Origin of the sequence: Peribacillus sp. R9-11 (genome assembly GCF_031345095.1) — a bacterium.
Lineage (GTDB): Bacteria > Bacillota > Bacilli > Bacillales > DSM-1321 > Peribacillus > Peribacillus butanolivorans.
This window is the reverse complement of record NZ_CP133763.1, coordinates 3,434,607-3,492,277: the sequence shown is the minus strand read 5'-3', so window position 1 is coordinate 3,492,277 and position 57,671 is coordinate 3,434,607. Positions and strand designations below refer to the sequence as shown.

Sequence of the window (57,671 nt, the reverse complement as noted above, 5' to 3'; positions counted from 1 at the left end):
TCGAGGCATCAGTATCGGTCATATCTCCCCAGAAGCAGCTGAAGGTGGTCCAATCGCATTTGTAGAAGATGGAGATATCATCGAGTTAGATTTGAATAATCGTAAAATCGAATTAGAAATTTCCGATGAAGAATTTGAAAAACGCAAAGCTAACTGGAAAGGTTTCGAGTCAAAAGTTAAAACAGGCTATTTAGCCCGTTACTCTAAACTTGTAACTAATGCTAGTTCAGGCGGCGTAATGAAAGTTTAATTTAGATCATGTGAAATAAAAACACGGTAGAAGAATTAAATCAATTCTTTTACCGTGTTTCTTTGAGAAGACTATTTTTATAGTGTTTAATATTTGATATTTGACCAGTTTGTGTGCTAACACGGTTTCATAAATACTTTAACAAAAGTTGTAAGCGTCATTTTTGCATATGGACTTAAGAATATAGTATGATTATACTAATTGAAGAATTGTAACCAAGGAGGTTTTTTTATGTCTATGGCATATGATGAATATATGAAACAAATGGTGAAGCCTATGCGTGCTGAATTAGTTCAAGCAGGTTTTGAGGAGTTAGAAACCGCTGAAGCTGTTGAAAAATTTATGGAAGCTGTCGAGGGTACAACATTGGTTGTAGTGAATTCAGTTTGTGGCTGTGCTGCCGGGTTAGCTCGTCCAGCTGCTACTCAAGCTGTTCTCCAAGCAGAGGATAAACCAAAGCATCTTGTAACCGTATTTGCTGGTCAAGATAAAGAAGCAACAGCCAAAATGCGTGAGTATTTTGACGGAATTGAACCTTCTTCGCCATCCATGGCACTTTTAAAAGGCAAAGAAGTCTTACATTTCATTCCACGTCATGAAATTGAAGGCCAGCCGATGGAAGCTATTATGGATAACTTGTTAGCAGCATTTAGTCAAGTGAAATAAGTGATAAAGTAGAATGTCCTGGAAACAGGGCATTCTTTTTCAAATTTTTAACAGTTTAAAGGGGTAGGACGATGTTTATCACAACAGCAGGAAGAGCCGATAATGAGACAATAATGATGGCCAAAAAGTTAGCAGGAAAATTACATATTCCTTTTATTGCCCGAAGAAAACGCTCGGTTAGGGCGATTCAATCAGAAAATGGTGAAGATGATTGCCTTGTTTTTGGAAAAATGAGAATGGAGCTATATCGGTTTGAAGAAAAAGAGCCATTCTTTTTTCATCCAAACCTTGCTATGATCCGAATAAAAAGAATAAAACAAGGAGAAAGTGATCCTTTTCTCGTTGCTGGAGATATAAAGGAAGGAAGTACTGTGCTTGATTGTACAATGGGCTTGGGCTCAGATGCGATTGTCTCAAGTTTTGCTGCTGGAGAAAATGGACAGATTAGTGCTTTGGAAGAAAATCAATACTTGGCCTTGCTCGTTGACCATGGTTTGAAAACATGGGAGAATGCAGATGAAAAGATGATTCAAGCGATGAGAAGAATTAAGGTCATTCATACTGATCATTACGAGTTATTGAAAACATTACCGGATAATCATTTCGATGTGGTATATTTCGATCCAATGTTTGAGGAAACGATTCAAGAATCAAATGGGATTAGGGGATTGGCTCATTTTGCGGAAGGTCACGACTTAACAATGGAAATAATGAAAGAAGCCAAGCGGGTTGCGCGAAAGAGAGTCGTGTTGAAGGACCATTTTCGCAGCTCCCGCTTTGAGGAATTTGGATTTGAAGTATTAAAGAGAAAAACATCCAAATTTCATTATGGCTACATTTCTGTACTGTGATTAAGCTTTGTAATCTAACTCATTTAGACCTACCGCACAGCCCTCACGGCTTGAATCTGCAGCACCATAGCTTGACCCGTCAGCCGGGTTGATTTGTATTGCCTGAACATTCCCTATAGAATGGGGCACTTCATTAAATGCAAAGCCCATTGCTTCTAAGTGGCCTTTGCTAATCATATCAATACCTGATTCCCATTCAATATGAGGGCCCATAGGAGTGAAAATTCTAGGTTCTTCAATGGCTGCTTTTAAGTCCATTTTTAAATCAAGTACATTTATGATCGTTTGTACGACTGAACTGATGATGGTCGGTCCTCCTGGAGAACCTAGCGTCAATATAGGCTCACCGTCTTTAAAGATGATGGTTGGGCTTTTACAGCTGACAGGACGTTTATTTGGCTGTACTTCATTCATACCGCCTGGAATGGAATCGAAATCCGTCAGTTCGTTATTCAGCATGAAGCCATAGTCGGAAACCATGATACCGGAACCGAATGGATGTTCGACAGTTGATGTACATGCAGCAATATTTCCCCATCTGTCACGGACAGTAAAATGAGTCGTTTCACTACGTTCTTCGTCATTTGGTTGTGGGATGACATCCCTTTGTTTCACAGAATCATATATCCAAGGATTTCCAAAGTCAATTGCATTATTTCTTGCCTTAAAATTAATGAATGAGCGTCGTTTAGCTATATATTCATCATGCAAAAGACCCTTTAATGGTAATTCGGCAAATTCGGGATCAGCTAGAAAAGCCTTTTTGTCAGTAAATGCTAGACGCATTGCTTCGGCAATTAAGTAATATTTTTCCCATGAATGCACATCATATTGTTCTAAGTGGAAGCTCTCCAATATTTTTAGAATTTGAATGACAGTGAATCCTCCTGCACTTGGGGCCATCGATGAAGCAATTTGGTAATCCTTATAAGTACCAAACATTGGTTCATCAATGGTTGCTTTATAGTCCTGTAAATCAGAAAGTTCCATAAAACCTCCAAGTTCCTGAATACAGGAAATGATTCCTTCTCCGATTTTACCTTCATAAAAAGCGGAAATTCCATCACGCTGTAATATTCGATAGGTATTAGCCAATTTTTCTTTTATTAGGAGGTCACCAGCTTTGTATGGTTTACCGTTTGGAATGAAGAATTTACGGGCTTCTTCACCTAACCGATACTCAAAATTTTCAAGGGCATCACAAAATACCCAATTGACAGGAACTCCTTTTTCAGCGAATTCAATAGAGGGCTCAATAAGTTCTGCTAATGTCTTACTACCGTATTCGGAGAGAGCTTCATCCATAGCCTTAAGAATTCCTGGAATACCAACTGCTGTAGCTTTAATCGAACGTTTTTTAAATGGGATGACTTCCCCTTTTTCATCAAGAAACATGTTTGGATGCGCGGCTTTAGGTGCTCTTACATGGCCATCGAATATTTTAGTTTCATTATTCTTTTCGTTATATACCATAAGAAAACCACTGCCACCGATACCAGTCATCATAGGTTCTACAATATTCAGAGCAAATTGGATGGCAACCGCCGCATCAACCGCATTTCCACCTTCACGTAATATTTTTTCCCCAATGGAAGTAGCTACGGGATGAGCGGTAACGACCATTCCGGCCTTCCCTGTGGCTGTTTCCCTCTTGTAATCATCTTTAGTGTTTCCATTGTTGTTTTCCAAAGTAATTCCTCCAGTATTCAGTCCTTTTATCTGCCAAGTCGTAACGCCTTTTTTAAAAGAAAACCTTGTCATTACTGATGAATGACAAGGAGATTTTTCGTAGGTATTTATTTATTCTTAATCAGCAAATGATAAATATACGAAAAATGCTAACGTTACAAGACATAAAGCCACCATGGCAGTCGTAGTCAAAGCCATATAAGACCCCTCCTTAAAAAGACTTGAATCTTATTAAGTTCTCCAAATATCGTCAAAATCCTTCATTTACAAATTGAATAGTGGATATTTAGTAAAAAAGATTGGGTTCATGAACTTTATATAGGTATTTATCCATTTTAAAGATTTTTGAAACCTGGGTAACTATTTATTCGTAATTACTAAAAAATAAAAGTATACTAAATATAAAGAAAATAATAAGAAGAAGGGGGAGTGTGGAATTTGAAAGCAGCGGTTTGGTTCAGGAAAAGTCTCGTCATTTTAGTATCCGTTTTGACATTTGGGCTTGTCACCCCTTCAGATCTATCGTGGCTGGCTGAAGCCGATTCGTTAAAGGATACTAAAAAAGGGTTAGTAGAAGAAGAACATTTATCCTATCTTTCTTCTCAAAAACCTACTGATATAGAAGAGGAATTTAATCGGGAAGAGTTCTTATCAGGCATTCTGAATAAAGCTGAGGAAAACGCATTTATGAAATTTGGCGAGAAAATCAATCCTAAAATTGGTGATGAATTCAAAATAGCCATATTACCAAAAATGGAAGATGCTATTACAGAAATAACGGCCCAATTTCCTGATGAAAAATTACAGCAATTAACGATTACAGAGCAGCCAAGTGCGGGTAGAGCGGAGAAAATTTTTCATATATTTGATTCGATAAGCGGCAAGGATATCATGCGGTTCCATGTCAGGCAGGAGAATCCGCCATTAGAGGGATATTGGTTTGATTTTCATTATCATACCTATCATGATTCATATGCGACCCATTATGATTTAGGAAAAATATATTGGGATAAAAATACACCCCCAGAGTGGACAAGTAAACAAAGACTCTCTTAGTAGCTTGGTTCCATTGATTTTAAGCACATGTAAGAGTATGATAATTGTTATATAAGTATTAAATGATACGTTGTTATGCAACGTATTTATTTTGTGTTAAACAAAGTACAAGATTAGATATTTTAAAGCTAGTTAAGTAAGATGATCTTTTTCAATTGGGTTTCTACTTTTATAGTTACAGTAGCAGAGGAGTCTTCATCATGTCAGAGTTGTTAAATAACGTCATTAATACATATGCTCAATTTTTTGACTGGAATATGTGGGGTGAGGTTTTAACCGACCCGGTTAGCTGGGGATTGATTGGTACGCTCGTATTAATGGAAGGTCTACTGTCAGCGGATAACGCTTTGGTTTTGGCGGTAATGGTCAGGCACCTGCCGGAAAGACAACGGAAAAAAGCTCTTTTTTATGGTTTGTTAGGTGCTTATGCTTTCCGGTTTGTAGCAATTGGAATAGGTGTTTTCCTCATTAAACTTTGGTGGGTGAAGGTCATTGGAGCCGCCTACCTTGGTTGGCTCTCGTTCAAATACTTTAGAGATAAAAGAAAAAAACAAGCTGGAAACGATGAAGATATTCAGGGAATGAGTAAAAACAGCTTACTGATCCGCATGTTTGGTACCTTATGGGGAACGGTTGCTGCTGTAGAATTGATGGATATTGCATTTTCCGTCGATAGCGTATTGGCCGCCTTTGGTGTAAGTGAAAAAGTCTGGGTCCTCTTAACCGGTGGGATGATTGGTGTCTTGATGATGAGGGGCGTGGCTGGGTTATTTTTAAAGCTGATTGATAAGATTCCAGAATTAGAAACTGCAGCATATGTTTTAATAGGGTTCATTGCTATAAAAATGCTTATTGCTGTTGCAGGGATTGAAATTCCTCATGCTATCTTCTTTGCCTTTATTTTCATTATTTTCGGCACTACGATCGTATTTCATTTTAAGAAAGAAAAAAGGGTTAAAGAACACGGTTAAACACTCAATAATAAAAGCTGACATCAAAATGATGTCAGCTCAGTTTGTAGACAAAAGGGGTCCAGAATGTTTTAATTCTGGACCCCTTTTGAAATTCCCTTTGAATTTTGATCAAGATTAAGAGATTGGGCCTCTACGAGCCCACTTTATTAAGCCATTCTTGGACCTTGCCATGTCCAATTGGCAATCTTCTTTAAATTCATGGCAGCGAATGTAAGCATCGCCTGCATCGACAATTTTTTAAGTCCCCTTAAAGTAGTCCAACGCATACCATGCTTTTCTTTTGCATCTGCGAATACACGCTCTATTGTTTCTTTGCGTTTCGCATATATAGGTTTTACATCCTTGTGGTGACGCAGATGATCTGCTTCTTCCATATAATTTTGCCAGATATGGCGTGTCACCACTTTTTGATGGTCTTTGCTTACTGTACACTGTGATAAAAATGAGCATGTCGCACAAGTGTGTTTGGGTGATTTGTACTCGCGATAGCCCTCTTTATTTGTTGTTGAGTACTTTAAAATCTCGCCCGATGGGCAGAGATAACAATCAAAATGTTCATCGTAAACATAGTCATGCTTGCGAAAGAACCCTTCTTTTGTTCGTGGACGTGTATAGGGTAAAGCTGGTGTGATTTCTTTCCCAAAAAGGTAGCTTGTAATGGCTGGTGTTTTGTAAGCTGCATCTGCGGCAACAGCTTCAGGTTTTCCAACTTTCTCAATCACTTGTTCAACAAGAGGCTCTAAGATATGACTATCATGCGTATTTCCCGGTGTTACAATCGTCCCCAGCACAAAACCGTTGCGGTCCGCAGCCGCATGAAATGAATAGGCAAACTGTTTTGTTCGTTCATCTTTTACATAGTAGCCACTCTCAGGGTCAGTTGTACTTTCTTTAATTTCTTTGGTTTCTTCTTTATCAAATTTATCCGGTGGAAAAGGCTTCTTTCCATTGTTTTCACGATCTTGATTTATTTCTTCTTGAAGGCGTCCTTGATATGCTCGTGTTTCCTTACGAACGATTTTCTTTTCGAATTTCCGCTTACGCTTATTCGCACTGGCTTTCACATGTGTTGAATCAACGAATACGTGCTCTGCACTAATTAACTTTCTTTCTGAGGCTGTCATTAAGATACGATAAAAAATCTGTTCAAACAGGTCTGTATCTTTAAAGCGACGCTCATAATTTTTCCCGAACGTTGAGAAGTGAGGTATTTTATCATGGAACCGTAACCTAAAAACCAACGGTAAGCCATATTCGTTTCAACTTCTTCAATCGTTTTACGCATCGAACGAATACCGAAGGTATATTGAATGAATGTCAATTTAATAAAATAACTGGATCAATACTTGGGCGGCCTATCTCTGAATACATCTCTTTCACCAAGTCATAAATGAAAGTGAAGTCAATGGCCCCCTCAATTTTACGAACCAAATGGTTCGCTGGCACCAGTTGATCCAAAGTAATCATTTCAAGTTGATCTCGCTGAATAGAATTATGTTTCGAAAGCATCGTCATCACCTCAAGTTTTAATACTCCTATATTAAAACAAAAAAGACTGTAGGAAAAAGTGTTTATTTCTAATTGTTAAAACAAAGTTGATTGGAACGGAAGGTGCGAGACTCCTGCGGGAAAAGCGTGTCCAAGGGAGACCCCACAGGCGCAAAGGCGCCGAGGAGGCTCCCTGACCGCCCGCGGAAAGCGAGTGCCCTACGTTCCAATCAACGTTCGAATTTTTACAACCCCTCAAAAAAACTGTAGACAAACTCGATTTTCATCGAGTTTGTCTACAGTCTGAGCTGACATCAAAATGATGTCAGCTTTTTCTTTGGAAAATATCAAATAGTTGAAGAATGACAGTAAATGTTGTGAAAAAAAGAAAAGGTAAAAAAAAGTTAAGCCAGAGTGAAGTGAGTAAAGGATGTAGCAATATACCGAAGAAAATAGAGAACAGCAAAAGGTCGAGAATGATAAACACTTTTAAACTGTAGATATCAAGAACTTCTTCGGCAAGTTCACGGTGCTCATGCAGGATGACCTTTTTATTAATCGATTTCATGTAATCACCTTAAACCTTTTACGATTAGATACTGTTGATATATGAAAAATCCGGAGAATTGGTGCTTAGTGGGAGAAATCTTCAGCCAAATTTACCAGAAAAACATAAAGTTAATATATTGTCTTAATATGCTATACTAATATAATAGTATAGGGATTTTTTTATAGTTTAATATACATATATTTTCGCAATATACATTGGATTTAAGGAAAGGAAGGGTTGAAGGTGAAATATAAAAATTGGATAGCAATACTTGTATTATTTGCTTGTTTCCTTTCAATGCTTTCCCTATCCTTAGCTAAAGCGGAAGGAGTGAAATGGCGGAATTTGACGAAAGATAATCCTTTAAGGCAGGCGGAAATATTGCAGGATAATAAAGAACTGCAAAGTTTATTTTTATTTCCTGAAGAGGATTTCGATGAACAGGAAGCCTTAAGGATTGTAGAAACTATTGATGCACTTCCTCATTCCCTACTGTTGAAAACTGTAGACCATGGAGTGAGAATGAAGCTATTCAACGGAAATTTGACAGAAAATCAATCAGCGGCCTATTTAAAAGGGAAAGCTCCACGTGGTTATTTGAATAAAGATACAACATGGGATTCCGTTCCAGGCATGGGTGGTTCATATACCGTATTAGTTAAAATCGGTGCAAGCGATAAGGGAAAAGGACATGGTTCTGTAAATTTGGAGCTACATGAGCTTGCGCATTCCATTGATAATATTGTTTATGATGGCATCCGTGAGGACATAGATTATTTGAGAATTTGGGGAAAGGAAGTAGATGTACTGTTTCCAGGACAGTCTTATTTTTTAAATTATCCTGAAGAATACTTTGCAGAAACATTTGCCATGTTTTATGTAAACTTTGAACAAAATCAACTACTTAGACAAAAAGCACCTGAGACTTATAATTTTATTAAACAATTAGATTAAACATTGAGCTGAAATACGTTAAAATAAGAAGGATGAATGTAGAAAAGGTGGTTTACCATGAAGCAATATTTAGATTTATGTAAGCATGTACTTGAAAATGGCACTCAAAAAGGTGATCGTACGGGAACAGGAACGATAAGTACCTTTGGATATCAAATGAGATTCAATTTAAAGGATGGGTTCCCTGTCCTTACAACGAAAAAAGTTAGTTTAAAAGCGATTATTCATGAATTATTATGGTTTTTAAAGGGTGACACAAATGTCAGCTACCTTCAGGAAAATAGCGTGCGCATTTGGAATGAATGGGCTGATGAAAAGGGAGAATTAGGCCCGATTTATGGTCATCAATGGCGTTCTTGGGGAGCAGCGGATGGAAGACAAATCGACCAAATCAGTGAAGTGATTGAACAAATTAAAACCAATCCAAATTCAAGAAGATTGATAGTAAGTGCTTGGAATGTGGGAGAACTGGACGAAATGGCATTGCCGCCTTGCCATGCTTTCTTTCAATTCTATGTGGCTGATGGCAAGCTTTCGTGTCAGCTTTATCAGCGTTCTGCCGATGTATTTTTAGGTGTTCCGTTTAATATAGCTTCATATGCGCTATTAACGATGATGATTGCCCAAGTATGTGATTTAGAAGTTGGTGAATTTGTACATACATTTGGGGACGTTCATATCTATTCGAATCACCTTGACCAAGTGGAACTGCAGTTGACAAGAGATCCCAAACCACTGCCAATCATGAAAATAAATCCGGAAGTGAAAAATATCTTTGATTTTAATTTCGAGGACTTTGTTCTGGAAAACTACGAAGCCCATCCCCATATAAAAGGTGAGGTTAGCATATGATATCGTTGATAGTGGCCATGGGTCAAAATCGAGTGATAGGGAAAAACAATCAACTACCGTGGTATTTACCAGCAGATCTCCAGTATTTTAAAAAAGTGACGTTAGGTCATCCAATTGTGATGGGCCGTAAAACATTTGAATCAATCGGGAGGGTGCTGCCTGGTAGGGAAAATGTCATCGTTACCCGAAATCTTGAATTTACAGCAGAGGGCTGCACTGTATTACATGATATTTCAGAAATTAAGACGTTTGCGGATAAAAGTGACAAGGAAGTCTTCGTGATTGGTGGAGCGGAAATCTTCAAAGAAATTCTTCCTTTTACAGACCGCTTATATATTACGGAAATTCATGAGAACTTTGAAGGTGACACTTATTTTCCGGAAATTAATGATGAAGAATGGGAAAAGATCTCATCTCTCCCGGGTATCATGGATGAAAAAAATCTCTATCCGCATGAATATATTATCCTGCAAAAAAAATAAGAGTGAAATCCGATTATGGAACATTAGCCATAATCGGATTTTTTGGTTTAAAACAAACAAAAGATAGAATTTTTAGAAAAATCAATTACATTAATAACAGTAAAGTGCTATAATAATTGAATTGATTAGGAAGGAAATGAGGGATTGTTATGAACCAGACTGTATCTATGAATAGGGGGATTCAATTGGAAGATATTCTAATTGCCTATAGAGAACTGAAAGAGATTGTTTTACATACTCCTTTACAAAAAAATCAGAGGCTCTCTGAAAAATATGAATGTAATGTTTATTTAAAACGAGAGGACCTTCAACATGTACGTTCCTTTAAATTAAGAGGAGCTTACTATAAAATGAAAAGCTTGACCCAGGAAGAGACGAAGAACGGAGTCGTATGCGCCAGTGCAGGAAATCATGCACAAGGAGTGGCCTTTTCCTGTAGTCAATTAGGAATTCATGGGAAAATTTACATGCCTGCTACAACACCAAGGCAAAAAGTCGATCAAGTTCAGTTATTTGGCAGGGAAAATGTTGAAATAGTCTTAATTGGTGATACATTTGATGATGCATTTGCCATGGCGATGGAATGCTGTGAAAAAGAAGACCGTTCCTTTATCCATCCTTTCAATGATGAAAAGGTAATCGCCGGGCAAGGTACAACAGCTGTTGAAATCCTAAATGATTGTGAAGATGAAATTGACTATATATTCGCAGCAATCGGTGGTGGGGGACTAATGGCCGGTGTTTCAAGTTATTTCAAATCGGTCTCGCCGAAAACGAAATGTATTGGAGTAGAGCCACTTGGTGCTGCTTCAATGGAATATTCGTTCAAAGAAGGAAAAGCGACTGAACTTGAAAACATAGATACCTTTGTTGATGGTGCGGCTGTTAAGCATGTAGGAGAGATGACATATCAGATTTGTAAGGAAAACTTGGAAGATATCGTTGTCGTTCCTGAAGGGAAAATCTGTACCACGATACTGGATTTATATAATCAGCATGCGATTGTGGCTGAACCGGCTGGGGCGTTATCAGTAGCTGCACTGGATTTATATAAAGAACAAATCAAAGGAAAAACAGTTGTTTGTCTTGTCAGTGGGGGTAACAACGATATTGGCCGTATGCAGGAAATTAAGGAAAAGTCTTTATTATTTGAAGGTCTGCTTTATTACTTTATCGTAAATTTCCCACAACGGGCAGGAGCACTAAGGGAATTCCTTGATGAGGTGTTAGGACCGAATGATGATATTAGCCGTTTTGAATATACGAAGAAAAACAATAAAGAAAGCGGGCCGGCCCTTGTTGGTGTGGAGTTAAAAGACAAAAATGATTATAATGGACTGATTCAAAGAATGAATAAAAAAGGATTCTCCTTTGTTGAAGTCAATAAAGACAGTAATTTATTTCACTTATTAATTTAATTATAGACAAAATGGTAAAGTAGGATAGAATAATAAATATGTTTTTACATTTTATTCTACCTGCACATTTGTTATAAATAATCTGTCGATAATTGTTACCATTTTATGAAGAAATGCCAGTTTACTTTCAATTGGTTGGAAATGGTATTATAATCAGAGTAGGTCGAATTACAACACCAAAGGGGATGTATCAATGTCGAACATTGGAGTACCTGGTCTAATTCTCATCTTAATATTAGCATTAATTATTTTCGGTCCGAAGAAACTTCCCGAGATAGGTCGTGCTTTTGGACAAACACTGCGTGAATTTAAAAAATCTACGAGTGAATTAACAAAAGGTGATTATGAAGAAGAAAAGAAAACACAACAAAAAAATCATGAATAATTAAATGCTGGGCGTAAGATGGTACCGTCTTGCGCCTTTATGCTGAAACAAAGATACGGATTTTCAGATGAAGGCGTGATCAACTTTGGAAGATAAAGAATTAAATATCATCGATCATCTCGATGAATTGAGAAAACGGCTTATCATTACGGCTGTTGCTTTTTTCATCTTTTTTATCGTCAGTTTTATTTATGTTAAAGATATCTATAATTGGTTTGTGAAGGATCTTGATTTCGACTTAATGGTATTAGGACCGAGTGATATTATCTGGATTTACTTTATGCTTTCAGGAGTTGTAGCCATTGCCACAACGATTCCGATAATTGCTCTGCAAATCTGGTTATTTGTTAAACCGGCTTTGATGCCAAATGAAGTAAGAGCCACGCTTGCCTATATACCTGCTCTCTTCATACTTTTTATCGGAGGACTTGCTTTTGGTTATTTTGTCATCTTCCCAACCGTTCTTCAATTTTTGATTGAATTGGGCGATGATATGTTCATAACCAACTTTACAGCGGATAAGTATTTTTCATTCGTCTTGAATATGACACTTCCTTTTGCTGTTTTATTTGAGCTCCCTGTAGTTACCATGTTTTTGACCTCAATTGGTGTAATTAACCCATACGTGCTTCAAAAATTAAGGAAGTATGCTTATTTTGTACTTGTGGTTATAGCGGTTTGTATTACGCCACCTGATTTTATGTCAGACTTTTTGGTTATGGTTCCTCTATTGTTATTATATGAAATCAGTATTTCACTATCTAAAATAGTGTATAAACGTAAGGTGAAGCGAGAAAGTTTACTTGAAGAAACCTTTAATAACGAGGAAGATTTATAAAAAAATGACCCATGAAGGCATTATGCCCTTGTGGGTCATTTTTAATTTAAAAAATGCTGGGGCTTGTCAGTTTTTTATACATATGAATATTTATACTTTTGGGTTTATTGTGTATAATATAAGCAATCGGTTAAAAATGAGGATTGATAATTTGATGTTCAAATGCTTGGAATTCAAAGATTGTTTTGGACATAAGGTCACAATTTCAGAAATTCCTGTTTTATTGCCTAGTGATCCGAATTTTTTTATGTTGACCGTGCGTTTGGAAGTGTTTGTAAAACGAGTTTTTGATAATAAAGATCATAAAGAAAATTACTCATTTAAGCATTATTTAGCATCAGTACTTAAACGGCCTGTTTATCACAAGATTTTTCATGAGAATTTACTTAATAATGCTTAATGTGGACTGTTCCATAGCTAACTTCTCCTATAAAAGAGATGCCTCTAATTCCATGTAATATCGAATAAGCGGCGTGTGGTTAGTTGGCTTATGGGATGGTCTTTTTTTTGTGTAATCATTTAGAATTAAATGTATTCTTTAACATAGAAAATGAATAGTTTAGTTTGAATGCGTTCTTTGAGTAGGTATAATACAATAGATATGTTAATTTAGGGATGTGTAATTATGAATAAAGTAAAGATAGTAACAGACTCAACAGTAGATATGACACCAGAAGAACTAGAATATTATGATATAACAATGGTTCCTCTATCAATCTATATTGATGGAGAGACTTTTTTGGATAAGGTTGAAATAGAACAGGAAGAATTCTTGATAAGAATGAATCTGTCTAAAGAACTTCCAAAAAGCTCTCAACCAGCAGTAGGAACCTTTGTGGAGGTATATGATGAACTTGGGAAAGACGGTAGTGAGATTATTTCTATTCATATGACTGGTGGTATGAGTGGCACAGTCCGCTCAGCGGAGAGCGCGGCTAGTATGTCTGATGCAAAAGTTACCGTTTTAGACTCTAAATTCATTTCAAAGGCCATGTCATTTCAGGTTATTGAGGCAGCAAAAATGGCGAAAGAAGGGAAATCTTCTGAAGAGATAATTGAACGCCTAGAAAACATTAAAAAGCAGTCAAGTTTAATCATTGTCATTGAAACTCTTGATAACCTTGTGAAGGGTGGAAGAATTGGTAAAGTTTCTGCGTTTATCGGTTCCCTATTGCACATCAAGCCGATTGCTCTTCTTGACGATGGTGTACTGAATCCTGTGTCCAAAGCTAGAAGCCAGTCACAGGTTGTGAAATATATTGTCAAGAAATTCAAGGAAGATACACACGGAAAAACAATTAAAAGCATTGGGTTTGTTCATGCAAACGGTTTTGAAATTGCGGATAAAGTTCGTAAATCCATATCAGAATTATCAGGTTTTCACGATATAAAGATAGAGGCAACTACTGCTGTAGTCAGTACCCATACAGGTGAAGGCGCCATGGCTATTATGTATTATTGGGACTGATTTCTTATAGAAAAGCAGTTACCGAAGTTATGTGTATGATTTGAGCTATTTCATTGTTCAATAAATTGTCTTTAGATTGTAGAAAGAGTTACTTTTCTCACACCACTTGGTCTGGTAGAATAAATGAAGTAACAGAATATTTTATACATAAAGGACGGGGTAGGGATGAGAATGCTGCATTTGCTTAAGGCAGCTATAGGCACAACGGTATTATTGCTGTTAACAGCATGCGGTTCAAGCGGAGTACCTGATGCGAAAAACTGGGACCTTGAAAATTTCAGTTACATAGATCAGGAAGGGGAACCCTTTTCAAAAAGTGACCTTAAAGGAAAGGTTTGGGTCACGGACTTTATCTTTACAAGTTGTGAGGATGTATGTTTGCCAATGACTTCAAATATGTCTAAACTTCAACAAATGTTGAAGGACGAAGGCATCTCAGATGTAGAGTTTGTTTCCTTTTCAGTGGATCCAGAGATTGACAAACCCGATGTATTAAAAAAGTTTGGAGATCAATTTAATGTAGACTACGGAAACTGGCACTTCCTAACTGGCTATGGTCAAGAAGAAATCGAGCAGTTTGCATTGGAGAACTTTAAAACACTTGTTAAGAAACCTGAAAATGAGGACCAGGTTATCCATCAGACTAGCTTTTTTCTAGTGGATCAGGATGGGAAGATTATTCAAGAATACACAGGTTTGCAGGATATTCCATTTGATGAAATCATCAAACATATTAAAATTTTACAGAATTATTGAACAGGTTAAATTACCTGTTCTTTCTGTTTTTATAGTTTTAAAATGAAAATAAAGGGAAAAGTCCATTATCCTATAGTCAAATAGTTGTAAATCGTTTATGAACGAAACAGCAGAAGTGAAGAATGATTTTACATGCTAAGTACATGCTAAAATTTATAGGACTAGCTTTTAATCCCTGCTTTTTTTCATAGTATATAGTAACTATTGCTTTAGCAAAGAGTAGAATAGAAAGAGGGTATATTGTTTGCAATCTTTCGTTTTCTACATGATATAATATATGGGTAGGAAGGTGAGGATCATGTGGTACAAAATCACCTGTCTTTTCATATGCCTAGTTTGGATTTCAGGTTGCAGTCAAAGTGAAACTGTTTCAAATCAGTCATCAGTTCAGCAAAAGAGCGTCATTGAACTGAGTGAAAAGGAAACCATTCCAGCCAGCTTTTTTCCGGATCCTGTTCAAATTGTTTCCATCGGTGATTCCTTGACCCAAGGTGTCGGGGATAGCAAAGATAATGGCGGCTATCTGCCTTATTTACAAAATAAGCTGGAAAAAGAACCATCCATTATTTCTGTAGAGATGATTAATCATGGCATTCGGGGAAATCGGACCGATCAACTTTTAAAAAGATTGGATAAGGCAGAAATTCAAGACGACATTGAACAAGCCGACTCCATAGTTGTCACAATCGGTGGAAATGATATCATGAAGGTATTTAAACAGAATTTTTCCAACTTGGAACTGAATCAGTTTGATTCAGCAAAAATAGGATATGAAAAAAGATTAAGACAGATACTTGATAAGGTGCGCTCTGAAAATGATCACGCCCAGATTTACCTTGTGGGTGTATATAATCCATTTTCAAAATGGTTTGCCGATTTTTATGAACTTGATATGATCATGAATGATTGGAATGAAAGCGGGAAAGAGATTATCAAGGAATATGATTCAGCATATTTTATCGAGATAGATGATATTTTTAAAAACTCTGAAGAAGACTTGCTGTATGCTGAGGATTATTTTCATCCGAATGATCGCGGGTATGAGCTAATTGCAACAAGAATCTATAATAACATGGAAATTACCACTATTGGAAAGGACACGTTAGAAGCTAGTGCCAAAGGAGATGATGACCAAGAATGACAAAAGTCAAATGGAAGGCTTTGTTTATTTCTTTATTAGCCCTAAACATCCTGGTCATCCTGTTCGTCCTGATTTTAGTTAATCTTCCGGCTAAAGATAAAGAGCTGATACCAAAAGTAAGTTACGAAGAGGATATACAATTTCAGATTCATACGAATCGGGAAGACCTGACTCGATTAATCAACCAGTATCTTGATAAAGAAGGATTGACAGGATCTATTCATTATGAAGTTTTTTTAACGGATGAAGTCGAGCTGTATGGAACAATGCCATTTTTTAATCGTGAAGTTGAAATGAAATTAACGTTTGAACCAATTGCTCAAAAGAATGGTGATTTGATCTTAAAGCAAAAGTCTGTTGCTGTTGGACAGATGAATCTTCCGGTTTCATATGTCATGAGTTTAATTAACGATCGGTATAATATGCCGGAGTGGGTCAGTATTCGCCCCAACGACGAAAGTATTTATGTATCACTGCAGGATATGGAACTTAAAAGCGACATTAGGGTAAAGGCAAAAGAATTTGATTTGAAAAATGATGATATTTCATTTTTATTGACCATCCCGTCTTCGCTGCAGTGAATAAAGAATAAATGGGTAAAAAACCAGGATCAAGGTATCCTGGTTTTTTACCCATTTATGGAGTTAATGTAAGTGTTTCTAATGCAGGTTGATCTTGATTCAATCCGATTATATAAATAGTTGAGGAGGTATCTGCTTGAAAATCTGTGTTGGGTAATGAGAGTGCAACATCTTTTGTACCAGCGGTTCTCACTTCAAAATCAACTTTCATAGGGTATAGATTTAAATATTCGCTTACTTTACGAAACGGAAGGTTTGCAAACACGACATCTCCATCTTTTACGGCAATATCGACTGAAGGTGTATCATATGATAGATGGATAAATCGTACCTTGGCTTCATTTTGAGGAACAAATGGATTATCTTCTAAAGTTAACATTTTCAACGATTCATTTGCCCCAGCGGCAGCGACTGTAAATGATTTTCCACTTTCGAGCCCGACCTTCCGGCTCAATATGGTTGAAGTGGTTTGCCCAGTAGGGTATATATCGATTTGATACATTCCAGGGGGTAATGATAAATAACCACTGTTACCTTTATATACAAAGTTCTTGAGAATGCGCATTTCATTTACATATACATCGATAGCTGGAGACTTTGGGGCAGCGTGTAGAATTCTTACATATGAGGGTGCTACTGTATTTCTTTGTTCATATCTCATGGGTTGTGTTGCTTTTTCGAGACTTTTTAAGTGCTTATGATAATAATAATCATGCAGATGTGGATTGCTGTATTTATAGTAAGAGGATAGTAAATCATAAGCTACGGCTTTTTGTAAAAATGATTGTTTATCGCTCAAATTCCTTCACCTCTCATTTTATTCATTATGAACCCATCATATGGAAGTATGCTTGGGCATGTGTCAAACCTAACTTGAAGTGGTGAGTCAGCATATATTAATCATTTTGAACAGCAAAATATTTTACAGGGCAAGATAAAAGCGTTAAAATGCATTCAATGGAACGTTTGCATAAAAGGAGGATATTTCATTTGACTAAGCAATTAGAGAAAGCAACATTCGCAGGCGGCTGTTTCTGGTGTATGGTAAAGCCATTCGATGAGCAGCCTGGTATCGAATCAGTTATCTCAGGCTATACAGGGGGTACAAAGGAAAATCCTACTTACAAAGAGGTTTGTTCTGAAACCACGGGACATTATGAGGCTGTTCAGATTACTTTTGATCCGAGTGTATATCCTTATGAAAAATTAATCGAATTGTTTTGGCAGCAAATTGACCCAACTGATCCAGGAGGACAATTTTATGACCGTGGCAGTTCCTATCAAACGGCGATTTTTTATCATGACGAAAATCAACGCGAAATTGCTGAAGCTTCCAAAGTAAAACTGCAGGAGAGCGGCAAATTTTCCAAATCAATTGTTACTCCGATTATTCCTGCCCAAACGTTTTATCAGGCTGAGACGTATCACCAGCATTATTATAGAAAGCAACCTGAGCATTACGAAAGGTATTCGATTGGGTCAGGACGTAAATCATTTTTACAACATCATTGGGGGGGAAAAGATGAACAGTAAAGAAGAATTAAAGCAGAAACTTTCACCAATTCAATATGAAGTCACTCAAAATAATGGGACAGAACCAGCTTTTCATAATGAATATTGGAACTTGAAGGAAGCGGGACTATATGTAGACGTCGTTTCCGGCAACCCTCTATTTACTTCAAAGGAAAAGTTTGATTCTAGCTGTGGATGGCCAAGCTTCACTAAACCGCTAGTGGAAGAAGAAGTGGTAGAAAATCTAGATACTAGCTACGGTATGAGAAGGATTGAAGTGCGCTCAAAAACTGCCGATTCTCATCTTGGTCATGTTTTCAATGATGGACCCGGACCATCTGGATTACGTTATTGCATCAATTCTGCCTCGTTAAAGTTCATTCCGGTCCAAGATCTTGAAAAAGAAGGATACGGGGAATATAAGAAGTTGTTTGATTAATTAGAAAACCCTATCACTGGATGATAGGGTTTTTTTATCTGCTTTACTAGTGGTTTATATCATCGGTGATGATCGATGATATACGTACATATGGTAATGCGGTCGGATCGCTTGCCATTGTTCTTCCGGTTACTTCAAAACGGACCGTGTGTGAACCGGGAGAAAGTCCATTGGTGATAAACAAATATCTTTCTCGTGCAAAGGGCCACCATGTATTTAAAGATGTGATATTATTTCCATCGATAATTACAGCCACTTCCCCGCCATCAGGGCTTCTAAGTAGTTTCACACCAAGAATACTCCCTTTGAAATTGTATTCAATCAGGCTCCCTTTTGCATTACTTGTAAAGTAGTCTCCTCTTGGACGGAAACCGATCATCTTTTCATAGTTGTCAACTTCTGATAAATCTAATTCAGAACCGGCGTGAAGCTTGGAGGGAAGGCTTGCTATTGGCTTCTCCTGTTTTAAATTATCAAGAAATTGTTCATAAATTGCATTAGCATAAAATTGATAGCCTAGTCCATTTGGATGTATTAAGTCTTTAGTCAGCTGTTTTTCAGTATAGCCTGAAGTCTGAAAAATTGGCCGCATATCTACATTAGTAGCCCCATAATGTTTAGATAATAGTTCGATAGCTGATGCAAATTCCTCATATTTCAAGCTGCTTTCCGTTATTGTAAACATTTCTGCATTAGGATGGAGACGCTTCGCCTTCCTGATTAACGCCTCATACGTCATGATGAAATCGTCTACCTTCATGTATTTGCGGTCATTCTCGCCGAATACGATAAAAATTAAATCTTTATGGTCATGTTTCTTTCTTTGGGAGAGCTTAAAGAGGCCTTCAAAAGCAGTGGAGCCGCTTTGGACCACATAATCCCCGTGAAAAGGAATATCGTTGACGTCATTCATCTTGTTTTCTAGCTGTTTGAACCATGTTAAATTAGGATTTTCGGCTCCAGAGCCTCTTCCAATACTGTCACCAACAACAAGGTATTGAATCGGCTGGCCGGATTGAAATTTTTGATAAACATTTAATGAATCATCTGATCCATAGGTTTTAGGAACTTTTTGAAGGATATAGCTGATAAGAAGAATCGTGGCAATTGCAGCGAAAGGGATGAAGGGTTTTGCGTTCTTTTTCAATGTAGTTCCCCCGAATTAACATTTTATTTATCTAAATAGGTAAGAGATAGCTTAAAGACTTAAAGAGGCTAAGAATGGTTTTTTCCTTATTATATCCCAATTTGAAACTTACACAATAAGTACTAGGCGATTTTTTGACATTTTTCGCGGTTGCCCTTGGCTGTTCACCTAATATGATTTATAAAGATGAAAGCAATAATTGGAAAGTTTTTTCTTAAATCTAGAAAAATAGGCTAATGCACAGACCAAGGCGGGCTTAATGACATATGGTAAGGTGTAAAGAGAAATCAGAAATCAAGAAGGAGTGAAACTTAATGTACGGATATGGTGGATATGGCGGAGGATATGGTTATGGTGGTGGCTGCGGTGGCGGTTGCGGTTTTGGTTCAGGTTTCGCGTTAATCGTTGTATTGTTCATTCTGCTGATTATCATCGGTGCTTCATTCTGTTGCTAACAAAAGAAAAAACTAAAAGACCAGTAAATGCTGGTCTTTTCTTTATGTTAGTAATTTAAAGGAATAAATCCTATTTAAATACTTACTTTCTCAGACCAGTGTCTGGGGGGCTGGATTGCCCGTAAAATTATCGAAAAAAACCAACTGAAAAATATCGAAGAACCGGTTTTTAGCTGGTGAAAGAAAATAACCAGGAATCCTAGTTATTTTTCTTTGGAATAAACTATGAAATAATACGAATGCATGTTCTTAAGTGTCCTAGTTTTTCTTTATTCAGCATATCTGCTAAAATAACGAAAGATATAATTATTTTAGGGGGAAAAAAAGATATGAAACCTTCTCGTTTAAAAGCTGGCGATGAAATCCGGATTATTGCACCTTCGAGAAGTCTGGCGATTGTCAAAGGGGAACAACGCAGGCTGGCAGAAGAAAGATTAATGGAGCTTGGATTTAAAGTGACATATGGTAATACGGCTTTGGTCCATGACGACTTTTTCTCGAATTCAATTGAAGATCGAATTGAGGATTTACATGATGCGTTTCGGGACCCAAATGTAAAGGGAATCTTTACGGCTATTGGCGGTTATAATGCCAACCAATTACTACGATATATTGACTACGATTTGATTAAAGAAAATCCAAAAGTGTTGATGGGATATAGTGATATAACGGCTATCTTATTGGCAATTTATAAAAAAACAGGCTTAACTACATACCCTGGTCCTCATTTCTCGACGTTCGGCATGAAGGCTGGGCTGGAATATACAATGGAATACTTTAAAAAAGCAGTTCTCCAGGTTGATGACTTTTATCTTGAACCAAGTGAAACGTGGAGTGATGATTCATGGCATTTAGAACAGGATGATCGCACTTTCCATACAAATTCAGGATATATGGTCATTCAGGAAGGGGAAGCGACAGGGACAATCATTGGAGGCAACCTTTGTACAATCAATCTTTTACAGGGTACAGAGTATATGCCTTCTTTAAAGGATAGTATCCTGTTTATAGAAGATGATGAAGAAAGCCATCCATTCAGTTTTGACCGAGATTTACAGTCATTGCTTCAATTGCCAGATGCAAGCGGAATAAAAGGAATTGTCATAGGCCGTTTCCAAAAGGAATCCGGGATGACTGATTATGCGTTGCAGGAAATTATTTCAACAAAGAAAGAAATAAATGGTATACCTGTCATCGCGAATGCTAACTTTGGACATGTTCATCCATTTGTAACGGTCCCGGTAGGTGCAAAAGCAGTGATGAATGTGAAAAACGGAAAAGTAACTGTTAATGTCCTTTCATAAAAAAACTAGAGATAAGACGCCGTTCAAAAGTGGACGGTGTTTTAAGTTATTTTGGATGTGGTCTGGTAATTCCCTATATTATGAATATATTTCTACTTGCCTGAAGCTATGTTTTCTGGTTGATTTTAGGAGTAATACCTCTTGTCAGCGCTTAATATCTTATTATTTTACAAGCATTATTAGGGAATATGAGGCTAATTGTTCAAATTCTATGTTTTTCTGATATAATACTAAGAGATTTAAAATAGAAAAGGTGATTATGTGTTATTAACAATTCCCGCATCCATCCGTTTAGAAGGGGCTTTGGCCGAATATAATAAAAAAGGCCGTGTAAGCCATACTTGTTTCGTTTGTAACGAAGACACTTCAAATGGGGATGCAAGTAACTTGAACTACTATAAGTTAGGTACTAAAAAAGTTTGTCATTCATGCATGAAACATGTTTTGCGTCATCCATCTTTAAAAGAGTATGAATATGTACATACCTCAGTTATTGATAAAACTGCTTTTTATAAAAATGTGCTGGCTGTTTTAAAGGATGAAAATTTTTTAGAGTCAATTCGTCAAGAAAAGCTAAATAGCGCATTGTAAGAAAAAAGTGTATCTCTTGTGGATACACTTTTTTTTTGTACCCTATTAAGTCACTCCTTATAATGACCCATCTCAAAAATCTAAAAGAATTTTTTGATGTTTACAAGCTTAGGTCAATTTCCTTAGCAAGATTCCCTGAATCAGGACATACACTTTACTATAATGCTAGTTTGTTTCCAGAGAAGGAGAGTGTGGGCATATGGAGCAGTCTTCATTGATCAAGCCGGTCCTAGGAGGAGCCTACCCGACTATCAGTCATGGTGAGGGAGTATTTTTATACGATAAAGAAGGAAAGAACTACCTGGATGCTTCATCCGGTGCTGTTACTGCTAACATCGGTCATGGTGTTCAGGAAATTATTGATGCGATGAAAAAACAGGCTAATCAGGTTTCATTTGTGTATCGTTCACAGTTTACGAGTGAACCAGCGGAGAAACTCGCCAAAAAAATTGCTGAACTAACAAAAGGGGAACTGAATTATAGCTTTTTTGTAAATAGCGGATCCGAAGCGACCGAAACTGCCTTGAAAATTGCCATTCAGCACTGGCAGGAAAAAGGGAAACCTAAGAAACATAAAATTATATCCAGATGGATGAGCTACCACGGCATCACGATGGGGGCTCTTTCGATGTCGGGCCACCCTATTCGCCGTGAACGGTTTACCGCTATGCTTGAATCATATCCTTCCGTTTCTCCTCCATATTGCTACCGCTGCCCACTTCAACTTGATCCCCATACGTGCGGAATGGCCTGTGCTAAGGAATTGGAAGCAACAATTAGACGCATTGGTGGTGACAATATTGCCGCTTTTATTGCTGAGCCTGTCATTGGCGCAGCCGGGGGAGCTATTGTTCCACCGGATGGTTATTTTAAAAAACTCAAGAAAATTTGTGAAGAACATGACATTTTATTCATTGCCGATGAAGTTATGACTGGATTCGGTCGGACCGGTAAGATGCTTTCTTCCGAATATTGGGATGTAGAACCTGATATCGTAACATTCGGAAAGGGAATGAGTGGGGGGTATACTCCTATAGCTGCCGCTGTAATGACGAGAAAAGTGATGGAGCCAATCATGAGTGGCTCTCAGTCGATTATCGGAGGGCATACACTTAGCGCCAATCCATTATCATGTGCGGTATCGTTAGCGGTGTTAGAATATGTAGAAAAAAACAATCTCGTTGAAAAATCAGCCGACAGAGGGAAAAACTTAATTAGAGGACTGAAGAGGTTAGGAGAGAAGTATTCCTTTATCGGAGACATCCGTGGAAGGGGTTTATTGATTGGTATGGAATTTGTCCAGGATAAATCGACAAAGTCTCCGCTTCCAAAGGTTGTCGACGTGACTAATGAAATCATTAAATTGGGAATGAAAAATGGAATCCTATTGTACCCTGCAGCAGCGGGTCTAGATGGTGTAACCGGGGCTGCAATTATCATATCTCCTCCTTTAACGATTTCGGAGGATGAGTGTGCAGAATTGTTAATGAGGCTCGATATAACACTCCGACAATTTAATGAGCAGATCCTACCGGGTCATCTGTCATCCTAACAAGGAAGTGAGTTAGTATGTTAGAAAATTCATTTCAGAAAATTTGCCGTTTTGAGGATGTTCTACATCTCTTTAAAGATAATCAGTCTATTCTTTTTGGAGGGTTCGGTGGCATCGGTACCCCGCCGGGATTGATCAATTTAATTTTGGAATCAGGTATTAAAAATTTAACCTTAATCGGAAATGACACTGGTTTTCCAGAAATAGGGGTCGGGAAACTGGTCACACAGCGGCGTGCGAAAAAAATCATCGTTTCTCATATTGGTTCTAACCCAAATGCGGGCCTATTTATGAACAATGGTGAGCTGGAAGTAGAGTTCTCACCGCAAGGGACGCTTGTCGAACGCATCCGGGCAGGTGGGATGGGTCTTGGTGGGATATTGACCGACATTGGCCTGGACGTCGATATAGTCCGTGACGGAAAACAAACCATAAGGCTGGGTGAGAAAAATTATCTAGTGGAACCTGCGTTGACTGCAGATATCGCAATTGTTTATGCAGAAAAGGCAGATCCTTATGGAAATCTAATATTTGATAAAAGTGCTCGGAATACGAATCCGCTCGTAGCAACTGCCGGACAAATCACCATAGTCGAGGCAGTGCAAATCGTCCCACTTGGCGCTTTGAATCCGGAAGACATTATTGTTCCGGGTGCATTTGTGGATTATATCATTCCATCAAAAGGAGTCGATTGGAAATGGGTTTGGGAACCAAAGTCAGAAATCGATTAGCGAAACGAGCCGCAGCAGAAATAAGCAATGGCATGCTGGTCAATTTGGGAATTGGCATACCATCCCTTGTGCCGAATCATCTTTTGAATGATCATCGAGTTATGTTTCATGCTGAAAATGGGCTTGTTGGAATCGGAAGTTCTCCAAAAAAGGGGAAGGAAGATCCGCATCTCTGTAATGCTGGAGGTCTTCCCATTACCATTAGAGAAGGAGCTTCATACTGTGACAGTACGATCGCATTTGGAATGATACGCCGGGGCAGGGTGGATATCACGATTCTTGGAGCACTACAAGTAAGCGAATTAGGCGACTTGGCTAATTGGAATGTGCCAGGAAAAAGAGTACCAGGGATGGGTGGGGCGATGGAACTTGCGGCAAAGGCCAAAAAGGTCATCGTATTAATGGAGCATACTGATAAAATAGGCATGTCTAAATTAGTAAAAGAATGTACGTTACCATTAACGGCTAAAGAATGCGTACATATGATTATCACGGAGCTTGGCGTATTTTCTGTGACGCCCGAAGGTCTCTTATTAACTGATTTATTTGAAAATTCTAGTATCGAGGAAATCAGGAATCAAACCGAAGCCTCGTTTACAGTCTCTAAAAATATCCATATTTTAAAAGAATGAGAGAGGAGAATGGTGATATGTATGAAGAGAAAATCAGCACTTGGTTGAATGAACATCGAACGAATGGAATTAGGCTTTTACAAAAACTGGTACAGGAACCGAGCAAGCGAGGCCAAGAGGGGAGTGCGCAAGCTATTGTAGTTGAAAAGTGCAGACAGCTTGGTCTCGAAATAGATTTATGGGAGATTGGGGATGAAAAATTAAGAAATCATCCCCATTTTTATTGTGATCGTAAAGATTTTAAAGGAAACCCCAACCTTGTTGCGATTAAAAGAGGAATCGGCAACGGTAAATCTCTTATTTTAAATGGTCATATTGATGTGGTTCCCGAGGGAGATCATACTGCGTGGCACGATGACCCATATAGCGGCATGGCAAAAGACGGAAAAGTGTTTGGGCGTGGAACGACTGATATGAAAGGTGGCAATGTTTCTTTATTATTAGCACTCGAGGCAATTATTGAATCTGGTATACAATTGAAGGGGGATGTTATTTTCCAAAGTGTGATTGAAGAAGAAAGCGGAGGTGCAGGTACACTTGCGGCAGTCTTGCGAGGATACCGGGCTGATGGGGCAATCATTCCTGAGCCAACTAATATGAAACTATTTCCACTTCAACAAGGATCGATGTGGTTTCGGCTTATAGTCAAAGGTAAGTCGGCACATGGAGGTACAAGATATGAAGGGGTAAGTGCAATAGATAAAGCAATTAGTGTAATGCTAGAAATCAAGAAGCTTGAACAAGAACGAAACGAGTCACTTCGTCATTCTCTCTATAAAAATGTAACAATTCCAATTCCGATTAATATTGGGAGTATTCAAAGTGGGAATTGGCCTTCTTCTGTTCCGGATACAGCCGTACTAGAAGGCCGGTTTGGGATTGCCCCCACGGAAACAATGGAAGCGGCACAACGCTCTCTGATGCAGTGTATTGAGGCTTTAAACCAGACTGATGCATGGTTCAAAGAGAAGCCAATTGAATTAGAATGGTTTGGGGCTAGATGGTTGCCTGGCAGTCTCGAACTTGAGCATCCATTGATGAAAACACTAGGTGCGTACTATGAAAAGGTGATGGGTGAACAGCCGCTTGTTGAAGCCTCCCCCTGGGCGACGGATGGAGGGTATCTTTCATCAGTGGGATCGACTCCTGTAGTTGTTTTCGGACCGGGGGAAACGAAGTTGGCTCATGATTCTAATGAATATATAGAAGTGGATAAAATGATGGACGTGGCAAAAATCATCGCTTTAACTATAATCGAATGGTGTGGAGTGGAAGAGCAATAATAAGTTTCTCTCGGGTCTGATTCTCATAGGGTCAGGCCTTTTGTTACAATAATTAGATTGATAGGAAAGGAGCAAGTTAGATGGAGACAGGAATTATTGAAAAAAGAATTCAAAAACCGCGTTGTACATTACATATTACAATCGACCGGTTTAATAAGCGGGTCCGGGTGGAAGATTATCTCGGTCACTTTCAAGATTGCGTAGAAGAATCTTTGAAGGTGGCTGAGAACATATCAGCAGAGAAAATCATTTTTAAGACACGAAAGGAAAACGTTCAAGAATTACTAGTTCAAGGCTTTTTATATGAAGGAAGTATAGATAAGTACTTTTTAGGAAGCGATTGCTTCTTCCTTGTTAAATATAACAAGAATGAACGTAGAAACAGTGAAAACTGGGAAAAGGAGGATCAAATCCTTGCCGGTGTACAGACTCTCCCGTTAAAAGCCGCTTTAGATGCTCCGCCAGCAGACTACCAATGTCGTAAAGCAGATGAATCCGATGCTATTCAGCTGGCACAATTGTATGGAAAGGTGTTTGAAATATACCCCACTCCGATGAATGATCCGGAATATGTGAAAAAGTGCATGAAAAGCGGAACAGTTTTTTATATTTACGCCCATAATGATAAAATCGTTAGTGCTGCCTCAGCAGAAATCGATGCCTTCTACCATAACGCTGAAATCACTGATTGTGCGACACTGCCCGAACACCGGCAGTACGGCTTAATGAAGCATTTGATTGCTAAACTTGAAGACCACCTTGTCTCACATGAAATTTATTGTATCTATTCCATTGCCCGATCACTGTCATTCGGTATGAATGCGGCCCTGCACCAGCATGATTACGCATACCGCGGGCGATTAGCCAATAACTGTTACATCTTCGATAAACTTGAGGACATGAATCTGTGGGTGAAAAATTATACATGAGTGCTCATTTTCAGGCAGGTTTATGACAAGTTTTTGGCATTTCCTCATATATATTAAGTAAGGACGTATTAGAGGAGGTGGACCTTGCCTAGTGAATTTTTTAATACAAGTGAAGTATTAGAAGCGATACTTGAAACCATTGATGAGGGCATTCATGTGATTGATCCAAAGGGACAAACCATCTTTTATAATGGAGTGGCAGCCAATCATGATGGAATGAAAGTAGGGGAAGTACTCGGGAAACCATTACTTGAAGCCTTCCCTTCGTTAAATCACAAATCTTCTACATTACTGAGAGTTATTAAGTCTGAAAAGCCCATTTATAATTACAGTCAATCGTATGTAAATGCACATGGTAGGATCATTGAAACGTTAAATACAACGCTCCCCATTTATGTAGATGGGTTTATAGTTGGTGCCATAGAAATAGCGAAGGATTATTCGAGTTTGAAGCAGTTATCTGAACGGTTAGCTGACCTGGAAAGCTCGCTCAAGACAATGAAAGGTCCTGAAAAAAAAGCGGAAGTGAATGGTAATTTATATACGTTTAACGATATTTTAACCAGTGATACTGAATTCAGAAACATAATTTCACTAGGGAAAAAGGCTGCCCGTTCCTCTTCCTCTGTATTAGTTTATGGAGAAAGCGGTGTAGGAAAAGAACTTTTTGTTCAAAGTATCCATAAGGATTCTAACCGCCGAAAAGAACCGTTCATCGCACAAAATTGTGCGGCCTTACCAGAAAATTTATTAGAATCTCTTTTATTCGGTACCGCTAAAGGCAGTTACACAGGTGCAGTGGATCGCCAGGGCTTATTTGAATTGGCCAATGGTGGCACCTTGTTTTTGGATGAATTACAATCGATGCCGATTGACCTGCAGGCAAAGTTGCTGCGGGTGCTTGAAGATGGGTTTATTAGGAGGATAGGTGCCGCAAAGAATGTCCAAGTGGATGTAAGAATTATGGCAGCGATGAATATAGATCCGAAAAAAGCCGTTACGGAAAACAAGTTACGAGCAGATTTATTTTACCGATTACATGTATTAAGCTATGAGCTGCCTCCGCTAAGAGAGCGCCCTGAAGATATATTATTCCTTACTAATCATTTTATTTTATTCTATAACAAGAAATTAGGACTTCCCATAGAGGGAATTGATGAGAAGACAAAGGTTTTCTTACAGAATTATCATTGGCCAGGGAATGTTAGAGAGCTTAAGCATACGATTGAATTCATGATGAATCATACAGAAAAAGATATATTAACACTTGAAGATTTGCCGCAGTTTTTAAAAAAACGTCCCACTTCAAAAGAAAAAATACTTCCACTGCGTCAGGCAATGATGGAAATGGAGACGAAATTGATCACCGAGGCTCTTCTTCAAACAGGAGGCAATGTCTTTCAGGCCTCGAAGCTATTGAAGATTCCACGGCAGACCCTGCAATATAAAATGAAAAAACATACTTGAATGTTTAAAATTCGGATGGACCATGTAATCCGGATTTTTTTATGGGCATATGTAGTTTTTGGTTAATTTTGGCATCCTTCTTGCATTAAATACTACTATCAAGACTCAGGAGGTATTACCATGTTATTTGACTTATATAAGCCCGAGCGTAATTGGAAAGATATAGAGCTATGGAAAGATGTAACCGATGAACAATGGAACAACTGGCTGTGGCAGCTTACGAATACTATCCGAACTGTGGAGGATTTGAAAAAAGTTATAGACTTGACTCCTGATGAAGAGGAAGGTGTCAGGATCTCTACGAAAACCATCCCATTAAATATTACCCCCTATTATGCTTCGTTGATGAATAAGGATGACCCAAGGTGTCCAATCAGAATGCAATCTGTCCCAATCTCAGAAGAAATGCATAAAACCAAATATGACATGGAGGACCCGCTTCATGAAGATGAAGATTCACCAGTACCGGGATTGACTCACAGATATCCTGATCGCGTCCTTTTTTTGGTCACGAATCAGTGCTCCATGTACTGCCGCTATTGTACGAGAAGACGCTTTTCAGGACAAATAGGTATGGGAGTACCAAAAAAACAATTAGACGCTGCAATCGGCTATATTCGTGATACACCAGCAGTCCGAGATGTTCTTATTTCCGGCGGTGACGGATTATTGATTAATGACACCATCCTGGAATATATTTTAAAAAACTTAAGGGAAATCCCCCACGTTGAAATAATCAGGATAGGTACGAGAGCTCCAGTTGTATTCCCTCAACGAATCACAGAAAATTTGTGTGCAATTTTAAAAAAGTATCATCCAATTTGGTTAAATACGCACTTCAATACATCTATAGAAATTACCGAAGAATCAAAGAAAGCGTGTGAGATGCTAGCAGATGCAGGTGTACCGGTAGGCAACCAGGCTGTTATTCTAGCCGGTATAAATGATAGTGTTGCGATCATGAAAAAGCTGATGCACGACCTCGTTAAGATTCGTGTCCGTCCTTACTACATTTATCAGTGCGACCTATCCGAAGGAATTGGTCATTTCCGAGCCCCGATATCTAAGGGGATTGAAATTATTGAAGGCTTACGCGGTCATACGTCTGGATATGCTGTCCCGACTTTCGTTGTAGATGCACCAGGGGGTGGAGGGAAAATTACATTACAACCGAACTATATCCTTTCACAATCACCGACAAAAACAGTGCTACGTAATTTTGAAGGAGTAATTACCACTTATCCCGAACCTGAGCATTACACACCAGGACTTGCAGATGATTATTTCAAAGGCATATATCCTGATATGGAAGAAAAACGGTCAGATATAGGAATAGCTGGTTTGATGAATGACAAGCAATTTAATTTAGTGCCTGAAGGGCTGAAACGAATGAATCGCCGTGAAAATTACGTTACCAACCCGGAGCATGCTTCATTAAAAAATCAACGTGAAAAGCGAGATCAGTTAAAAGAAAAGAAATTCCAGGCACAGCAAAAAAAGAGCACTCCAAAGGGGGAAGAATAGCATGGAAACTTGTCCATGGTGTGAGATAGGAAAACTTACACCGGTAACTGGTACGGTCTATTGGGAATTACCAGATGGAACGCGAGCCGTTGAAATTACTGAAACTCCTTCTTCCCATTGTGAGAATTGTAAAGCTCTTTTTCAGAGTGATGAAATTGTAAAAGGAATTGAAGATCAGCTATTTTTAATTGATTCGAAACAGCTTGCAAAACAGACCAAGTATGATGAGTTATTGAAGATGAAGAGATTATTGAAGCGGAATTACTTTGATTTTGGGAAATAACAAAATGATTAGAAGTTGCCTCATCTACTTTTTTGGGTGAGGTTTTTCTGTGCGCCCGGCGGTGTGGTCTATAGGGTGTACATCTCGAACGGTGAAGGCATTAGTAGCGGCCTCATTTTAAATTTTCATCTTCACTACCCTTACTTTGACCAATAGGAATAAAAAAATCCATGCAGTATCTCCTCACATATTCAAATTCCTTTTCATAGCAAATAGGTATTTGGATTACCTGTTTCTCTGAACATTCCCCAAATGAATTCATTCATATTCATCCCGCCTATAAATGTGATTGTGAGAAATTACCATTCTTAATAAACATTTTTTGGGATAACTTAGAAATGAAATCTTAAAAGAAAGGATACATATATGAAAACAAAATGGGTTCTATTAGCCATTCTTTCTACCATAGTCAATGTGCTTTCTGGATGTGAATCATTAGCGGTCTTAGATCCTAAAGGACCTCAAGCCCAAACGCAAGCCAATGTGATTTGGCTATCAATTGCGATCATGGCGGTTATTGTTATTGTTGTTTGTGCTATTTTAGTCTTTGTGTTAACGAAATACCGTGACTCTAAACTACCTAAAGAATATGAACCACCCTACATTGAAGGGAATCATGTTGTTGAAACGATTATTGTTGGGGTGCCAATTTTAATCGTCATTTTCTTCTCCGTTGTTTCTGTAATTTCCAACAATAAAGTGGAAGCCACTCCGGAAGGGTACAAAGGTCAAGATCCATTAGTTATTTACGCTTCGTCATCTGACTGGAAGTGGCATTTTAGTTATCCAGAAAACGATATCGAGACAGTAAACTACTTGTATATTCCAACAAATCGACCACTTGAATTTAAACTTTATTCATTCGGGCCTATCACGAGTTTCTGGATTCCACAACTTGGCGGTCAAAAATATGCCATGTCTAACATGGTGACCACATTACACTTAGCAGCGGACGAATCAGGGGAAATGATGGGACGAAATGCAAACTTTAGTGGGAAAGGATTCGCTGAAAATACGTTTCACGTCGAAGCGATGTCTCAAGATAAGTTTGATGAATGGGTAAAGGAAGTTAAAGAAACTGCGAAACCTATTACTGAAGTAAGATTCAATGAATTATTAAAACCGGGTCATGAGGGACAGTTAACGTTTACTGGAACTCATTTAGACTTCTCACCAGCTCCAGAAGGTGAAAATGCTGGACATCATCATGGCTCAAGTGACTCTAACACGAATTCAAAAGGTGAACATATGGAGCATGATCATAAGTCAAGTAATAGTAAAGAAAAATCAGCACACAATCATGAATAATTTCTTAGTCTATCTCAAGAAAAATATTTTCAGAAAGGAAACACAAAAGTATGGGTTTTTTCTCTAGATTTCTTATACCTAATCCTAGTCCCGTCATTTACTCATCAATGGTGGCCATTGGTGTTACTGTTCTCTTGATCATTGTTGGTTTAACCCACTTTAAAAAATGGTTTTATTTATGGAGTGGCTGGTTAACAACAGTCGATCATAAAAGAATAGGTATTATGTATCTAATATCTGCTTTGTTGATGCTATTTCGTGGTGGGGTAGATGCTGTGATGATGCGTGCGCAACTTGCCGTACCGGATAACAAATTATTAGATTCACAGCACTATAATGAAATTTTTTCAACACACGGGGTTGTGATGATTATCTTTATGGCGATGCCGTACATTATGGCCTTAATGAATTTCGTCGTGCCATTACAAATTGGAGCCCGAGATGTAGCATTCCCACGTCTAAATGCCATAAGTTTCTGGTTATTTTTTATGGGTGCGATGCTATTCAACATCTCTTTTGTAATTGGTGGTTCGCCTGATGCAGGGTGGTCATCTTATTTCCCGCTTGCAGGTAATGAATTTAGCCCACATGTTGGAACGAATTATTATATGATTGGTATTCAGATAGCCGGAATAGGTACATTAATGACGGGGATTAACTTTTTGACGACTATTCTTAAAATGAGAGCACCCGGTATGACATTAATGAAAATGCCAATGTTTACATGGTCTGCTTTAGTCACAAGCATTATTATCATTTTCGCATTCCCTGTATTAACAGTGGCGCTGATCATGGGAACAATGGATCGACTATTCGCAACCAAGTTTTTCACAATGACTGAGGGCGGTATGGATATGCTTTGGGCTAACCTGTTCTGGGTTTGGGGACATCCTGAAGTATATATCTTAATCTTGCCTGCATTTGGTCTTTTTAGTGAGATTATCCCAACCTTTTCACGACGTAACCTATATGGCTATCGATCAATGGTTGCTTCAATGGTATTTATCTCTATATATTCATTCTTCGTTTGGACGCACCATTTCTTTACAATGGGGCAAGCAGCATATGTTAATAGTATTTTCTCGATTACAACGATGGTAATTGCTATTCCGACTGGAATCAAGATCTTTAACTGGTTGTTCACGATGTGGAAAGGTAGAATCAGATTTACCGTACCTATGCTTTATTCAATAGGTTTCATACCTCTTTTCACAATCGGTGGAGTTACGGGGGTTATGCTTGCGATGTCAGCGGCGGATTATCAATACCATAATACAATGTTTTTAGTAGCTCACTTCCACAATGTCATCATTCCGGGTGTAGTATTTGCTGTGCTTGGTGCCGGAACTTACTACTGGCCGAAAATGTTTGGTTTCATGTTGAATGAAAGGATTGGGAAATGGGCGTTCTGGTTTCTAACCATTGGTTTTTGCTTAGCATTCTTCCCTATGTATATCACTGGTTTAGATGGTCAAGCACGTCGTATATACACATACTCTGAATCGACTGGATTTGGACCATTAAATATGATTTCGTTTATCGGGGCAGCTTTAATGGCAATCAGCTTTGTATTAATCGTATATACGATTTACTATAGCATTCGCCATGCTCCAAGAGATGTTAGTGAGGATCCGTGGGATGCACGTTCCCTTGAATGGGCTACTCATAATCCAGTACCAGAATATAACTTTGCTATTATTCCACAAGTGAACTCAAGGGAAACGTTTTGGGATGCTAAATATAAAGGTCATGAATTATTCAAGGGTGACTATGAAAAAATTCATATGCCCAATAACAGCGGCGGACCGTTTATCATGTCCTGTATCTTCTTTGTCTTTGGATTTGCGTTAGTATTCAGCATATGGTTTCTTGCGATTATTGGGTTAATCGGTATCTTTGTTTGCATGGCTCATCGTTCATTCGAAATAGATCATGGGCATTACATTTCTGTAGAAGAAATTAAAGAGACAGAAGCAAAATTCGGGGGTGTTAATAAATGGAAATAGATCACTCGCAACCTCTTGAATATAGTACGGAACAAAATCGTCTAAATATTTTAGGCTTTTGGATTTTCCTTGGAGCCGAAATTATGCTTTTTGCAACACTCTTTGCATCATATTTTACATTAGTTGATCGTACGGGTAACGGTCCTACTGGAGCAGAAATTTTTGAAATCACTCCAGTACTTGCTGAAACATTCTTGCTCTTAACAAGCAGTTTTGTCATCGGGCTTGGAATTCATGCCATGCGACTTGGCAACAAGAAAGCCATGTTGACATTCTTCGTAATCACTCTCCTTCTTGGATTAGGATTCTTAGGATTTGAAATTACTGAGTTCATTACCTATTATCACGAAGGAGCTACACTGCAAACTAGTGCATTTACTTCGATGCTCTTTACAACATTAGGGACACATGGAGCACATGTTACATTAGGACTTTTCTGGGGGTTATTTATTATCCTTCAAGTGAAAAAACGCGGGTTGACACCTGAAACAGCCAATAAATCCTTCATTTTCTCTCTTTACTGGCATTTCTTAGATATCGTTTGGATCTTCATCTTCACCTTTATCTACATGAAAGGAATGACATAAACATGAAGGAATTATTCCCGGCTAAACAAGTATGGGGTTTTGTATTTTCATTGATTTTGACGTTTGTAGCTCTTTTGGTTTACTTCTTCAATATGTCAAAAGCAACAGGCATGACGATTTTTATATTGACAGCATTCATACAAGCAGCTGTTCAACTAGTTGTGTTTATGCATGCTCGTGAAACTGATGATAGCAAATCAATTTTTATGACTCTATATTGCGCTATATTCCTAGCTCTAATTACTGTCTTCGGTACAATACTATGTATGATCTGGGGTTGGAGTTATTGATATGAAACAGCTTGGGAAACAGAAGGCGTATGATGAGTAATTGAAGATGAAGAGATTATTGAAGCTGAATTACTTTGATTTTTAGGTAGGAAGAGATTGTACAGTTTCTATAAAAACATATATTTCTCTATTTAAAGGATATGATTCCCTTAGTGTAGACAGAAAAGAGTAAGTCATTGAGTTATATGATTGTTGAATAATTGTAAACAAACCTATTTAAGCTCCATTAAACGTTAGCTTGTACTCAGTAAAAAGAATAGATTAGTTTGGTATTAATTATTCAACTATTTAGAAAGATTAAAACTCGTCTGTACTGTTAGGTTCGTGCCCGAAAAAAGAGAATTTCGACAAGAAAGCCGATGTTTCCTACGCTAAGGAAACATCGGCTTTTATTTTTATTGGATAAGAGCTGACCTGACAGGCAAGACTTGGACACTTTTGTGAAAGGTTAATATAAATTAATTTCGAAGAAAATTGACATTGTACTCTTTCTTCAATCACAGTTCATCATAAATTGCGTTCTGTTTCTGGTGAAATATCGTTAGTTATCCTATAATTGTAGGAAGAAAAACCCATGTTGGTTTTTAAAAATGTAGACGGAAGGTAAAGTTTCCGATATATTAAAGCTGAAATCTTAGTTACTTTTTAGGAGGGCTCGTCACATGAGACCGTTTTATTTATATTTAATGAAATTCCGACAACCTAAAGAAATTGATGCCATCACTAAATTTGCTAATCACGCTTATAACGATCACAGTTTCCCAAAGCAATCGGATGATTATAATGAATTAAGTAGTTATTTAGAATTGAATGGCGACTATCTCGAAAGTATGACTGTATTTGATCGTGCGTGGGAACAATATGTCCAAATAGAAGAAGGACTCCAGTAGGGAGATCAGGAATAGGGGGGATCGAAGGATGCTTAAAAGCCTTCAAACCCGAATTTTGCTTTATTCTTTACTTATAGCAAGTCTACCTGTTCTGATATTAGGAATAATTTCCTATGGATCACAACGCTCTTTGCTTGAAAAAGAAGCAAAAAATGCCTTGAATGCAGGTTCACTTAATATCGTCAATGAAACATATAATTATTTGAACGAACGGAATAGTGATGTGAAGTTATTAAGTGCAAATTCGGTAATCATAAATCCTGGCTCATCAAAAGAAGAGAAGTCTGATGAACTAAAAAAGTTTATTGGAGCAAAACGGGAATATTACGGAGCTTTGTATTTGGATTTGGAAGGTAAAGTTATTGCAGATACATCTAATAAAATGATTGGAGCTAACTTAGCTGAGAGAATTTGGTTTGAAGAAGCACTAGAAGGTAATGAATTTCTTTCTGACGTGTATAAAACACGAGCTTATTCTGAACCCATAATAACTTTAAGTGCACCGGTATATGGTAGTACAGGGCAAATGGTTGGTGTTGTCTCCTCGGCCTTCCGCTTAGAAAACCTTTGGGAGATGATCGAGAGAAAAGCTATTGATATTAGTGATAAGTATCCTGTGAACATTTTCATGATTAATCAAGAAGGTATCATGGTTTCCAAAAAAGATCCCCATGGCGTCCAACAGAATTCTACCTTAGAGGAAATGGGATTAACAAAAGCAAAACTGATAGAAGCTTCTGAAACGGATAACTTGTACAGTGCAGAGAATGGAGAGAAAATATATTCTATTCAGGCTGTTCATACGATGGCACAAACGGAAAATAAATGGTTTGTGGTTGTGGGAGCTGATAAGAAACAAGTGTTTCAGCCTTTGAATGATCTTTTGTCACGTTATCTAACCATTTACACGATTTTATTTGTATCAATCATTATAGTGGTCTATTTATTTACAAAGACTCTTGTACGACCTGTTCAAGATCTTGTTGAAGCAACAGAGGAATTTATTGAAGGAAAAGAATTCGTCGTTTCTAATAAAAGAAGCTTTGAAGAAATGGTAAAACTGAACCTTGCTTTTCAGAGAATGATGGAAACGATAGAGGATCGTGAAAAGGAAATCGTTCGTACTGAAAAGTTGAAATATGTAGGTCAGCTAGCTGCAGGGGTTGCCCATGAAATTAGGAACCCATTGACTACAATAAAGGGGTTCTTCCAACTATTGAAGAGCCAGGATTATGATAAAACTTTAATAGTAAAGTATAGTGATGTCATGCTTGAGGAAGTCAATCGGGTTAATGTATTTGTAACTCAACTTCTTGATTTAGCAAAGCCTCATCAGCTTGAATGGGAGAAACTTGATCTAAAAGATTTCCTCGATGAAATTATAGATGTCTATTCTTCTTCAAATCCTAGTTCTCATGTAACATTAATTAACTCAGTGACACAATCTATATATATTTATACTGATCGAAACCGATTGAGGCAAGTTCTCTTGAATGTCTTGAATAATTCTTGTGAAGCATTCGATTCTAAGGGGAAGATTGAATTGAATCTTACATTCATTCCTCAATATATAAAATTAATCATTCGTGATGATGGAATAGGAATTAGCCCCGAGAATTTAAAAAATATCGGTATGCCCTTTTATACAACAAAATTGGAAGGGAATGGTCTGGGAGTTGCGACATGCATCCAGATTATGGAGGAACTAAAAGGGAAATTTCAAATTGAAAGTACATATGGCCAAGGAACAGACGTAATCCTGACTATTCCTACAACGAACCGTCTCATTCGATGAGACGGTTTTTTACGTAAAGAATGAATAGTAACCCACATAACTTTAGCATTGAAATGACCCTTTATTAAATGAGAGTACTTTTGTATCTAAATGAGCAAAATGCCCCCCTCTTTCTATTAACCTCCATGTTTGTTTGTGCATATAATTTACTAATCAAACGATAAGGACCATATTGGGGGATGTCTCTTATGGGCAAGAAAAAACAGCCGAAATTTAAAATAGGCGATACAGTCGTAATAATAATGTATGGGACAGTCGGGAAAATAACCGATGTAAAATTTCTCGATGGTGCTTATGTGTATGAAGTGAATTATAGTGAAGGTCTTTATATTGAAAAAACATTGCAATCCATAAATGAATACGAAGGAGAAATCCTTTATCAAAGAGAACAGATCGATATTGAGTATAAATATTTATTAGGTGACTTAGTCCAGGTAGATGGATATGAACAGGATTATTTCAAGATTATCGGCTATCGAACAGAAATATGGCGCTATAAGGAAAATGCCTGGGAGGATGTGATCTATGAGTTATCACGAATCTCCGACGGGGAATGGCTTGAAGCGCATGAAGAAGAATTGACCTTAATAGCCGATGCCAAACGTGCAGATGCAATTATTCGAAAATTAGGGCTGCTCCTTTCTAAAAAGAATAATGAGCTTGCTATCATTGCTAAACAAAACAACCCTGGTAAAGGTGAGCGAGAAATGACTATGACAAAAAATGAAAAAAAGGAAATGATCGATGGACTGTTAGATTTATATAATGATTACTGTAAGCTCTATGAACATTTTGGCGATGATGAATATCACCATATCATGAAAATCGCCCTTGCTAAAATTGAAAAAGCGGCAGAGGAAATTTATCCGGATCATAAAAAAAAGCAAACAAAGTGAAAGGTATTCCACCCTTCTAATAAGCCAATTAACTAATTACTATACAAAAGCTTCTGTTCAATAATGGCAGGAGTAGATAATTATAAGTGGAGGCAATTTTCATGAAAAAGTGAACACTTCATATGTTTTTATATAATGAAATGCCTTACTGGAATATTTGTCTCTATACATTCATACACCTTTAATTAAGGGGGCGATGATTTGCGAGAAATTGAGGTTTTTATTGATACAGAAGAGATAGCGGAATTCTTCTTTCAAGAATTGATAAGACGGGGCTATCTTCCAACAGAAGCTGAAGTTGAAGATCTTGCTGACATCACATTCGAATATCTTCTTGAAAAATGCATAATTGATGAAGAAGTCGATGAGTAACCTGTCATTAGACGGTTAGCAGCTTCCTTTCCCTTAATTCTAAAAATATTTTAAAAGACGGCGGACCACCGCCGTTTTGTTTGTATTTTTATATGTAAGAGCCTTATTCTAGATCTCTTAATAGATTCCAGATTTCAATCCCTTACAAGCTCTTGAAATTAAGGTTCTGTTTTCCTATCTTGAGGTTGATATGGTATAGTAGTTTTTGAACATCTTTTCAACCAAAAGTTAAGGAGGACATAGTTGTATGAGCGTACATATTGGTGCTAAAGAACATGAAATTGCGGAAACGGTCTTACTTCCTGGGGACCCGTTACGAGCAAAATACATAGCAGAAACATTTTTAGAAGATGCTAAACTATACAATGAAGTACGTAACATGTTTGGATATACGGGGACATATAAAGGGAAACGCATTTCTGTCCAAGGTACAGGGATGGGTGTTCCATCCATTTCCATCTACATAAATGAATTAATGAATAGCTATAATGTGCAGAAGCTGATTCGTGTTGGGACTGCTGGTGCCATTCAGAAAGATGTAAAAGTTAGAGATGTAATCCTGGCAATGAGCGCTTCTACGGATTCACAAATGAACCGCCTGACATTCGGGGGAGTCGATTTTGCTCCAACAGCAAATTTCGATTTGCTAAGAAAAGCTTATGAGGCAGGTATTGCCAAAGGTTTGCAATTAAAGGTCGGTAACGTGTTTACGGCCGATCACTTTTATAACGATAATAGTGAATTAGAAAAATGGGCGAAATATCAGATTCTAGCTATAGAAATGGAATCAGCAGCTCTATACACGCTTGCTGCTAAATTTGGACGTCAAGCTCTTTCTGTTTTAACCATTTCCGATCACATATTAACTGGTGAGGAAACGACGTCTGCTGAGCGCCAGTCAACATTTAACGAAATGATTGAGGTAGCATTAGAAGCAGCAATACAGGACTGATATTTAAGAAGAAAATTTACTTGCGGGTTACCAGGAATAAATGAAGCTGTACGATGATAGTTAGGATACAGACTCATTTATTCCATGGTATCCGCATTTTTGTAATTTAACAGATTATTGGCAGGGAAATATTATGGGTTTGGTTAAGAATTTTATTTCTGATTTTACCTACGCGAAATGGTGAAAAAAGATATATATATGATCAAAAGTTGTTTTTTTGATAACTAATATTTTCCGATTAGCCTGAAAGCTGATAAAATAGAGAAAAAGTTTATATCGTCATGAAGAATGAAAGTGGTGAGGCTTCAGTGGAAGAAGAAAATCAAAAACAGCCTAAAGAGGCAGGGAAATTCATAAAAATAAAGAAGTTTACGTTCATTATGGGGATTTTCTTACTCATATTTCTAACCGCAGGGATTACTACAATAGCCTTGACCTTTGGAGATGAAAAAGTAGAGTCTTTAGCACCGGATAAACATTCGGAATTTGAAAAGCTGTATTCTACATACGATACGATAAAAGATAACTACTATGAAGAGATTGATCAAGACAAGCTGGTTGACGGGGCAATTAATGGAATGATCAAATCATTGGATGACCCATATTCTACTTATATGGATAAAAAGGAAGCATCGAGTTTCCATGAGAGCATCTCTTCATCTTTTGAAGGAATCGGTGCTGAGATACAAGAGCAGGATGGAAAAATTATGGTCGTTTCACCGATAAAAGGGTCTCCAGCAGAAAAAGCAGGGGTAAAACCGAATGATATCATTTTAAGTGTGGACGGTAAAAGCATTGAAGGATTAAGCTCTTCTGAGGCTGTCCTGAAAATCAGAGGCGAAAAAGGGACGAAAGTGGATTTATCCATCACTAGAGCAGGTGAGCCGGAACCGATTGCTCTTACGATTAAGCGGGATACCATTCCAATTGAAACAGTATATGCCGAAATGCTAGATGATGGAGTTGCCAAAATCCAAGTAACAAGTTTTTCTGAGCATACTGTTAAAGAGTTGGAAACGGCACTTAATGATATGTCCAAGAAAGATATGAAAGGCCTTATCTTGGACTTGCGTGGTAACCCAGGTGGATTGCTTGACCAGGCTATAGATATGGCAAGCTTGTTTATTCCAAATGGGGAAGTAGTTCTTCAAGTTGAGGAACGTAGCGGGAAAAAAGATGTCTATAAATCGAAGAATAATGGAGAGTTGAAGATTCCAGTAGTCGTATTGATTGATGATGGCAGTGCAAGTGCATCTGAAATTGTCGCAGCGGCTGTCAGTGAATCAGCGGATATTCCTTTAATAGGTGTTAAATCATTTGGGAAAGGAACTGTACAAACAGCCCAAGACTTCGATGATGGATCTAACTTTAAATACACGGCAGCAAAATGGCTGACTCCTGAAGGTAATTGGATTCATAAAAAAGGGATCAAGCCGGATATTAAAGTGAATCTTCCTGATTATGCCAGCCTTCCATATATTTCGCCGGATAAGGAATTGAAAGCATCTGATTCTTCCAGTGAAGTAAAGGCAGCTGAAAAAATGCTGAAAGCAGCAGGCTATAATCCAGGTAAGATAGATGGATTCTTTGATGAAGAAACAACAAATGCAGTTAAAGAATTCCAAAAAGAACAAAAGGTTAAAGAAACAGGTATTATCAAAGACGATACAACCGTAAAATTAATGCAGGTCATCCGGGAGAAAATCCTTGAAAATGATACACAAGTGAAAAAAGCAGTGGAAGTTTTAAAGAAGGAAATCAAATAATTTGAGTATAAACAGCCTGTCAGCGATTACCGTTGACAGGCTGTTTATCGTTAATTGCATAATACTTCAATAAAAGGGGAAAAATATGGTTACTTTTACCGATGAGGTGAGGATATGAAAGAGAAGGTACTGTTCATATGTTTAATTGTCTTAATGCTGGCTGGTTGTTCATATTCGCCTGTTCCCCAATTAAATAAGAATAAAAATACGGAAAAAAACCTTTCTAAAGAAGAGAGCCAAGAAAGTATGAAAACTTTTCTATTGATTGGTGTCGATTCTCGTGGAGAGGAGGATTCTCGGGCAGATGCTGTGATACTAGCACGCTACTTTCCTGAGCAGCAGAAGCTAAAACTGGCTTCTATTATGCGTGATAGTTATGTGAAAATACCGGGTTATAAATACGGATATAACAAAATAAATGCTGCTTATTATTATGGTGGCAGTGAACTACTTAAGAAAACAATACAAGAAAACTTAGATGTTAAAGTCGATCATGTTGCAGTAATTGATTTTAAGGGATTCGTAAAGATGGTTGACCTACTTGCCCCAGATGGTGTGATGGTAAATGTGAATCAGGAAATTATTGATGATATGAGCATTGAAGCCAGCAGCGGTAAAAATGTATTACATGGTGAGGAAATATTGAAATATGTCCGTTTCCGACATGATGATGAAAGTGATTTTGGACGGGTCGCGCGTCAACAGGAAGTATTAGTTCAATTAAAAACGGGATTTATTAATCAAATCTCATCCTTTGAAGGGATGGTCGCCCTACCTAGTATTATTGAAAAAGGGATGTCCTACCTAGATACGGATATTGGGATGAAAACGATTATGGAAATGGGCTCTCAAGTTGTCTTCCAATCCCCAGATTCTGTAGAAACCTTAAGGATTCCAGTTGAAGGAAGCTATAAAGATGAAATATATCCCCAATCTGGAGCAGTTTTGAAAATGGACTACACTAAAAATAAGGAGGCACTTCAAGAATTTTTTTCAAGGTAAGAAGTGCTGATCGATCACTATTTGTTAATATTTAATCAATTTTTTGAAAAATTAAGCTTGATTTAATAATATATAATCTTTTATAAAGAACCTCGCAAGAATAAATATAAATATCATAGTAAAATGAACGAGGCGAAATCACATATGCGATTCCGCCTCGTTATGATTAGTTTCATCTAAAAGATGAAACCTGGCTCAATTGACAAAAAGCGGAATGTTTTTCACATAGTCTGGTGAAATAATACCGTTTTCTGTTATGATGCTCGTGATTAGATGATTCGGTGTGACGTCAAAGGCTGGATTGAATGTCTTTACATTATCTGGGGCTATCTTTACTCCCTGAATGAAGGTAATCTCGTCCCCATTCCGCTCCTCAATCGGGATGGATGTGCCAGATTCAAGGGAAAGGTCGAAAGTGCTTGAAGGAGCGGCCACATAGAATGGGATACCGTAATGATTAGCTAATATTGCCAATCCCAAGGTCCCGATTTTATTAGCAGTATCTCCGTTTGCCGCAATCCTATCAGCACCAACTATAATACCATTGATTTGTTTATGATGAATGGTATGAGCAGCCATATTGTCAGAGATTAAAGTGACGTCCACTCCAGATTGCATTAGTTCCCAAGCAGTCAAACGTGCCCCTTGCAGGACAGGTCTTGTTTCACATGCATATACCTTTATCGGAAAGGCTCTTTCTTTCGCTAGATGGAAGGGAGCCAAGGCTGTACCATAGCGAGCAGTGGCAATTCCCCCAGCGTTGCAATGCGTTAATATGGAATCTCCTTCAGCAAATAAGGATAAACCATGTTCCCCGATTTTTCGGCACATTTCTTCATCTTCTGTAAAGATTGCTTTTGCTTCCAGTATAAGTGCCTCTTTGGCAGTTGGAATACTCTTGGCTGCTTGCAAAATGTTTTCCATCCTTTTTAACGCCCAAAAAAGGTTGACTGCAGTAGGGCGTGAAGAAGCTAGTTTTTTAATATGTGTAGTTACATTTTGTTTGAATTCCCCTAAATCAGTTGAACCATCCTGATTCGCTCCAAGTGCGACACCGAATGCTGCAGTTAGACCAATTGCTGGGGCACCGCGGACCTTTAATGTCAAAATGCTGTCAAATACATCCTCAACGGAATAAAGTTTAATGAATTCTGTAATTGTAGGTAAGGCCTGTTGATTTAATAAAGTTATATGAGTATCATCCCATTGAACGGAATAAGGTAAGGCTGTTGTCGTCGTCATATGTAGTTCTCCTTTTAAAGGGTTGAATAGGTAGGCAGTGTATGTTGCTTCAATGCTTCAATCACAGCTGGAACATCTAATTCTTCCCTTTTTTTAATTAAAAAAGCACCAATTTTCAATGTAGCCGTTTTGGCAGCGATTCTTGTTTCTTTATCTTCAATAACATTTAAATCTGCAACATGAGATAAGCCTATTGTTCTCCGAATCAGCTCGCAGCCAGCAAAACCATATGCATCTTTTCTGAATTTAGTGAGCACATATGATAGATAACCATTTACTTGACGAAACGGACTTTTATTTTGGGTATTCCAAAGACTAGTATATGTCTCTTCAAAAGTATCCCAAAATTCTTGGAGGTGTGTGAAAATTTCCTCTTTTCCAGCGGGATTACGTGTAACTGCCTGGAATAGAATGTTTGCTGTGTATTGGCCAAGATCAAACCCAACTGGTCCATAAAAAGCGAATTCAGGATCAATAATCTTCGTTTCGGTATCACTTGCAAATATACTTCCCGTATGTAAATCTCCATGAAGTAAGGCTTCCTGTTCGGTTTCAAAGCTTTGTTTCAGCTTAGCGACTTCAAGTATTACTTCTTGATCATTCCAAATGCTTTTGGCAGCATCCGTCAATTCTACTTCATATTCACCCGGTAGTTCTTCAAAAAAAGGATCTGTGAAAACAAAAACTTCAGTAATTTTGCAGAGTTCAGGATTCGTGAAGTTTCGGGCCACTTCTTTTTTCGCAGACGGTTCTAAATGAAAATCAGATGTGTAAAATGCCGTTTTGGCAACATACTCACCAATATGTTTCGATAGTAATGGAAATTGATCGCCATCGATTAAGCCTGTTCTCGCTATTTTTAAGTGTGAGAGGTCTTCCATGATTGTGATAGCAAGCTGTTCATCTGAATAATAGACTTGCGGTACAAATTCGGGACAATAGCTCTTGAAATGGATAAGTGCATTTGCTTCAATTGCAGCCCTTTTTAAGGTCAGCGGCCAACTTTCACCAAGTACCTTTGCATAAGGAACCGCTTGTTTGATTATAATTCCTTTTTTTGTGGCTGTGTCTGTAATATGAAAGACATAATTTAAGTTTCCATCGCCTATCTCTCTACATTTTAAAGTGGCATCTGTTTTGACCAACCCTAGTTTTTTTGCAAGGGTTATTGCAGTTTCATTTGACAGTAATTCAAAGTTCGAATGGTTTAAAGTCATTATTTTCCCCTCCAAATATTTAAAATAATAATGAAAAAGCCTCTTTCATATAGAAAGAGGCAGAAGTTTTAGCTTCGGACCTCTTATCTTCCAGAAATATTGCTTTCTGGTGGAATTAGCACCGTGCCCTGTGGATTTATAATCCGGCGGAAACTCCGCCCCATTTCACAATGGTATTACAGTCGGTTGCTGGGCTTCATAGGGCCTTTATCCCTCAGCCTGCTCTTGATAAGAGTAAATGTAAATGTTTTCTGAAATTTTAATCTTCGGGAAAATAATATCAACTTTTTAAATAGTTTGTCAATGGGTAATTTAATAATAATCCGCACGACGTTCTTCGAATTCAGTTTTGTTACATGCTTCCGTTACTTTTGAGAGGTCCAGGGTACCTGTTAGGAGTTCTTTCTTCGCCGGCTTCACTTACGATATTCCCCCATGGATCTATAATCAGGGATTGTTCGGCAAATAGTTTAATAAAATCGGACCCTGAACGATTTAATGCTAAAACGTAGGGTTGGTTCTCCATGGCACGGCTGACCCTATATCGGTCCCTAATGATCGAGGCTCGGTTTGGGCCACTCGGCGGATACGAATAGAACTTCCGCACCTTGAACGGCATGGACTCACTGACATCCTTGTATACGTATGTTATAACAAATGAATGTAATCGTTTTTTCTGCTTCTTCATCCGCAATCTCATTCAACCTAGTTAAGTCGTATCCAACTGTTCAAAGTTCAGGTAAAATAACTATATCCGGATTAGATTAGACGGCGTTTTCTATCCATTTGTACTGCGAAATGAAAGTTAATATAGGGTTATCCAAAGGCATATCCATTTGGTGGAAGGAGATTTTCCATTTCATTTTTTAAAACCTCTATATGTAAAAAAACACTTTACAAGACTATGATAAACATATATCATTTGTGACTAGAATTTCAAGAAATTTCAGAGAAGGTGTTTAATGATGCAATTCGAAAAATCCAGACAGCTTCAGGAACTACCCAAGCAGTTTTTTGCTTCTCTAGTTGCAAAAGTTAAGGCAATTACAGAGCAAGGTCATGATGTCATTAATTTAGGGCAGGGAAATCCTGACCAGCCGACGCCAGAGCATATTGTGAAAAGTTTGCAGACTGCTGCAGAAAATACAATAAATCATAAATATTCTCCTTTCCGAGGACATCAATACTTAAAAGAAGCTGCGACTGTCTTTTATGAACGTGAATATGGTGTCAAGTTAGATCCTAATAGTGAAGTGGCTATTCTATTTGGTGGAAAGGCAGGACTTGTCGAACTTCCACAATGTTTATTGAATCCCGGGGATACGATTCTGGTACCTGATCCAGGCTATCCTGATTATCTATCTGGTGTAGTTTTAGCCCAAGCAAAAACAGAATTCATGCCTTTGACAGAAGAAAATGATTATCTTCCGCATTATGGAGAAATACATACAGAAACCCTTGAAAGAGCCAAAATGATGTTCTTGAACTATCCGAATAATCCAACTGGAGCATCAGCAACTGAGGGTTTTTTTGAGGAAACCGTCTCGTTTGCGAAAGAACATTCAATTTGTGTGGTTCACGACTTTGCTTATGGAGCGATTGGATTTGATGGAAAAAAACCGATTAGTTTCCTTCAAGCAGAGGGGGCAAAAGATGTAGGTATCGAAATATATACTTTATCTAAAACATATAATATGGCAGGGTGGAGAGTGGGCTTCGCTGTTGGAAATAAAAGTGTCATCGAAGCTCTTGAACTGTTGCAAGATCATCTTTATGTAAGTCTTTTCCCTGCAATTCAAGAAGCAGCGGCAAGTGCGTTACTAGATTCACAAAGTTGCGTAGAAGAATTAGTGAACAAATATGAAGGGCGCAGAAATGTTTTTATTGATGGATTACGTTCCATCGGCTGGGATGTCCAAGCTCCTAAAGCATCTTTCTTTGCATGGCTCAAGATTCCTGAAGGTTTCACGTCCGAGAGTTTTGCTGATTATTTATTAACGCATGCTCACGTAGCTGTTGCTGCTGGAAATGGATTCGGTGAATTTGGAGAAGGATATGTTAGGGTGGGGTTACTTACTTCTGAAGAACGGCTTCAAGAAGCAGTTGAACGGATTCGCGCATTGAATTTATTTGGAGAATAGTGGAAGATTCCAAGTTAGCTACCGTTAAATTGTTGAAAACTTATTGACAAAGTATGGATTACCTGTCAGAATACAAAATAAATTCTTAATCTTTTGATACTTGAAGTTTAAATATATCAGCGTTTTCTTATTTTGAGCAGGTGGAGGGACTAGCCCTATGAAGCCCAGCAACCGACCGTAATTCCATTGCGAAATGGGGCGGAATTCTTCGCCGGATTTTTTTGGAATCCACAAGGCACGGTGCTAATTCTTGCAGCTATAAGCTGGGAGATAAGAAGATGGCTTTTTTAAAGCCTCTTCTTTATGAAGGGGCTTTTATTGTTTTAACATGGATTAACAGCCGAAGATTCCATTCTCCATATATCGAGGTAATAGGAAAATGATGGAAACCGTATTAGCCAGATATTAGAATACTGACTTCAAGACTTTACTAACGTTTAATAGGAGTGATCAGATGAGCGAGATAATCGCTACTTATTTAATTCATGATTTCAATGGCGAACATGAGAAAAAAGCCGAGAGTATTGCCTTAGGTTTGACAGTAGGAACATGGACGGACCTGCCTCATTTGGTCCAGAAGCAGTTGGAGAAACATAAAGGACGTGTTGTTTCCGTCACCCCTCTACCTGAAGCAGAAAGAGCAAACCGTTTTTTCAATCGTAAGGTGTACCGTTCGATGATAAAAATTGCCTACCCGTCGGGAAATTTTTCTAATGATTTACCGGCTATTCTCACGACAGTATTCGGTAAATTGTCATTGGATGGGGAAATCAAACTGATTGACTTGGATTTTGTTGGCGATATACACAAGGCTTTTCCAGGACCTCAATTTGGGATTACAGGTATAAGAGAAAAGATTAACGTATTGGACCGGCCTCTGGTGATGAGTATTTTTAAAGGGGTATTAGGACGGGATCTCTTATTCCATAATGAGCAGCTGAAACAACAAGCATTAGGAGGAGTCGACCTGGTAAAAGATGATGAGATTCTCTTCGATCAGGAGCAGACCCCATTCATTGATAGAATAAGAACGGGCAGACAAATTTTGAAAGAAGTCTATGAAACAACGGGCCATCGAACTTTATATGCTGTCAATCTATCAGGTAAAACTTTTGAATTATTAGAAAAGGCAGAGCGTGCAGCAGAAGCAGGTGCCGATGCCTTATTATTTAACGTTCATACATATGGATTGGATGTACTTCAAGCTTTGCGTGAAAACGATCGTATTAATCTACCGATCATGGCTCACCCTGCATATAGCGGAGCAGTAGCTTCATCGTCATTTTATGGTGTCAGCTACGCGTTATTGCTTGGAAAATTAGTAAGACTATCAGGTGCGGATTTATCTCTATTCCCTTCTCCATATGGAAATGTGGCACTTGAGAAAGAGGAAACATTAGCGATTGCTGAAGCTTTGACGAAAGATGAGCCGTCATGGAAAAAAGCCTTCCCGGTTCCTTCAGCAGGTATTCATCCGGGAATGGTTCCTAATCTAATTAAGGATTTTGGGAAGGACAGCGTAATTAATGCAGGCGGTGGAATCCACGGACATCCCGACGGAGCAAAGGGCGGGGCAAAGGCTTTCCGTTCTGCTGTAGAAGCTGTTCTTACAGGCAAGGCATTATCTGATGCGGCTTATGAAGATGAAGCACTAAGCAAAGCACTTGAGTTATGGGGAGGCTTGTAAGGAATAATGAAACCGATTATTTTTTGTGATTTTGACGGAACAATTACTAACTCAGATAATATCATCGCTATCATGAAAAAATTTGCACCTCCGGGATGGGAAGAGCTAAAAGACGGTGTTCTTCAGCAAAAAATCAGTATATCTACAGGAGTTGGGAAAATGTTTTCCCTGCTTGACAGTAGTCTAAAGGAAGACATTATTCAATATGTGAAGGATACAGCCGGCATTCGCCCAGGGTTCAACGAATTTGTGGATTTTACAAAACAAGCGAACATACCTTTGTATATTGTAAGTGGCGGTATGGACTTTTTTATTGAACCGCTTTTAAATGATATATTGCCTTCAGATTGTGTTTATTGCAACAGAGCTTATTTCAATCAGGAAAAGATCTTAATTGAGTGGCCGCATACTTGTGATAAACAATGTAACAATGATTGTGGTTGCTGTAAGCCATCTATAATGAGGGAAATTACAGAAGCAGATGATTATAAAATTGTTATTGGAGATTCGGTGACTGATTTTGAAGCGGCAAAGCAGGCTGATTTTGTAATCGCCCGTGACATACTGCTTGAGAGGTGCAGAACAGAAGAGATTCCCCATCAAGGATTTGAAACGTTTTATGATGTGATGCACATTTTAAAACAGCAGATGGAGGTAAAAGCATGAAGAACCATACTAAAAAGTGGCAGGAATTAGCGGAAATTAAGGCTGAACTTGCCGAACGGGATTGGTTTATGGGGACGAGTGGGAATTTATCCATTCGCGAGTCTAGAAGCAGTTCCTTTTATATTACGGCAAGCGGTAAGGATAAACGGAAGCAAACGGATGCGGACTTTTTACTAGTGGATTTAAAAGGAATCCCAGTTGAGAAAACAGAGCTGAGGCCATCTGCTGAAACTCTGCTTCATACAGTGATTTACGAGAAAACTAATGCGAACTGTGTACTCCATGTCCATACTGTAGAAAATAATGTGATTTCTGAATTATATGGAGATGAAGGGGAAGTGACTTTCCGTAATCATGAAATTATTAAAGCGACAGGGCGATGGAATGAAGATGCAGAGTTTAGAATTCCAATAATATACAATCACGCTGACATTCCTTTGTTAACTGAAAAGTTCAAGCCACATGTTGAAGAAGACTCAGGAGCGGTGCTTATTCGCAATCACGGAATCACGGTTTGGGGGAAAAGTGGACTCGAAGCAAAAAGAATTCTAGAAGCATGTGAATTTTTGTTTCAATACCAACTGTTGCTCAATCAGCAACAGGCATTTGCAGGTTCGATAAAATAAAAACTCATAGAGGAGGAATAGGTAATGGCTACAATTAGATTCCATGAAACAAATGAGGTTATTGAAAACAGTGAACAGGTAAAAGATTTTTTAGAAACACAAGGTGTTATATACGAACAATGGGATATATCGAAATTACCGTCCCATCTGGTAGAAAAATATGATCTAACGGATGACGATAAAGATGAAATCCTTGTAACGTTCAAATCAGAGATTGCAGAGATTTCTGAAAGACGCGGATATAAAGCACATGATATCATCACACTATCCGATGCAAACCCAAACTTGGATCAAATGCTTGAAAACTTTAAGCAGGAACATCATCATGAAGATGATGAAGTACGTTTTATAGCAGGTGGAACCAGTATCTTTGCTATTGAAGGCAGTGAACAAAAATGGTTTGATGTACGACTGAATCCTGGAGATTTAATCAGCGTACCAGAATCGACGCGTCATTACTTCACGTTAGCAGAAGATAGAAAAACTGTAGCTGTCCGTATCTTCGTAACAGCAGCAGGTTGGGTTCCAATTTACGAAAAAGACGAAGTTCAAGCATAAATCAATTGAGAAAAACCAGCTATCGGGCTGGTTTTTTTATATGGCCTTCGCGGGTGCTTTAGAAGGGCAAGTATGATAAAATTTAACGGAATTAAATTTAGCTGGATTATAGGAGCAGATACGAATGAAAACAACCGAAGTGTACATATTAGGTGGTTTTCTCGGTAGCGGGAAAACAACGCTTCTTCGAAATATATTAAAGCAGGAAAGTGTAGCGGGTAGAAAAGTGGCCGTGCTATTAAATGAGCTCGGCAGTGTTTCAGTGGACAGCGGTTTGATTGGTGATGATGTACCTCTGAAGGAGCTGTTTGACGGTTGTATCTGTTGTACAATTCAGGATAAGCTCGAAGTTCAGCTGCATGAATTGTTGACGGAAAATGATTTAGACGCCGTTTATATTGAAACAACAGGTGCTGCGCATCCAGTTGAAGTGCTGGATGGTATTATGTCACCGCTATTCGCGAAAAAACTGGAATATAAAGGGATTATAACAGTTGTTGACTTGTTGAGGTGGCGCGACCGAGATGAGCTTTCTCCACAGCTACGCCAGTTGCTTGCTGAGCAAATCCATCATGCGGATTTCATTTTATTAAATAAAGCGGATCTAGTAAGCGAAATGGAGGCAGCCCAACTTATTTATTCCATTCAAGGTCTGAATCCTGAAGCTGTATGTTTATTGACAGAGTATGCAGCTGTCTCCTTGATATCTTTGCAACAGATGCAAAGGAAACAGCATAAAGTCCATCAAAAACTGGATGTCCAGAGCCATTTGCATTTAACGGCCGTTGTTCATACATTTGAAGGGGCAGTGGTACAAACCGACTTTGAAGATTGGCTTAGGGCACTTCCAGAAACGGTCTATCGAATGAAAGGATACATTTCCTTCACACATTCACAATACCCTCATTTATTTCAATACTCATACGGAATGCCAATGTATATGAATGAAATGATAAAAATGCCACTAAATATCGTTATTATCGGTGAGAAATTGGATAAAGAAATGATGATTAGTCAGTTAAAAGCTTTGGAAGCAAAAGCACCACATTAAACGATTACTGCCGATGAAAGAGGGGAAAAGAAAGTTAACTTTCTTTTCAAGGAGGCGGTATTTGTGCCCTGGAATAAAAACGATTACCCTGATTCAATGAATAATCTTGATAAAGATGTCCGAGAAAAAGCAATTGAGATTGCGAATGCCTTACTTAATGAAGGCTATAAGGATGGAAAAGCTATTCCAATTGCCATTGACCGGGCCAAAATGGCTGTCAAAAAAGATTGAAAAATGGTCAGACCCCATTAAACGGGTCTGACTATTTTTATTGCTGCAACCCACCAAAGGCTGCAAATGTTTTCTCATCTTCAATTAACCCGCATGCTGCACATTGCACACGAACTTCAGGACCATTATAAGCTAGATGGAATGGCTGAAGAGAATCGTTCGAGTATTGTTCAACAATCTCACCGGATTGCGGATCCTTTTTAACAGGTGTTGGTATTTGCTGAATGAGATTGAAGCGAGATTTATTTGTCCGGCAATTCGGACAGCGGTATACTTGAGACATTATACTCACTCCTTTTTTGAATTTTTAAAAGTGTAATCGTATTATAAAGGTAGTCTTTACGAAAATGATTCTTAATATGTATAAATTAGTAATGGATGGAAGGGATAATTTTATGAAAGAAACGGTCATGAATGAAGCATTATTGGAAGCATATATAAGTATCTGGAATAATCGGAAGATAACAAATGGGGAAGGGGGAAAAGTGTTATCAGAACTTATCCGACGTGAACTTTTAGATGAAAACACCCATCCTCGTGCCCGAAAACCAATACTTGAAAAGTTTTACCTCAGCATTAAACGGGTGATGGAATCTTCGCTTTCTGATGAGAAAAAGAACGCAATCGTTATGGCCTATGTTACGGAACTCGAAAGGCTCTCATCCTCGAAGTAAATATCACAAGTGAATGTTAGTTAATATTCTTTTTTGTTTCATACTTTTTTCACAACTCATTGTTAAAATTTAAAAAAAATAGATATTTTATGAATAAGGAGCCGAAAATATGAAGTGGGGTGTTGCGCTTTTGTTTGCCGTCATACTACTTAGTGGGTGTAATAGAAGTGATACATATACAAAAATAAACAAAGATAAATCTTTTTTGGCGACAGTCAATATTAAGGATACGTCCCTTACATTCATAGATAAAAACTATCAACCTTTTGCCAATTGGGATATTTCAGAACCATTTACCGGAGCATTGCTCCTAGCAGATAAAGATACTATACTTCTTTATGGAAAAGAGATGGAGAAAATCCAGGTGTTTTCATTATCAGCCGGAAAACTGATAGACAGCTGGGAAATAGGGAAAGGGATTGTCAATATGCTGTTGCTTCATGACGGAAAAAGCATCGTGGCAGTCAATCAGTCGAATCATTCCATCTATTTTTTAAATGATAAAGGTGAGGAGCAGGATATAGTCAAGGTTGGGAAAAGCCCATTGACCGTTCTTCAAGGAGAGAAAGCGAATCGCTTGTATGTCATTAACTTTGGCGATACCAAATGTTCGGTAATCAATCTGGAGACGAAAAAGGTGGATATGGAATTTCCGATACATAGTTCTTCAACAGGCACCTTATTAAGGGAAGAAAAGGATGAAGTTTGGATAGGCGGCCATGGTGTTGGAGACAAAGTAGAAGAAAATCTCTATATTTATTCGGCAAAAACGGGAGAGTTGAAGCAAAAGTTGAAGGCCCCAACTATGCCGATAAAGTTCATTGAGAATGCTGAAGGGATTTTTATCCTCAGTCACGGCACTAGCTCCTTATATAAATTGAATGATCAGTATGAAGAAGTGAAAAGCAGAGTGGTCGGCGTCAATCCTTTTGAAATGGCGAACTTTAAACAAGACGTGATTGTGGCGGGATATGATAGTGATGAAGTGTATGTAGTGGATGCTGAAACAGTCGAGGTTAAAAAAACCATCAAAGTCGGTCAAGGTCCATTTCAATTGATGTTGAGGGAGTAGATAACATGCACGGTTACACCATTTTAGTCGTTGATGATGAAGAAGATATGCGTAATTTAGTTGAAATGTATTTGCTTAACTCAGGGTATCGATGCCTTCAAGCTGCAAATGGTAAAGAGGCTATAAGTCTGGTTGAAACATATGAAGTCGATTTAATCCTTTTGGATATCATGATGCCAGAAATGGACGGTTTTTGCGTCTGTGAAAAAATCCGTTCAAGTTCGGATGTTCCTGTAATTTTTGTTAGTGCGAAAGGTGAAGAATGGGATAAGGTAAAAGGGTTGAAGCTCGGTGGGGACGATTACATTGTAAAGCCATTTAATCCGGGTGAACTCGTAGCAAGGGTGGAAGCGGTATTAAGAAGAACAGGGAAAATCTCATTGAATGAAGAAAATCAAACTTCCGTCCGATTCGGTAAAATCAATTTAAACCTCCAATCAAGAACGGTTCTGCTAGATGGGAAGCCAATCAATTTGACCTTGAAAGAGTTTGAATTGCTTCTATTTCTTATGCGTCATAAAAATCAGGCACTAAGCCGTGAACAACTACTTGAAAATGTTTGGAGCGGAGAATATGGAGGATCTTTACGTACGGTCGATACCCATATCAAAACGCTTAGGATGAAATTGAGGGCGGCCGATTATATTCAAACTGTCTGGGGAATTGGTTATAAGATTGAGGAAAAAAATGAGTAATAAGTGGTCATCACTCTCTTTTAAACTATGGCTAACTATTATTACAGCAATCATTCTTTCAGTGTTGTTCGCTTATTCTCTTTCTCAATATTATTATAAAAATTTGTATGTGGAAAAGTTGAAAACCGATCTAGTCAATGAAGCTTCCTTACTTGGAGCGGACTATTTCGGAGGTGAGATCAGTGATGCTTTCAAACAACAAGTTGAATGGTTTAACAGTAAAAGTGACAGCGAGGTCTTTGTCGTCAATAATCCAAGGGAATTAAGTGCCTGCCTTCCCTTTGAAATCAATTATGACACCCTCATTTCTGCAGAAGAACGGCAAATGCTCTTAGATGGAAAGGTTGTTGAAAAAGAGGGGTATGAGAAAAGGTTTGAAAAGAACATCGTAGCGGCTATCATTCCCTTGATTGATGAAGACCGCCTCGAAGGTATCATCTATACATATATTCCTGTAGACTCGATTACAGATTTACTTAAGGAATTTGCTGCAAAATGGATGGCAGCCGTTCTCTTATTCTTAATTGTTTCCATTTTATTGACAACAAAATGGTTGAAAAAGCTAGTCAGTCCGATTAAGGAAATCGAGACAGCTGTCCATCGTGTCTCAGAGGGAGATTATGACATACAGATTCAGGTAAAGAGCCATGATGAAATAGGGAATCTAGCACATGCTTTTAATGAAATGGCCAAATCCATTCATTTAGAGGAAGAAAGAAAAAAAGAGTTTCTCGAAAATGTTGCCCATGAACTACGGACGCCGTTAAGTTACGTGAAAGGTTACACGCAGGCTATATTGGATGGTGTTGTGAAAAATGAGGAAGAAGAGCAAAAATATCTTCAACTTATTTCAAGGGAAGCACTTAGGCTACAGCGGCTTGTAGGTGATTTGATGGACTTATCTAAATTGGACAGTGATCAATTCACTTTAAATAAAACTCCGATTGCCTATGCACAATTCATTGAAGATGTACTTGCCAAATATGAACCGATATTAAAAGAAAAGCAGCTTGGTTTAGAGCTCGAACTAGATCCGGATCCAATTATACTAGGAGATGAAGGAAGGATAGAGCAAATCCTTCATAATGTCTTTGATAACGCCGTTAAGTATACGAATCCAGATGGATTCATCAAAATTACTTTAAGACAGTATAAAGGAGATTGCGAGCTCATAGTCACTGACACGGGCAACGGGATTCCTGCAGCTGATTTACCTTATGTCATGAATCGCTTTTATAGAGTAAACAAAGCACGAAGCCGATTTGATGGCGGATCGGGGCTGGGTCTTTCCATCGTGAAAAAATTGGTGGAGCTACAAAATGGTAAAATTGAAATAGAAAGCAGGGAACATACAGGTACAAAAGTCAGCATTGTGCTTCCGACCATAAAAGAAGATTGGACTTCATAAAAAAGGGGAAACGTTCAATGATAAAAAAGATAATGTTATTATGTACAGCTTTAATCTTGTTGGCAGGATGTGGCAAGGAAGAGGAAATTCCGAAAATGCTAAATGTCGAGTTAACTGTCGATCCTGTTCAAGGAGAAATAAATGAGCCGGTAAAGTTTCAGGCAAAAGTGACTTATGGGGATGAAGAAGTGACGGATGCGGATGATGTCAGTTTTGAAATATGGCTTGCAAATAGTGATGACCACGACAAAACGGCTGTAAAACATAAAGGAAAAGGTATCTATGAATTGGAAAAAACCTTTGATAAAGAAGGAACCTATTATGTTTATGCTCATGTAACGGCAAGGAATATGCACAACATGCCTAAAGAGGAATTCGTCATAGGCAAACCAAGTCAGCCTGAAGAAAACGGAGGTAAAAAGGAAATGGACGAGATGAATGATGAAGAAAAGAAATAATAATTTTACTGATAAAACTAAAACAATTCGGGGTTTACCCGGATTGTTCAGACTGTAGACAAACTCGATGGAAATCGAGTTTGTCTACAGTTTTTTTGAGGGGGTGTAAAAATTCGAACGTTGATTTCCGCTCTAGGCACTCGCTTTCCGCGGGCGGTCAGGGAGCCTCCTCGGCGCCTTTGCGCCTGTGGGGTCTCCCTTGGACACGCTTTTCCCGCAGGAGTCTCGCACCTTCCGTTCCAATCAACTTTGTTTTAACAATTAGAAATAAACACTTTTTCCTACAGTCTTTTTTGTTTTAATATAGGAGTATTAAAACTTGAGGTGATGACGATGCTTTCGAAACATAATTCTATTCAGCGAGATCAACTTGAAATGATTACTTTGGATCAACTGGTGCCAGCGAACCATTTGGTTCGTAAAATTGAGGGGGCCATAGACTTCACTTTCATTTATGACTTGGTGAAAGAGATGTATTCAGAGATAGGCCGCCCAAGTATTGATCCAGTTATTTTAGTTAAATTGACATTCATTCAATATACCTTCGGTATTCGTTCGATGCGTAAAACGATTGAAGAAGTTGAAACGAATATGGCTTACCGTTGGTTTTTAGGTTACGGTTTCCATGATAAAGTACCTCACTTCTCAACGTTCGGGAAAAATTATGAGCGTCGCTTTAAAGATACAGACCTGTTTGAACAGATTTTTTATCGTATCTTAATGACAGCCTCAGAAAGAAAGTTAATTAGTGCAGAGCACGTATTCGTTGATTCAACACATGTGAAAGCCAGTGCGAATAAGCGGAAATTCGAAAAGAAAATCGTTCGTAAGGAAACACGAGCATATCAAGGACGCCTTCAAGAAGAAATAAATCAAGATCGTGAAAACAATGGAAAGAAGCCTTTTCCACCGGATAAATTTGATAAAGAAGAAACCAAAGAAATTAAAGAAAGTACAACTGACCCTGAGAGTGGCTACTATGTAAAAGATGAACGAACAAAACAGTTTGCCTATTCATTTCATGCGGCTGCGGACCGCAACGGTTTTGTGCTGGGGACGATTGTAACACCGGGAAATACGCATGATAGTCATATCTTAGAGCCTCTTGTTGAACAAGTGATTGAGAAAGTTGGAAAACCTGAAGCTGTTGCCGCAGATGCAGCTTACAAAACACCAGCCATTACAAGCTACCTTTTTGGGAAAGAAATCACACCAGCTTTACCCTATACACGTCCACGAACAAAAGAAGGGTTCTTTCGCAAGCATGACTATGTTTACGATGAACATTTTGATTGTTATCTCTGCCCATCGGGCGAGATTTTAAAGTACTCAACAACAAATAAAGAGGGCTATCGCGAGTACAAATCACCCAAACACACTTGTGCGACATGCTCATTTTTATCACAGTGTACAGTAAGCAAAGACCATCAAAAAGTGGTGACACGCCATATCTGGCAAAATTATATGGAAGAAGCAGATCATCTGCGTCACCACAAGGATGTAAAACCTATATATGCGAAACGCAAAGAAACAATAGAGCGTGTATTCGCAGATGCAAAAGAAAAGCATGGTATGCGTTGGACTACTTTAAGGGGACTTAAAAAATTGTCGATGCAGGCGATGCTTACATTCGCTGCCATGAATTTAAAGAAGATTGCCAATTGGACATGGCAAGGTCCAATAATGGCTTAATAAAGTGGGCTCGTAGAGGCCCAATCTCTTAATCTTGATCAAAATTCAAAGGGAATTTCAAAAGGGGTATAGAATTAAAACATTCTGGACCCCTTTTGTCTACAAACTGAACAATTCGGGGTTTACCCGGATTGTTTTTTA

General features: G+C 38.2%; 62 protein-coding genes, 1 pseudogene and 2 riboswitches (1 of these 65 only partly in view). Of the genes and pseudogenes, 53 read left to right on the top strand and 10 right to left on the bottom strand.

The genetic code is table 11. From position 1 onward, the window contains the following. From ilvD to RE409_RS16880, 3 genes are all read left to right on the top strand, one after another. On the top strand, positions 1-250 hold the 3' portion of the coding sequence (ilvD, locus tag RE409_RS16890; RefSeq protein WP_098176472.1) for a dihydroxy-acid dehydratase. It extends 1,421 nt beyond the left edge of the window; only the last 250 of its 1,671 coding nucleotides appear in the window; its start codon lies beyond the left edge, outside the window; it ends in the stop codon at positions 248-250. Between the two features lie 231 nt (positions 251-481). After that, positions 482-916: a BrxA/BrxB family bacilliredoxin gene (locus RE409_RS16885; RefSeq protein WP_201250750.1), complete on the top strand. Its 435-nt coding sequence runs from the start codon at positions 482-484 to the stop codon at positions 914-916. Between the two features lie 71 nt (positions 917-987). After that, positions 988-1,767 (top strand): class I SAM-dependent methyltransferase, encoded by a 780-nt coding sequence (locus RE409_RS16880; RefSeq protein ID WP_201185445.1) that lies wholly within the window; start codon positions 988-990, stop codon positions 1,765-1,767. Here RE409_RS16880 and ggt read toward each other — a convergent pair whose 3' ends face one another. After that, positions 1,768-3,456, bottom strand: coding sequence for a gamma-glutamyltransferase (gene ggt, locus RE409_RS16875; protein WP_242485402.1), 1,689 nt, complete (start codon positions 3,454-3,456; stop codon positions 1,768-1,770). It lies immediately after the preceding gene. Positions 3,457-3,894: 438 nt separating this feature from the next. Here ggt and RE409_RS16870 point away from each other — a divergent pair, with 438 nt between their 5' ends. Together RE409_RS16870 and RE409_RS16865 are read left to right on the top strand one after the other, a co-directional pair. Continuing rightward, positions 3,895-4,512, top strand: coding sequence for a YpjP family protein (locus RE409_RS16870; protein ID WP_201185443.1), 618 nt, complete (start codon positions 3,895-3,897; stop codon positions 4,510-4,512). A gap of 200 nt (positions 4,513-4,712) precedes the next feature. Beyond that, positions 4,713-5,483, top strand: a complete 771-nt coding sequence (locus RE409_RS16865; RefSeq protein WP_201250752.1) for a TerC family protein — start codon at positions 4,713-4,715, stop codon at positions 5,481-5,483. A 149-nt stretch (positions 5,484-5,632) separates the two neighbouring features. On the opposite strand, the pseudogene RE409_RS16860 reads toward RE409_RS16865, so the two are convergent. Continuing rightward, positions 5,633-6,995 (bottom strand): annotated as a pseudogene (locus tag RE409_RS16860) (IS1182 family transposase). Positions 6,996-7,299: 304 nt separating this feature from the next. Then, positions 7,300-7,542 carry a hypothetical protein gene (locus tag RE409_RS16855; RefSeq protein WP_053346628.1) on the bottom strand — a complete coding sequence of 81 codons (243 nt, stop codon included), beginning with the start codon at positions 7,540-7,542 and terminating at the stop codon, positions 7,300-7,302. Between the two features lie 225 nt (positions 7,543-7,767). Between RE409_RS16855 and RE409_RS16850 the strand changes: the two genes are divergently transcribed. The 11 genes from RE409_RS16850 to RE409_RS16800 all read left to right on the top strand — a co-directional run bounded on the left by RE409_RS16850 (position 7,768) and on the right by RE409_RS16800 (position 16,399). Then, positions 7,768-8,478, top strand: a complete 711-nt coding sequence (locus tag RE409_RS16850) for an anthrax toxin lethal factor-related metalloendopeptidase (protein WP_309557831.1) — start codon at positions 7,768-7,770, stop codon at positions 8,476-8,478. A gap of 57 nt (positions 8,479-8,535) precedes the next feature. Then, a complete protein-coding gene (locus RE409_RS16845; RefSeq protein WP_201223946.1) occupies positions 8,536-9,330 on the top strand; it encodes a thymidylate synthase in 795 nt (264 codons plus the stop codon). Further along, positions 9,327-9,812, top strand: coding sequence for a dihydrofolate reductase (locus tag RE409_RS16840; RefSeq protein WP_201185440.1), 486 nt, complete (start codon positions 9,327-9,329; stop codon positions 9,810-9,812). Before RE409_RS16845 ends, RE409_RS16840 begins: the two co-directional genes overlap by 4 nt. Before the next feature lie 149 nt (positions 9,813-9,961). Beyond that, positions 9,962-11,230 (top strand): threonine ammonia-lyase IlvA, encoded by a 1,269-nt coding sequence (ilvA, locus tag RE409_RS16835; protein ID WP_201185439.1) that lies wholly within the window; start codon positions 9,962-9,964, stop codon positions 11,228-11,230. Positions 11,231-11,423: 193 nt separating this feature from the next. Then, positions 11,424-11,615 carry a twin-arginine translocase TatA/TatE family subunit gene (locus RE409_RS16830; RefSeq protein ID WP_053346624.1) on the top strand — a complete coding sequence of 64 codons (192 nt, stop codon included), beginning with the start codon at positions 11,424-11,426 and terminating at the stop codon, positions 11,613-11,615. An 85-nt stretch (positions 11,616-11,700) separates the two neighbouring features. Further along, entirely contained in the window at positions 11,701-12,453 is a 753-nt protein-coding gene (gene tatC / locus RE409_RS16825) for a twin-arginine translocase subunit TatC (RefSeq protein WP_201185438.1), read from the top strand. Positions 12,454-12,457: 4 nt separating this feature from the next. Next, complete coding sequence (locus RE409_RS16820; protein WP_242485403.1) at positions 12,458-12,853, top strand: DUF2535 family protein; 396 nt, start codon at positions 12,458-12,460, stop codon at positions 12,851-12,853. Positions 12,854-13,078: 225 nt separating this feature from the next. Next, positions 13,079-13,921, top strand: coding sequence for a DegV family protein (locus RE409_RS16815; protein ID WP_056520834.1), 843 nt, complete (start codon positions 13,079-13,081; stop codon positions 13,919-13,921). A 165-nt stretch (positions 13,922-14,086) separates the two neighbouring features. Further along, positions 14,087-14,677: an SCO family protein gene (locus tag RE409_RS16810; RefSeq protein ID WP_116820621.1), complete on the top strand. Its 591-nt coding sequence runs from the start codon at positions 14,087-14,089 to the stop codon at positions 14,675-14,677. Between the two features lie 298 nt (positions 14,678-14,975). Then, positions 14,976-15,818 (top strand): SGNH/GDSL hydrolase family protein, encoded by an 843-nt coding sequence (locus RE409_RS16805; protein WP_201185436.1) that lies wholly within the window; start codon positions 14,976-14,978, stop codon positions 15,816-15,818. Then, positions 15,815-16,399 carry a YpmS family protein gene (locus RE409_RS16800; protein WP_053346618.1) on the top strand — a complete coding sequence of 195 codons (585 nt, stop codon included), beginning with the start codon at positions 15,815-15,817 and terminating at the stop codon, positions 16,397-16,399. The genes RE409_RS16805 and RE409_RS16800 overlap by 4 nt, the downstream gene beginning before the upstream one ends. 55 nt (positions 16,400-16,454) lie before the next feature. Here RE409_RS16800 and RE409_RS16795 read toward each other — a convergent pair whose 3' ends face one another. Beyond that, the gene (locus tag RE409_RS16795; protein WP_201185434.1) at positions 16,455-17,198 is read right to left on the bottom strand and encodes a DUF4397 domain-containing protein; all 744 of its coding nucleotides are present in this window, start codon (positions 17,196-17,198) and stop codon (positions 16,455-16,457) included. Positions 17,199-17,440: 242 nt separating this feature from the next. Here RE409_RS16795 and msrA point away from each other — a divergent pair, with 242 nt between their 5' ends. Both msrA and msrB read left to right on the top strand, forming a co-directional pair. After that, positions 17,441-17,932 (top strand): peptide-methionine (S)-S-oxide reductase MsrA, encoded by a 492-nt coding sequence (msrA, locus tag RE409_RS16790; protein WP_397444185.1) that lies wholly within the window; start codon positions 17,441-17,443, stop codon positions 17,930-17,932. Continuing rightward, the gene (gene msrB, locus RE409_RS16785; protein ID WP_201185431.1) at positions 17,922-18,350 is read left to right on the top strand and encodes a peptide-methionine (R)-S-oxide reductase MsrB; all 429 of its coding nucleotides are present in this window, start codon (positions 17,922-17,924) and stop codon (positions 18,348-18,350) included. Before msrA ends, msrB begins: the two co-directional genes overlap by 11 nt. 46 nt (positions 18,351-18,396) lie before the next feature. On the opposite strand, the gene RE409_RS16780 is transcribed toward msrB, so the two are convergent. Next, positions 18,397-19,497: an SGNH/GDSL hydrolase family protein gene (locus RE409_RS16780; RefSeq protein WP_201250753.1), complete on the bottom strand. Its 1,101-nt coding sequence runs from the start codon at positions 19,495-19,497 to the stop codon at positions 18,397-18,399. 314 nt (positions 19,498-19,811) lie between these two features. On the opposite strand from RE409_RS16780, the gene RE409_RS16775 reads away from it, so the two are divergent. The 11 genes from RE409_RS16775 to RE409_RS16725 all read left to right on the top strand — a co-directional run bounded on the left by RE409_RS16775 (position 19,812) and on the right by RE409_RS16725 (position 30,248). After that, positions 19,812-19,952, top strand: coding sequence for a YjcZ family sporulation protein (locus tag RE409_RS16775; protein WP_082527402.1), 141 nt, complete (start codon positions 19,812-19,814; stop codon positions 19,950-19,952). Positions 19,953-20,281: 329 nt separating this feature from the next. Beyond that, positions 20,282-21,256, top strand: a complete 975-nt coding sequence (locus tag RE409_RS16770) for a S66 family peptidase (RefSeq protein WP_201185426.1) — start codon at positions 20,282-20,284, stop codon at positions 21,254-21,256. A 261-nt stretch (positions 21,257-21,517) separates the two neighbouring features. Next, entirely contained in the window at positions 21,518-21,847 is a 330-nt protein-coding gene (locus RE409_RS16765; RefSeq protein WP_057216807.1) for a hypothetical protein, read from the top strand. A gap of 199 nt (positions 21,848-22,046) precedes the next feature. After that, positions 22,047-23,399, top strand: coding sequence for an aspartate aminotransferase family protein (locus RE409_RS16760; RefSeq protein WP_309557829.1), 1,353 nt, complete (start codon positions 22,047-22,049; stop codon positions 23,397-23,399). Between the two features lie 17 nt (positions 23,400-23,416). Next, positions 23,417-24,130, top strand: coding sequence for a CoA transferase subunit A (locus RE409_RS16755; protein ID WP_201223959.1), 714 nt, complete (start codon positions 23,417-23,419; stop codon positions 24,128-24,130). Next, positions 24,097-24,762, top strand: a complete 666-nt coding sequence (locus RE409_RS16750; RefSeq protein ID WP_057216799.1) for a 3-oxoacid CoA-transferase subunit B — start codon at positions 24,097-24,099, stop codon at positions 24,760-24,762. The genes RE409_RS16755 and RE409_RS16750 overlap by 34 nt, the downstream gene beginning before the upstream one ends. A gap of 17 nt (positions 24,763-24,779) precedes the next feature. Next, a complete protein-coding gene (locus RE409_RS16745; RefSeq protein WP_057216796.1) occupies positions 24,780-26,045 on the top strand; it encodes a peptidase in 1,266 nt (421 codons plus the stop codon). A gap of 80 nt (positions 26,046-26,125) precedes the next feature. Next, the gene (gene ablB, locus RE409_RS16740; RefSeq protein ID WP_309557828.1) at positions 26,126-26,974 is read left to right on the top strand and encodes a putative beta-lysine N-acetyltransferase; all 849 of its coding nucleotides are present in this window, start codon (positions 26,126-26,128) and stop codon (positions 26,972-26,974) included. An 84-nt stretch (positions 26,975-27,058) separates the two neighbouring features. Beyond that, positions 27,059-28,441, top strand: a complete 1,383-nt coding sequence (locus RE409_RS16735; RefSeq protein ID WP_309557827.1) for a sigma-54 interaction domain-containing protein — start codon at positions 27,059-27,061, stop codon at positions 28,439-28,441. A gap of 120 nt (positions 28,442-28,561) precedes the next feature. Then, the gene (gene ablA / locus RE409_RS16730; protein ID WP_201223967.1) at positions 28,562-29,965 is read left to right on the top strand and encodes a lysine 2,3-aminomutase; all 1,404 of its coding nucleotides are present in this window, start codon (positions 28,562-28,564) and stop codon (positions 29,963-29,965) included. Position 29,966: 1 nt separating this feature from the next. Beyond that, on the top strand, positions 29,967-30,248 hold the full coding sequence (locus RE409_RS16725) for a YokU family protein (RefSeq protein WP_201223970.1): 282 nt from the start codon (positions 29,967-29,969) through the stop codon (positions 30,246-30,248). Positions 30,249-30,360: 112 nt separating this feature from the next. Here RE409_RS16725 and RE409_RS16720 read toward each other — a convergent pair whose 3' ends face one another. Further along, positions 30,361-30,510: a hypothetical protein gene (locus RE409_RS16720; RefSeq protein ID WP_201223972.1), complete on the bottom strand. Its 150-nt coding sequence runs from the start codon at positions 30,508-30,510 to the stop codon at positions 30,361-30,363. Between the two features lie 104 nt (positions 30,511-30,614). Between RE409_RS16720 and qoxA the strand changes: the two genes are divergently transcribed. The 11 genes from qoxA to RE409_RS16665 all read left to right on the top strand — a co-directional run bounded on the left by qoxA (position 30,615) and on the right by RE409_RS16665 (position 42,112). Next, a complete protein-coding gene (gene qoxA, locus RE409_RS16715; RefSeq protein WP_201223974.1) occupies positions 30,615-31,556 on the top strand; it encodes a cytochrome aa3 quinol oxidase subunit II in 942 nt (313 codons plus the stop codon). Between the two features lie 50 nt (positions 31,557-31,606). Next, positions 31,607-33,562 (top strand): cytochrome aa3 quinol oxidase subunit I, encoded by a 1,956-nt coding sequence (gene qoxB / locus RE409_RS16710; protein ID WP_201185413.1) that lies wholly within the window; start codon positions 31,607-31,609, stop codon positions 33,560-33,562. After that, complete coding sequence (qoxC, locus tag RE409_RS16705; protein ID WP_056520798.1) at positions 33,553-34,149, top strand: cytochrome aa3 quinol oxidase subunit III; 597 nt, start codon at positions 33,553-33,555, stop codon at positions 34,147-34,149. The genes qoxB and qoxC overlap by 10 nt, the downstream gene beginning before the upstream one ends. Positions 34,150-34,151: 2 nt before the next feature. After that, complete coding sequence (qoxD, locus tag RE409_RS16700) at positions 34,152-34,439, top strand: cytochrome aa3 quinol oxidase subunit IV (RefSeq protein ID WP_056520796.1); 288 nt, start codon at positions 34,152-34,154, stop codon at positions 34,437-34,439. A 662-nt stretch (positions 34,440-35,101) separates the two neighbouring features. Then, complete coding sequence (locus RE409_RS16695; protein WP_053346600.1) at positions 35,102-35,329, top strand: YozE family protein; 228 nt, start codon at positions 35,102-35,104, stop codon at positions 35,327-35,329. A gap of 28 nt (positions 35,330-35,357) precedes the next feature. Further along, on the top strand, positions 35,358-37,124 hold the full coding sequence (locus RE409_RS16690; RefSeq protein ID WP_201223975.1) for a sensor histidine kinase: 1,767 nt from the start codon (positions 35,358-35,360) through the stop codon (positions 37,122-37,124). Between the two features lie 188 nt (positions 37,125-37,312). Continuing rightward, complete coding sequence (locus RE409_RS16685; protein WP_053346598.1) at positions 37,313-38,020, top strand: hypothetical protein; 708 nt, start codon at positions 37,313-37,315, stop codon at positions 38,018-38,020. A 201-nt stretch (positions 38,021-38,221) separates the two neighbouring features. After that, complete coding sequence (locus tag RE409_RS16680; protein WP_064505166.1) at positions 38,222-38,392, top strand: YozD family protein; 171 nt, start codon at positions 38,222-38,224, stop codon at positions 38,390-38,392. Positions 38,393-38,639: 247 nt separating this feature from the next. Continuing rightward, complete coding sequence (gene deoD / locus RE409_RS16675) at positions 38,640-39,344, top strand: purine-nucleoside phosphorylase (protein ID WP_053346597.1); 705 nt, start codon at positions 38,640-38,642, stop codon at positions 39,342-39,344. 281 nt (positions 39,345-39,625) lie between these two features. Continuing rightward, positions 39,626-41,110, top strand: a complete 1,485-nt coding sequence (locus tag RE409_RS16670) for a lmo1851 family serine protease (protein WP_201185409.1) — start codon at positions 39,626-39,628, stop codon at positions 41,108-41,110. A 114-nt stretch (positions 41,111-41,224) separates the two neighbouring features. Further along, on the top strand, positions 41,225-42,112 hold the full coding sequence (locus RE409_RS16665; protein ID WP_201185407.1) for an LCP family protein: 888 nt from the start codon (positions 41,225-41,227) through the stop codon (positions 42,110-42,112). Between the two features lie 195 nt (positions 42,113-42,307). On the opposite strand, the gene mtnA is transcribed toward RE409_RS16665, so the two are convergent. The 3 genes from mtnA to RE409_RS16650 form a co-directional block, all read right to left on the bottom strand. Next, complete coding sequence (gene mtnA / locus RE409_RS16660; RefSeq protein WP_309557826.1) at positions 42,308-43,354, bottom strand: S-methyl-5-thioribose-1-phosphate isomerase; 1,047 nt, start codon at positions 43,352-43,354, stop codon at positions 42,308-42,310. A gap of 14 nt (positions 43,355-43,368) precedes the next feature. Further along, a complete protein-coding gene (gene mtnK / locus RE409_RS16655) occupies positions 43,369-44,571 on the bottom strand; it encodes an S-methyl-5-thioribose kinase (RefSeq protein WP_309557825.1) in 1,203 nt (400 codons plus the stop codon). Positions 44,572-44,651: 80 nt separating this feature from the next. Beyond that, positions 44,652-44,806: riboswitch (SAM riboswitch) on the bottom strand. Positions 44,807-44,923: 117 nt separating this feature from the next. Further along, positions 44,924-45,259, bottom strand: coding sequence for a nitrilase-related carbon-nitrogen hydrolase (locus RE409_RS16650; protein WP_309557824.1), 336 nt, complete (start codon positions 45,257-45,259; stop codon positions 44,924-44,926). A 274-nt stretch (positions 45,260-45,533) separates the two neighbouring features. Between RE409_RS16650 and RE409_RS16645 the strand changes: the two genes are divergently transcribed. From RE409_RS16645 to RE409_RS16615, 7 genes are all read left to right on the top strand, one after another. Beyond that, positions 45,534-46,712 carry a pyridoxal phosphate-dependent aminotransferase gene (locus tag RE409_RS16645; protein ID WP_274607024.1) on the top strand — a complete coding sequence of 393 codons (1,179 nt, stop codon included), beginning with the start codon at positions 45,534-45,536 and terminating at the stop codon, positions 46,710-46,712. Positions 46,713-46,836: 124 nt separating this feature from the next. Continuing rightward, positions 46,837-46,989: riboswitch (SAM riboswitch) on the top strand. Between the two features lie 177 nt (positions 46,990-47,166). Continuing rightward, positions 47,167-48,399: a 2,3-diketo-5-methylthiopentyl-1-phosphate enolase gene (gene mtnW / locus RE409_RS16640; protein WP_201223982.1), complete on the top strand. Its 1,233-nt coding sequence runs from the start codon at positions 47,167-47,169 to the stop codon at positions 48,397-48,399. A gap of 6 nt (positions 48,400-48,405) precedes the next feature. Continuing rightward, on the top strand, positions 48,406-49,065 hold the full coding sequence (locus RE409_RS16635; protein ID WP_201223984.1) for a 2-hydroxy-3-keto-5-methylthiopentenyl-1-phosphate phosphatase: 660 nt from the start codon (positions 48,406-48,408) through the stop codon (positions 49,063-49,065). Beyond that, positions 49,062-49,691 (top strand): methylthioribulose 1-phosphate dehydratase, encoded by a 630-nt coding sequence (locus RE409_RS16630; RefSeq protein WP_309557823.1) that lies wholly within the window; start codon positions 49,062-49,064, stop codon positions 49,689-49,691. Before RE409_RS16635 ends, RE409_RS16630 begins: the two co-directional genes overlap by 4 nt. A 24-nt stretch (positions 49,692-49,715) precedes the next feature. Beyond that, entirely contained in the window at positions 49,716-50,249 is a 534-nt protein-coding gene (locus RE409_RS16625) for a cupin domain-containing protein (RefSeq protein ID WP_201223986.1), read from the top strand. Between the two features lie 124 nt (positions 50,250-50,373). Beyond that, positions 50,374-51,300 carry a CobW family GTP-binding protein gene (locus RE409_RS16620; protein ID WP_309557822.1) on the top strand — a complete coding sequence of 309 codons (927 nt, stop codon included), beginning with the start codon at positions 50,374-50,376 and terminating at the stop codon, positions 51,298-51,300. Positions 51,301-51,363: 63 nt separating this feature from the next. Next, the gene (locus RE409_RS16615) at positions 51,364-51,531 is read left to right on the top strand and encodes a DUF2188 domain-containing protein (RefSeq protein ID WP_201188176.1); all 168 of its coding nucleotides are present in this window, start codon (positions 51,364-51,366) and stop codon (positions 51,529-51,531) included. Between the two features lie 37 nt (positions 51,532-51,568). On the opposite strand, the gene RE409_RS16610 is transcribed toward RE409_RS16615, so the two are convergent. Further along, on the bottom strand, positions 51,569-51,814 hold the full coding sequence (locus RE409_RS16610; protein WP_056520764.1) for a hypothetical protein: 246 nt from the start codon (positions 51,812-51,814) through the stop codon (positions 51,569-51,571). Between the two features lie 76 nt (positions 51,815-51,890). On the opposite strand from RE409_RS16610, the gene RE409_RS16605 reads away from it, so the two are divergent. From RE409_RS16605 to RE409_RS16575, 6 genes are all read left to right on the top strand, one after another. Beyond that, positions 51,891-52,205: a hypothetical protein gene (locus RE409_RS16605; protein ID WP_242486041.1), complete on the top strand. Its 315-nt coding sequence runs from the start codon at positions 51,891-51,893 to the stop codon at positions 52,203-52,205. Between the two features lie 109 nt (positions 52,206-52,314). Beyond that, positions 52,315-53,277 (top strand): YncE family protein, encoded by a 963-nt coding sequence (locus RE409_RS16600; RefSeq protein WP_201250763.1) that lies wholly within the window; start codon positions 52,315-52,317, stop codon positions 53,275-53,277. 5 nt (positions 53,278-53,282) lie between these two features. Beyond that, complete coding sequence (locus tag RE409_RS16595; protein ID WP_201185389.1) at positions 53,283-53,972, top strand: response regulator transcription factor; 690 nt, start codon at positions 53,283-53,285, stop codon at positions 53,970-53,972. After that, positions 53,965-55,380 carry a sensor histidine kinase gene (locus RE409_RS16590; RefSeq protein ID WP_309557821.1) on the top strand — a complete coding sequence of 472 codons (1,416 nt, stop codon included), beginning with the start codon at positions 53,965-53,967 and terminating at the stop codon, positions 55,378-55,380. Before RE409_RS16595 ends, RE409_RS16590 begins: the two co-directional genes overlap by 8 nt. A gap of 17 nt (positions 55,381-55,397) precedes the next feature. Beyond that, on the top strand, positions 55,398-55,838 hold the full coding sequence (locus RE409_RS16585; protein ID WP_201185385.1) for a FixH family protein: 441 nt from the start codon (positions 55,398-55,400) through the stop codon (positions 55,836-55,838). A 333-nt stretch (positions 55,839-56,171) separates the two neighbouring features. Beyond that, positions 56,172-57,530 carry an IS1182 family transposase gene (locus tag RE409_RS16575; RefSeq protein ID WP_309557820.1) on the top strand — a complete coding sequence of 453 codons (1,359 nt, stop codon included), beginning with the start codon at positions 56,172-56,174 and terminating at the stop codon, positions 57,528-57,530. Positions 57,531-57,671: the final 141 nt, after the last annotated feature.

What these genes read in the sequence shown, in the direction of transcription:
- RE409_RS16885 (WP_201250750.1), top strand. Translation starts at nt 482, where the DNA reads ATGTCTATGGCATATGATGAATATATGAAACAAATGGTGAAGCCTATG.
- RE409_RS16880 (WP_201185445.1), top strand. Translation starts at nt 988, where the DNA reads ATGTTTATCACAACAGCAGGAAGAGCCGATAATGAGACAATAATGATG.
- RE409_RS16865 (WP_201250752.1), top strand. Translation starts at nt 4,713, where the DNA reads ATGTCAGAGTTGTTAAATAACGTCATTAATACATATGCTCAATTTTTT.
- RE409_RS16855 (WP_053346628.1), bottom strand. Translation starts at nt 7,542, where the DNA reads ATGAAATCGATTAATAAAAAGGTCATCCTGCATGAGCACCGTGAACTT.
- RE409_RS16845 (WP_201223946.1), top strand. Translation starts at nt 8,536, where the DNA reads ATGAAGCAATATTTAGATTTATGTAAGCATGTACTTGAAAATGGCACT.
- RE409_RS16840 (WP_201185440.1), top strand. Translation starts at nt 9,327, where the DNA reads ATGATATCGTTGATAGTGGCCATGGGTCAAAATCGAGTGATAGGGAAA.
- ilvA (WP_201185439.1), top strand. Translation starts at nt 9,962, where the DNA reads ATGAACCAGACTGTATCTATGAATAGGGGGATTCAATTGGAAGATATT.
- RE409_RS16830 (WP_053346624.1), top strand. Translation starts at nt 11,424, where the DNA reads ATGTCGAACATTGGAGTACCTGGTCTAATTCTCATCTTAATATTAGCA.
- RE409_RS16820 (WP_242485403.1), top strand. Translation starts at nt 12,458, where the DNA reads ATGACCCATGAAGGCATTATGCCCTTGTGGGTCATTTTTAATTTAAAA.
- RE409_RS16815 (WP_056520834.1), top strand. Translation starts at nt 13,079, where the DNA reads ATGAATAAAGTAAAGATAGTAACAGACTCAACAGTAGATATGACACCA.
- RE409_RS16810 (WP_116820621.1), top strand. Translation starts at nt 14,087, where the DNA reads ATGAGAATGCTGCATTTGCTTAAGGCAGCTATAGGCACAACGGTATTA.
- RE409_RS16805 (WP_201185436.1), top strand. Translation starts at nt 14,976, where the DNA reads ATGTGGTACAAAATCACCTGTCTTTTCATATGCCTAGTTTGGATTTCA.
- RE409_RS16800 (WP_053346618.1), top strand. Translation starts at nt 15,815, where the DNA reads ATGACAAAAGTCAAATGGAAGGCTTTGTTTATTTCTTTATTAGCCCTA.
- msrA (WP_397444185.1), top strand. Translation starts at nt 17,441, where the DNA reads ATGGTAAAGCCATTCGATGAGCAGCCTGGTATCGAATCAGTTATCTCA.
- msrB (WP_201185431.1), top strand. Translation starts at nt 17,922, where the DNA reads ATGAACAGTAAAGAAGAATTAAAGCAGAAACTTTCACCAATTCAATAT.
- RE409_RS16775 (WP_082527402.1), top strand. Translation starts at nt 19,812, where the DNA reads ATGTACGGATATGGTGGATATGGCGGAGGATATGGTTATGGTGGTGGC.
- RE409_RS16770 (WP_201185426.1), top strand. Translation starts at nt 20,282, where the DNA reads ATGAAACCTTCTCGTTTAAAAGCTGGCGATGAAATCCGGATTATTGCA.
- RE409_RS16760 (WP_309557829.1), top strand. Translation starts at nt 22,047, where the DNA reads ATGGAGCAGTCTTCATTGATCAAGCCGGTCCTAGGAGGAGCCTACCCG.
- RE409_RS16755 (WP_201223959.1), top strand. Translation starts at nt 23,417, where the DNA reads ATGTTAGAAAATTCATTTCAGAAAATTTGCCGTTTTGAGGATGTTCTA.
- RE409_RS16750 (WP_057216799.1), top strand. Translation starts at nt 24,097, where the DNA reads ATGGGTTTGGGAACCAAAGTCAGAAATCGATTAGCGAAACGAGCCGCA.
- RE409_RS16745 (WP_057216796.1), top strand. Translation starts at nt 24,780, where the DNA reads ATGTATGAAGAGAAAATCAGCACTTGGTTGAATGAACATCGAACGAAT.
- ablB (WP_309557828.1), top strand. Translation starts at nt 26,126, where the DNA reads ATGGAGACAGGAATTATTGAAAAAAGAATTCAAAAACCGCGTTGTACA.
- ablA (WP_201223967.1), top strand. Translation starts at nt 28,562, where the DNA reads ATGTTATTTGACTTATATAAGCCCGAGCGTAATTGGAAAGATATAGAG.
- RE409_RS16725 (WP_201223970.1), top strand. Translation starts at nt 29,967, where the DNA reads ATGGAAACTTGTCCATGGTGTGAGATAGGAAAACTTACACCGGTAACT.
- RE409_RS16720 (WP_201223972.1), bottom strand. Translation starts at nt 30,510, where the DNA reads ATGAATTCATTTGGGGAATGTTCAGAGAAACAGGTAATCCAAATACCT.
- qoxA (WP_201223974.1), top strand. Translation starts at nt 30,615, where the DNA reads ATGAAAACAAAATGGGTTCTATTAGCCATTCTTTCTACCATAGTCAAT.
- qoxB (WP_201185413.1), top strand. Translation starts at nt 31,607, where the DNA reads ATGGGTTTTTTCTCTAGATTTCTTATACCTAATCCTAGTCCCGTCATT.
- qoxC (WP_056520798.1), top strand. Translation starts at nt 33,553, where the DNA reads ATGGAAATAGATCACTCGCAACCTCTTGAATATAGTACGGAACAAAAT.
- qoxD (WP_056520796.1), top strand. Translation starts at nt 34,152, where the DNA reads ATGAAGGAATTATTCCCGGCTAAACAAGTATGGGGTTTTGTATTTTCA.
- RE409_RS16695 (WP_053346600.1), top strand. Translation starts at nt 35,102, where the DNA reads ATGAGACCGTTTTATTTATATTTAATGAAATTCCGACAACCTAAAGAA.
- RE409_RS16690 (WP_201223975.1), top strand. Translation starts at nt 35,358, where the DNA reads ATGCTTAAAAGCCTTCAAACCCGAATTTTGCTTTATTCTTTACTTATA.
- RE409_RS16685 (WP_053346598.1), top strand. Translation starts at nt 37,313, where the DNA reads ATGGGCAAGAAAAAACAGCCGAAATTTAAAATAGGCGATACAGTCGTA.
- deoD (WP_053346597.1), top strand. Translation starts at nt 38,640, where the DNA reads ATGAGCGTACATATTGGTGCTAAAGAACATGAAATTGCGGAAACGGTC.
- RE409_RS16670 (WP_201185409.1), top strand. Translation starts at nt 39,626, where the DNA reads ATGAAGAATGAAAGTGGTGAGGCTTCAGTGGAAGAAGAAAATCAAAAA.
- RE409_RS16665 (WP_201185407.1), top strand. Translation starts at nt 41,225, where the DNA reads ATGAAAGAGAAGGTACTGTTCATATGTTTAATTGTCTTAATGCTGGCT.
- mtnA (WP_309557826.1), bottom strand. Translation starts at nt 43,354, where the DNA reads ATGACGACGACAACAGCCTTACCTTATTCCGTTCAATGGGATGATACT.
- mtnK (WP_309557825.1), bottom strand. Translation starts at nt 44,571, where the DNA reads ATGACTTTAAACCATTCGAACTTTGAATTACTGTCAAATGAAACTGCA.
- RE409_RS16650 (WP_309557824.1), bottom strand. Translation starts at nt 45,259, where the DNA reads ATGAAGAAGCAGAAAAAACGATTACATTCATTTGTTATAACATACGTA.
- RE409_RS16645 (WP_274607024.1), top strand. Translation starts at nt 45,534, where the DNA reads ATGATGCAATTCGAAAAATCCAGACAGCTTCAGGAACTACCCAAGCAG.
- mtnW (WP_201223982.1), top strand. Translation starts at nt 47,167, where the DNA reads ATGAGCGAGATAATCGCTACTTATTTAATTCATGATTTCAATGGCGAA.
- RE409_RS16635 (WP_201223984.1), top strand. Translation starts at nt 48,406, where the DNA reads ATGAAACCGATTATTTTTTGTGATTTTGACGGAACAATTACTAACTCA.
- RE409_RS16630 (WP_309557823.1), top strand. Translation starts at nt 49,062, where the DNA reads ATGAAGAACCATACTAAAAAGTGGCAGGAATTAGCGGAAATTAAGGCT.
- RE409_RS16625 (WP_201223986.1), top strand. Translation starts at nt 49,716, where the DNA reads ATGGCTACAATTAGATTCCATGAAACAAATGAGGTTATTGAAAACAGT.
- RE409_RS16620 (WP_309557822.1), top strand. Translation starts at nt 50,374, where the DNA reads ATGAAAACAACCGAAGTGTACATATTAGGTGGTTTTCTCGGTAGCGGG.
- RE409_RS16610 (WP_056520764.1), bottom strand. Translation starts at nt 51,814, where the DNA reads ATGTCTCAAGTATACCGCTGTCCGAATTGCCGGACAAATAAATCTCGC.
- RE409_RS16605 (WP_242486041.1), top strand. Translation starts at nt 51,891, where the DNA reads ATGTATAAATTAGTAATGGATGGAAGGGATAATTTTATGAAAGAAACG.
- RE409_RS16600 (WP_201250763.1), top strand. Translation starts at nt 52,315, where the DNA reads ATGAAGTGGGGTGTTGCGCTTTTGTTTGCCGTCATACTACTTAGTGGG.
- RE409_RS16595 (WP_201185389.1), top strand. Translation starts at nt 53,283, where the DNA reads ATGCACGGTTACACCATTTTAGTCGTTGATGATGAAGAAGATATGCGT.
- RE409_RS16590 (WP_309557821.1), top strand. Translation starts at nt 53,965, where the DNA reads ATGAGTAATAAGTGGTCATCACTCTCTTTTAAACTATGGCTAACTATT.
- RE409_RS16585 (WP_201185385.1), top strand. Translation starts at nt 55,398, where the DNA reads ATGATAAAAAAGATAATGTTATTATGTACAGCTTTAATCTTGTTGGCA.
- RE409_RS16575 (WP_309557820.1), top strand. Translation starts at nt 56,172, where the DNA reads ATGCTTTCGAAACATAATTCTATTCAGCGAGATCAACTTGAAATGATT.